Here is a 57,671-nt window from a genome sequence, read left to right as displayed (position 1 = left end):
AGGGGCGCTTCCCGTCGGAACCTCGGCCGGGACGGCTTTGGCGGGAGCCACCATGTGCGCGCCGACGGAGGAAGCTTACTGCGGCACGGCGCCGGGAACCGGGACCTGCCGCATAATCCCCGGAGGGCCCGCTGAGCGCCTCTCGGAGCCATCTGGGGCCGTGGCTGGGGGCGGGGACCGACGGACGATTGGACGATTGGAAGACTGTCAGCGGGCCTCGGCGACCTCCTGAAGAGGCCGGGTGTTTACCCCGCCGCCGGGGGTGTCCAGGGCGCACGGGGAGGCCACCGTCCAGAGGTTCCTTTCGGCTGGCGAGGTGGCGCTGGACGTGATTTTATTCGCCCCTCTTGAGGGCGCCGTGCCCGTTCCGCGCTCCGAAGCCGTCTGGCTGGCAGCGGCCACGAGGCCGCTCCATTCGTCCGCCGGCGGATTCCCCTGGATGGGGTTTTGGGGCTCATGGCGTCCGCCTTTGGCGGTGACCGTGCACTTACCCTGTCTTCGAGCCGGCGACATCCGATCGAGTCGAGAGGCCGTTTCGGCAGCCCTGAAGCGGCTTTTGGTGTGCGTAGGCGCCACCGCCGGCGGCTCTTCGGCGCCGCTGGGGCGCCCGAGGCACCCGGGTTTCGCTTGTGGTCCGTTTGTGGGTCCTGCACCCGCTGGAACCGTACTGCACTACGAATTGGGCCGGAGTTGAAGCAAAGCTCCCAGCACTGGCTCGTAAATGGCCCGTAAATAGCCCCTTCGCGGGATTTACGGGCAACACAAAACCCCGCCCTCATGGCCGGCGGCCAGTAAAGACGGGGTTTATCTGTGGTGCACCCCCCGGGACTCGAACCCGGAACCCATTGATTAAGAGTCAATTGCTCTGCCAGTTGAGCTAGAGGTGCATCTGTTGTTTCCGTTCATCGCGGGCTTTTTGTTCCCGCGTTGTTCTCCGCAACGACATGAAACTCTACACGAGATTGGGCGGTCTGTGAAATCGGGCCGGCGGCTGCCCGGCCGCCTAGCCCCGCAACTCCAAAACCAGCACAATGTCAGGGTTTTTGTTGTTAGTCAGCACCCACAGGCGGCCGTCCGGGGCCAACGAAACGTTCCTGATCCTGCCGTACATCCGTGTGAAATAGCCCACAGGATCACCGGCGAATTCCCCGTTCAGGGGAACCGCCCACATCCGCTGTCCGCGCAGCGCGCCCAAGTAGGCCGTGTCACCGACAATTTCCAGCCCGCTGGGGGATGAATCAGCCGTCGACGGCCACACCAGTTTCGCGTCCAGGAAGCCGGCGCGGTGCGGGGCGCCCGTGACCTCCGGCCAGCCATAGTTGCCTCCCGGCACGATCAGGTTGAGTTCGTCGTCGACGTCGGGGCCGAATTCGCTCGCCCACAGCCGGCCTGCGCTGTCCCAGGCGAGGCCCTGGACGTTGCGGTGGCCCAGGCTGTACATCGGGTTGCCGGCAATGGGATTCCCCGCTGCCGGACGTCCCTCCGGCGTGAGGCGCAGGATCTTGCCGCCCAGGGCGTTCGGGTCCTGGGGCTGCCCGCGGCGCTGTGAATCACCGGTGCCTACGTACAGCTGGCCGTCCGGTCCGAACCGGATCCGCCCGCCGTTGTGCGTGGCGGCCTTGGGAATTCCGGCAAAGATGACCTCCGGCGCCTCCAGCGTCAAGGTCCCGCCTTTGTCCGCGAGTCGCAGCCGTGCGATCCGGTTGTCCGCGGCGGCGGTGTAGTAGGCATACACGTAGCGGTCCGTGGCGAAGCCGGGGGACAGGGCCAGGCCCAGCAGCCCGCCTTCGCCGCCCGGGACGACGTCGGGCACCGTCCCCAGCGTGCCGGCCCGTCCGCTGCCTGATCCGGGTGCGATGGTCCGGAGCCGGGCGGTCTCACGTTCGGAGATGACGGCGGTGCCGTCGGGCAGGAACACCGTGGACCACGGCACCTGCAGTTCGGCGTCGATCGTTTCGGCCACCGTCGGCTGGCTCACACCGGGGCTGCCCGCAGAGGGGCTGCTGGCAGCCGGGTTGGACCCCGCCGGGCTTGCGGTGGCGGGGCCGCTGGCCGGGGGAGCGGTGCCGACGGGCGCGGGGGCACGGGCCCCATCCTCTGGTGTGCAGCCGCCCAGTAGGATCACGGCGGCCGCCGCAATTCCCAGCCGGCGCAGCCGGCCCGCGGCCGGGCCAGCCGGGAACCCGGGGCGGCGGGAAGCAACGGCGCTCTGCCCGGCCGTTGTTCTCATCGTCTGCACTCCGGATTCTGTCGAATAGGTCCCAGGCTCCCTACTGCCGGCTCCGGCGCGGGGGCCGGAAGCCTGCCGCCTCGGCGTGTGCCGCGGACAGGAACCAGACCTCGGCGATGGTTTCCTCGAAGGACGGGCTGGTCTCGTCGTGGTAAATCATCGAGGAAGCACTGCCCTTGACCGTGAAACCCTCGGGTCCACTGCCGTCGGCGGCCGGTGCAGCAGATCCCTCACCATACGGCTGGTCGACGGCGAGGTGTCCGGCGGGTTCGGCCGTATGGGCCACGGCCGTTTCGGACGCAGCCGAGGACGTTGTTGTCTGCCGCGTCTCCGCTGCGGCGAGGCTGGAATCGGCCAGTTCCGGCGACGGCAGCGTTTGCTGCTGCTGCGGCGATTCCTGTGACGCCGGCGGCGTGGTGGTCAGGCCGTCTCCGGCCCTCCCGTCGAAGCCGGTCCTGATCGTGGGCCCACCTTCAATTACCACCTCAGCCTCCGCCGCGGCAGACTCGGCGCCGGGAAGTGTCGGGGCGTGGGGCTCGGTGTATTCCGGGTGGTGAAGCGGGGCAGTCGCTGACCCTGCCGCGGGTATGAAGTCTTCCTTCGCGTGGTCGCCGTGGGCGCCGCCGTGACCCGGCTCCGAGTGGAGGGCGCCATGCGCTTCAGCCGGCGGCGTCTCGGACCACTGGGTTTCCCATTCCGGGTTTCCCCCAGCAAGGGCCGTATCGGCGCCGCGAGATGGTGCCGGGGCGGAAGGCGCGTCATCCGACGCGGCAGGGGACAGGGTGTTACCCGTTGCGCCGGATGCCGCGGAGTCCGGCAGCTGCGCCTGGGAGTCTGCTGCATCCGCGGTAGCGGCGGTCCGGTCCGGCTCCGGCTCCGGTGCGGCGTGGCTGAATCCTGCCGCCGCGGGCATTCCGGTCACGGCGGCAGCCGACGCGGAAGCGGCGGCCCCGCCGCCGGAAAGTGCGCCCCGGTGTCCGGCTTCCTGGCCGGCGTCGTGCACGTGCGGAGGGGCCGACTTGTCGGTCGCGCCGTTGCCGGTCGTCCGGGTCGTCCCGGTCGCGGCGGTGCCAGAGCTGCCGCGGGAGCTGTTGCGGTTTAGCAGCCACCAGACGATGGCGACAATCGCCACGATGACAACGAGCCAGATGATCCAATCCATAGCAGAGCCTTTCAGTCCGTAGGGCAAGGTTGCCGTTGCTTGACGGTACGTCTGCCTGAAGGGGGCTGTCCAGCTTCGCCCCGCCGCCCTGTAGCCTCTCTTCATGGATTTCAAGAGACTCCGGATTCTGCGGGAGCTGGCCGACCGCGGCACAGTCGGCGCCACGGCGGAGGCAATGAACGTGACACCCTCGGCCGTCTCGCAGCAGCTCAAGACACTCCAGGAGGAGCTGGGCGTCGTCCTGGTCAGGAAATCAGGCAGGGGAGTACGCCTCACCGAGGCCGGACTCGCCATGGCCGGCGCCGCCGCCGAGGTATCCACCGCGATGGCCCGGGCGGAAGCCACCATCGACACCTACCGGCGCGGCTGGCAGACGCATGTCAGGGCAGCGTTCTTCCCCAGCGCCGCCGAGATGTTCCTGCCCGGCCTGCTGCACCGCGTCAAGGCCATCGAGGGGCTCCGCTTCGAGGCGCACTTTGAAGATCCCAACGTGGCCGGATTCGCCGGCCTGACGGCCGACTACGACATCGTGCTGGCGCACAGCGTCGACGGGCCCGATGTCTTTGCCAGGCTGGGGCTGACGGTCGTGCCGCTCCTGGACGAGCCCCTCGACGTCGCGATCCCCGAAGGCCATGCGCTTGTCGGCAAGACATCACTGCGGGCTGAGGACGTGATCGGGTTCCCCTGGATGGGCGTGCCCGAGGGGTTCCCCTTCGACACTGTGCTCCGCCAGATCGAAGTACAGGCCGATTCCCCGGCTGTCCGGGCCCAGACCTTCCCCGACCTGCGGGTCCTCGAGGCCCTGGTCAGCGCCGGCCACGGGCTTAGCCTGCTGCCGCGCTACACGGCGCTGAAAAACCAGGGACGGGGATTCGTCCTGCGACCGCTGGCGGGAGTCAAAGCGAGCCGCAGCATCGTCGCTCTGGCCCGTCCGGACGTCGCAGCGCGAACCACCATCCAGCAGGTCCTCGCCCTGCTCAAGGCCGAGGCGCAGTCCGTTGCCGAAGCCCCGGAGCTGCGTGACGCCGCTCACCTGAACTGAGCCGGCGCGGCGGAAATGTCCATCACATGAGATGGATGTCCACTATTTGGTTGAAACATTCCCGGTTTTCCGCTTAATGCGCCCTTCCGGGTCGTTGGGCCCCGCGGGGGAGCCCTAGACTTTGACCCATGAGTGAGGACACCCAGACAGCGTCAGAGACCAAACCGGACATCAAGCCCCGCAGCCGGGTCGTCACCGATGGCATTCACGCCGCACCGTCGCGCGGGATGCTTCGGGCGGTCGGCATGGGCGACGACGACTTCGCCAAGCCGCAAATTGGCGTGGCCAGCTCGTGGAACGAAATCACTCCCTGCAACCTTTCCCTGAACCGGCTCGCCCAGGGTGCCAAGGAAGGCGTCTTCGCCGCCGGCGGCTTCCCGATGCAGTTCGGGACCATCTCCGTCTCCGACGGAATCTCCATGGGACACGAGGGCATGCACTTCTCCCTGGTGTCCCGGGAAGTCATCGCCGACTCGGTGGAAACCGTGATGCAGGCCGAGCGGATCGACGGCTCGGTGCTGCTGGCCGGCTGCGACAAATCACTGCCCGGCATGCTGATGGCAGCTGCCCGGCTGGACCTGGCGTCAGTCTTCCTCTACGCCGGCTCGATCATGCCGGGCTGGGTCAAGCTCGAGGACGGCTCCGAAAAGGAAGTCACCCTGATCGACGCCTTCGAGGCCGTGGGCGCCTGCGCCGCCGGCAAGATGAGCCGCGGGGACCTGGACCGCATTGAAAGGGCCATCTGCCCCGGTGAAGGCGCCTGCGGCGGGATGTACACCGCCAACACCATGGCCTGCATCGGCGAGGCACTGGGCATGTCCCTTCCCGGCTCCGCGGCACCGCCCTCCGCCGACCGCCGCCGCGACGTCTTCGCGCACAAGTCCGGCGAGGCCGTCGTCAACCTGCTCCGCCTCGGCATCACGGCCCGGGACATCCTGACCAAGAAGGCCTTCGAGAACGCCATCGCCGTGACCATGGCCTTCGGCGGCTCCACCAACGCCGTACTGCACCTGCTGGCCATCGCCCGCGAAGCCGAAGTCGACCTGAGCCTGGAAGATTTCAACCGCATCGGCGACAAGATCCCGCACCTGGGCGACCTCAAGCCGTTCGGCCGTTACGTGATGACCGACGTCGACAAGATCGGCGGAGTGCCCGTCATCATGCGCGCACTGCTCGACGCCGGACTGCTGCACGGCGACTGCCTCACCGTCACCGGCAAAACCGTCGCGGAGAACCTCGAGGCGATCAACCCGCCAGACCTGGACGGCAAGATCCTCCGGGCCCTGGACAACCCCATCCACAAGACCGGCGGCATCACGATCCTGCACGGCACCATGGCTCCCGAGGGTGCCGTCGTGAAGAGTGCAGGCTTCGACGCGGACGTCTTCGAAGGCACCGCCCGTGTGTTCGAACGCGAACAGGGTGCCCTGGATGCGCTCGACAAGGGCCGGATCAAGGCCGGCGACGTCGTCGTCATCCGCTACGAGGGCCCCAAGGGCGGACCGGGCATGCGCGAAATGCTCGCCATCACCGGTGCCATCAAGGGTGCAGGCCTGGGCAAGGACGTGCTGCTGCTGACGGACGGCCGCTTCTCCGGCGGAACCACCGGCCTCTGCATCGGCCACGTTGCCCCGGAAGCCGCCGACGGCGGACCGATCGCCTTCGTTCAGGACGGCGACCGGATCCGCGTGGACATCGCCGGCCGCAGCTTCGACCTGCTGGTCGACGAGGCGGAACTCGAAGCCCGCAAGGTCGGCTGGGAGCCGCTTCCGGCCAAGTTCACCAAGGGTGTGCTCGCCAAGTACGCCAAGCTCGTCCACAGCGCCTCCACCGGCGCCTACTGCGGGTGACTCCCTAGGCGTGGGTGGCCACGCTAAATAAGGGAGGCTTCGATGGGCCCCAGGCGGACGGCGTCCGCGCCGTCCGCCTGGGGTGGGAGACTCCCGCCTGCCGCCGAGGCTGAAAGGTCACCAGGGGGCCAAAAGAGGTTCAGTACGTGGACAATGAAGTCCACATCGTGAGACAGGGGTCGGGCTCGTTGACACCCGTCTCACTAAGAGGGAAAACTGAACGCATGATCGCATTCGTTACCAGCTGCGCTGCCGCAGATGCAGCAGTCGTCCTTACCAAGCGCGTGGCTCCATAGCCCGACTGGTAACGAACCGTCACGCGCAAACCCCTCGAAGAGCCTTCGGCTGAGGGGTTTTTTTATTTCCGCACGACCGGCACCACGCACTACGAGCAGTTCCACGATCACCGAAGATCCACCCGTAGATCCACAAAGGAAGAGTCCGATGAGCAAAGGATCGCCGATCAGCCCCTCGCTGATGGCCACTAAGTCCGCTGGAGCCTCCAAGGCTTCGGAACGCGTCGACCGCCCGGCCGACGCCGGCGTCGACACTGCTGCCGTCTCTCCTGTCCTTGGACCGAACAACGTCGTACCCCCGACGGTGATGACCGGTTCACAAGCAATTGTCCGTTCGCTCGAAGAACTCGGCGTGGACGATATTTTTGGTTTGCCCGGTGGCGCGATCCTGCCCACCTATGACCCCTTGATGGCTTCCCGAATGAACCACATTCTGGTCCGTCACGAACAGGGAGCCGGCCACGCCGCGCAAGGCTACGCCATGGTCACCGGACGGGTTGGCGTCTGCATCGCCACCTCGGGTCCGGGTGCCACCAACCTCGTTACCGCCATCATGGATGCCCACATGGACTCCGTGCCAATGGTGGCCATCACCGGCCAGGTCGCCAGCGGAGTCATCGGCACCGATGCCTTCCAGGAAGCGGACATCGTCGGCATCACCATGCCGATCACGAAGCACTCCTTCCTGGTCACCGATCCCAACGACATCCCGCACGTCATGGCAGAGGCGTTCCACCTTGCCTCGACCGGCCGCCCGGGTCCCGTCCTGGTGGACGTCGCCAAGGACGCCCAGCAGGGTCAGATGACCTTCTCCTGGCCGCCCAAGATCGACCTGCCGGGGTACCACCCCGTGCTCCGGGGCCACAACAAGCAGGTGCGCGAAGCCGCCCGGCTTATCGCGGCGTCCAGCAAACCCGTGCTCTACGTGGGCGGCGGCGTCGTCAAGGCGCACGCCTCGGCGGAACTGCTGGAGCTCGCGGAACTCTCCGGCGCCCCGGTGGTCACCACCCTGATGGCCCGTGGCGTGTTCCCGGATTCGCACCCGCAGCATGTCGGCATGCCCGGCATGCACGGCACGGTCTCGGCCGTCACCGCCCTGCAGCAGTCGGACCTGCTCATCACGCTCGGGGCCCGCTTCGATGACCGGGTGACCGGTGTGCTGAAGTCCTTCGCGCCGAACGCCAAGGTCATCCACGCGGACATCGACCCGGCCGAGATCTCCAAGAACCGCACCGCGGATGTGCCGATCGTGGGCTCGGTCAAGGAAATCATTCCCGAACTCAGCGAGGCCCTGCGCGCCCTGTTCGCGGTCTCGGGCACACCGGACTACACCAACTGGTGGACCTTCCTGAACAACCTCAAGGAGACCTACCCGCTGGGCTGGACTGAGCCGGACGACGGACTCAGCGCCCCGCAGCGCGTGATCGAGCGCATCGGCGCCCTGACAGGCCCCGAAGGCGTGTACGTCGCGGGCGTCGGCCAGCACCAGATGTGGGCCTCGCAGTTCATCAAGTACGAGCGCCCGCACGCCTGGCTGAACTCCGGCGGCGCCGGGACCATGGGCTACGCGGTGCCGGCCGCCATGGGCGCCAAGGTGGGCAACCCGGACCGCGTTGTGTGGGCGATCGACGGCGACGGCTGCTTCCAGATGACGAACCAGGAACTGGCCACCTGCGCGATCAACAAAATTCCGATCAAGGTCGCGATCATCAACAACTCCTCGCTGGGCATGGTGCGTCAGTGGCAGACCCTCTTCTACGAGGGCCGCTACTCCAACACCGACCTCAACACCGGCCACGACACGGTCCGGATCCCGGACTTCGTCAAGCTCGCGGATGCCTACGGCTGCGCCTCCTTCCGTTGCGAGCGAGACGAGGACATCGACGCCACCATCCAGAAGGCCCTGGAGATCAACGACCGCCCCGTGGTCATTGACTTCGTCGTGAGCCCGAACTCCATGGTGTGGCCGATGGTTCCCGCCGGGGTCAGCAACGACCAGATCCAGGTTGCCCGTAATATGACCCCGGAATGGGAAGAGGAGGACTGAACATGACCCGCCACACACTGTCCGTTCTGGTCGAAGACAAGCCCGGTGTGCTGACCCGCGTCGCCAGCCTCTTCGCACGCCGGGCCTTCAACATCAACTCCCTGGCCGTCGGCCCGACCGAAGTTCCGGGCATGTCCCGGATGACCGTCGTCGTCGACGCCGATGGTGAGCTGATCGAACAGATCACCAAGCAGCTGAACAAGCTGATCAACGTGATCAAGATCGTCGAGCTCACCGCCGAATCCTCCGTACAGCGGGACCACATCCTGGTCAAGGTACGGGCGGATGCCGCCAACCGGCTGCAGGTCACCCAGGCTGCAGACCTGTTCCGCGCATCTGTGGTCGACGTCTCCACAGAGTCCGTGGTCATCGAGGCAACAGGCCACCCCGAAAAACTCACGGCACTGCTCTCAGTGCTCGAGCCTTTTGGCATCCGCGAAATCGTGCAGTCCGGCACCCTGGCCGTGGGGCGGGGATCCCGCTCCATGAGCGACCGGGCCCTGCGCAGCGCGTAGCCCTGCCGCAGCACCACCAGCTTTAGACCAGTTTCACCGACAAGTACCACCCAAGAATCCACTTAAAAGGAGACACCCCAGTGACTGAAATGTTCTACGACGACGACGCCGACCTGTCGATCATCCAGGGCCGCACCGTCGCCGTCATCGGTTACGGCTCCCAGGGCCACGCCCACGCCCTCAGCCTGCGCGATTCCGGCGTTGACGTCCGCGTCGGCCTCAAGGAGGACTCCAAGTCCCGCGCCAAGGCCGAAGCCGAGGGCCTGCGCGTCCTGAACGTCGCGGACGCCGTCGCCGAAGCCGACCTGATCATGGTCCTCACCCCGGACCAGGTCCAGCGCCACGTTTACGCCGAGGAGATCGCCCCGAACCTGCAGCCGGGCGACGCCCTGTTCTTCGGCCACGGCTTCAACATCCGCTACGGCTACATCAAACCCCCGGCAGACGTCGACGTCGCCCTCGTTGCCCCCAAGGGCCCGGGCCACATCGTCCGCCGCGAGTTCGAGGCAGGCCGCGGCGTGCCCGACCTGATCGCCGTCGAGCAGAACCCGTCCGGCAAGGCCAAGGAACTGGCCCTGTCCTACGCCAAGGCCATCGGCGGCACCCGCGCCGGTGTCATCGAGACCACCTTCACCGAAGAGACCGAAACCGACCTCTTCGGCGAGCAGGCGGTCCTATGCGGCGGCGCCTCCCAGCTGATCCAGTACGGCTTCGAGGTCCTCACCGAAGCCGGCTACAAGCCCGAGGTTGCCTACTTCGAGGTGCTGCACGAGCTCAAGCTCATCGTGGACCTCATGGTCGAAGGCGGCATCGCCAAGCAGCGCTGGTCCGTCTCAGACACCGCGGAGTACGGCGACTACGTCTCCGGCCCGCGGGTGATCACCCCGGACGTGAAGGAAAACATGAAGGCTGTCCTGGCCGACATCCAGGACGGCACCTTCGCCAAGCGCTTCATCGACGACCAGGACGCCGGAGCCCCCGAGTTCAAGGCGCTGCGCAAGAAGGGTGAAGACCACCCGATCGAGGCCACCGGCCGCGAACTGCGCAAGCTGTTCTCCTGGATCAAGAACGAAGACGACTACACCGAAGGCTCAGTGGCCCGCTAAGCACTGACCGGCAGGGAAGCCGGACACCTACTGGGGTCCGGCTTCCCTGCTTTTCTGCAGCACACCGTTTTAAGCGGCACCACCGTTTCACCAAAATCCCCACCTGAATACAAGAGAGCTAAAGAGGTCACCGGTGACTAGCACCAAACCTGTAGTACTCCTCGCTGAGGAACTTTCGCCCGCCACGATCGAGGCCCTTGGCCCGGACTTTGAAATCCGGCAGACCGACGGCGCCGACCGTTCCCAGCTGCTCTCTGCGATCGCCGACGTCGACGCGATCCTGGTCCGTTCCGCCACCCAGCTGGACGCCGAAGCCATCGCCGCCGCGAAGAACCTCAAGGTGATCGCCCGTGCCGGCGTCGGCCTCGACAACGTCGACATCAAAGCCGCCACGCAGGCGGGTGTCATGGTGGTCAACGCCCCCACTTCGAACATCGTCTCCGCCGCCGAACTCACCGTTGGCCACATCCTCAGCCTGGCCCGCCACATCCCGCAGGCCAGTGCCGCGCTGAAGGACGGGGAGTGGAAACGCTCTAAGTACACCGGCATCGAACTCTACGAGAAGAAGATCGGCATCATCGGCCTGGGCCGGATCGGCGCCCTCGTCGCCGCCCGCCTGAAGGGTTTCGACACCAAGATCCTCGCCTACGATCCCTACATCACCTCCGCCCGCGCCGCCCAGCTCGGCGTCCAGCTGGTGACCCTCGACGAGCTGCTCGCGCAGTCTGACTTCATCAGCATCCACATGCCCAAGACGCCGGAGACCGTCGGCATGCTCGGCGCCGAGTCCTTCAAGAAGATGAAGCGCACCGCGTACGTCGTCAACGTCGCCCGCGGCGGCCTCGTCGATGAGGAAGCCCTGTACGCTGCCCTGGAGTCCGGCGAAATCGCCGGTGCCGGCGTCGACGTCTTCGTCAAGGAACCCAGCACCGACCTGCCGTTCTTCAAGCTGGACAACGTCGTCGTCACACCGCACCTGGGCGCGTCCACGGACGAGGCGCAGGAAAAGGCCGGTGTCTCGGTCGCGAAGTCCGTCCGTCTGGCCCTGGCCGGGGAACTGGTTCCCGACGCCGTGAACGTCGCCGGCGGCGTGATCGCCCCGGACGTCCGCCCGGGCATCCCGCTGATGGAAAAGCTGGGCCGCATCTTCACCGCGATGACCCACACCTCGCTGACCCAGTTCGACGTCGAGGTCGCCGGCGAAATCGCTTCCCTCGACGTCAAGGTGCTCGAACTCGCGGCACTCAAGGGCATCTTCGCCGACATCGTGACCGAACAGGTCTCATACGTCAACGCCCCCGTGATCGCCGAGCAGCGTGGCATCAACGTCCGGCTCATCACCACACCGGACACCGAGTCCTACCGCAACGTCCTGACCCTGCGCGGCGCCCTCAGCGACGGCACGCAAATCTCCGTCGCCGGAACGCTGACCGGACCCAAGCAGGTCCAGAAACTCGTCGGGATCAACGGCTTCGAGGTGGAGATCCCGATCAGCGAACACCTGGTCGTGGTTGCCTACTCGGACCGCCCCGGCGTGATCGGCACAATCGGACACATCCTCGGCATGAACAACATCAACATCGCCGGCATGCAGGTGGCACGGCAGGACGAGGGCGGCCAGGTGCTCGCCCTGCTGACCATCGACAGTTCTGTCCCGCAGCAGGTCCTGGACGCCATCAAGGCCGGCATCGGCGCTGACATGGTGCGCGAGGTCGACCTCGAGGACTGAGGTCCTCACGAGGGACACCGGCGGCGGCTCGGACCGCCGCCGGTGTCCGCGAACCCATGGCCGGTCTGCGTACAATGGCTACGTCCGAATTTCGGATCCGGCCGGCAGCCCGGCCTTACTTTTTGCACACCCGGCAGGGGACGCCTTCACTTCCGTACGGAATGAACTTTGGTGTGCGCTCGCAATCCAGCTTTCAGGAGTCCAATGAACGCCGTCCAGAGGTTCATCAGAAGCCGAGTGCTTCTGCTGACCGCGTCCATTTTGATCGCGGCCATGTGCCTTTCGGTCCTCGTTCAGGGCCAGTCGCAGGCCGCCTTGAACCGCACGGTCGACCAGAACTCCCGTGGCCTCTACGACATCCTTGTCCAGGCTAGGGCCGGGGACAACGGCGGGCTCATGCAGCCGGACATCGCCACCGGACAGGGCGGCATCAGTTTCGACCAGCTGGACGCGCTCCGGAAGCTCTCCGGCACCTCCGTGGCGGCGCCGATCAGCCTGGTCTCCCGCGTCACCCAGAACCTCGAGTCCCCGCGCCTGGAAGCCACCGACTACCTCGGGTTCAACGCAGGCCTCGCCGGCACCGCCGGTGACCCCACCGCGACTGATCCGAGCAAATGGCCGGCCGCTGAGTCGGTCCTGTCCGACACGCCCAAGAAGTACCGGCTCACCGCCAGCGCCGTCAGCTCCGACGGCCGGTCCGACCAGACCCTGTTCAAAACCATGGCCGAAGGCTCCCTCGGCAAGGCGAAGCTCATCGAGGAGCAGGTCGCGGGCGGCAAGAACGTCCGCATCGCCGGACCGGTGGGGGAGACCGGCATCAAATTCCCGGCCCCCGCCGGCGGCTCCGAGCACAACCTCTTCAACCTCTCCGTGTCCCTGCCGCTTGCGCCCCAGGTGACGGAGTCCGTCGTCGCTGTCGACCCCGTCTCCGAGCGAGCCCTGCTCGGGCCCGCCGGGGACTTCCTCGCCCCGCTGGAGAAGGCGCCGCCCGCCGACGCCCGCGACGCCGGCGCGATCGGCCGCCACTTCGAGAGCCTTTTCAGCACCGGCATCGGCATGGACGAACTGAAGGAAGGCCCCGATTTCCTCGGCGTCAAACTCAAGTACTGGGCCCCGCTGATGAGCCAGTACCAGCAGGCCAAGCGCAGCGGCCTGCTCACCGATGACTCGCAGGCGATCCCGCTGATTGTCCGCACCGGCACGTCCCTTGACCTCAAGTATTCGGTCAAGATTGAGGAAATCGACGGATCCGGCAACGTCACCAAAGACGTCGGGACCGTGACCCGCTCGCTGGACAAGGACTACCTCCCGTTCGTCTCCAAGTCGCCGTTCACGATGGCCTGGCCCGGGTCCACGGACCTTTCGCAGCTGCTCGGTGACACCGGAACCTTCAGCCAGGGCCTCTACAACCCCGCCACCTGGAGCACCGACTTCGCCTCCGCCCCGAAGTACCAGGACGGCGAAACGGCAGGCAACGGCGCCGTGGACAAGACCGCCACCCCCGGCGACTGGGTCACCGTGAACCGCCTTCCGGAGAAAGCGGCCAACGGCGCCGCAGTGGACCAGACCCAGCGCAAGCCGGTGGAGGAGCGCGCCTACCGCGAGGACCTCAAGACCGGCAAGAAGCCCGCCACGCCGCTGGCCATGGTGTACGGCACCTTCGACGCCGGGACCGTCCAGCAGGCCGCCGGCGACGTCAACCGCCTGCCGCTGGGCGGCTACGATCCCACGCCGTTCACACTTACCAAGGACGCAGCGGGCAAGGACGCCGCCAACACCAAGCTCAAGCCCTCGCTGAGTGCCACCGGCCTGGCCAGCCAGTCCGCCGGTGCCATCACCGACTATTACGGCCTGGCCGCTGCCCGCGGCTTCGACGACAACGCCGCCGTCATCGACGCCGTCCGCGTCCGGGCCAAGGTGCCCGGCAGCTGGAAGGAGGCCCAGCCGGAGGTGGAGAAGCTCGCCGACGAAATCCGCGACCTGGGCCTGCAGGCCACGGTTGTCGCCGGATCCGCCCGCGAAGACGCCAGCATCTTCGTCCCCGGCTACTCCAAGGACGACGCCGGCAAGGAGTCCCCGCTCGGCACCGTCCAGCAGTCCTGGGTCCGCCAGGACGCCGCGGAGGCCGTCTCCGGCTCCCTCACCGGCACCAACCTGACCCTGCTCTTCCTCACCCTCTGTGGTGCGGCCCTGCTGACCGGGGCATCGACCGTCAGCTACGTCCGGAAACGCCGCACCGAGGCCGGAACCCTGCGTGCCATGGGCTGGACCCAGCGCCGGATCAGGCACTGGGTGCTCGCCGAATTCGGCGTCGGTGCCGCCCTGCTGGCCGTCGCCGGCATCATCCTGAGCCTGGTCAGCTGGAACCCCGCCACGGCAATCGTCTCGGCCTCCGTCCTGGTGCTCTACGCCGGCGCTGCCGTCTTCGCCGCCCAGCAGCTGCGCCACCGGGAAGTCGTGGACCAGGAACCGCAGCACGATGAACGCCTCATCGCCGTTGACTCCCCGCTGACCTTCGCCAACCGGCAGTTGAGCACCAACAAGTTCAACACCGGTTCGCTGGCCGTCGCCGTCGGCGTCTTCGGCGCAGCAGTCGGCGGCATGGTCGCGCTGCTGATCGACATTCCCCGGGCTGCCGGAGCCAGCGCGCTCAGTGGCCTGGCGGCCACATCGATTGCCCTGCCGAGCCTCATCCTCGGCCTGTCCGGGGTCGCCGTCGGCCTGCTGCTGACCATGGTCACCGGCCGCTTCGAACTGCAGGCCAAGCGCCAGTACCTCGGCACGCTGCAGGCGATGGGCTGGAACCCGGACATGCTGGGCCAGGTTCGGTTCTTCGAAAATGCCATGGTGGGGATGGTCGCACTGCCGCTCGGCGTGATCGGTGCCCTCGGCATCGGCCTCGTCCTCGCCCCCTATGCCGCGCTCTGGGCCGCAGTCGCCGGGCTCGTGGCTGTACTTTGCTGGATTCCAATTGCAACGAAAGTGGTCCGATGAACAACGACCTGAACCTCGACCGTGAGGCTCACGACCGGATGACGGCGAGCACCCGCCGCGGCGGCCACAAGACGCGAGCCAACACCATCGTGAAGGCCACCGACCACGCCACGCCGCTGGAACTGAGCAACATCACGATCCACTACGGCGGCGGCAAGGGAGGCGCCGAGGCCGTCAACGTGGTCGACGACTTCAACATGACGCTGCACGCCGGCGAGATGCACTGCGTCGCCGGCCGCAGCGGCTCGGGCAAGACCAGCATCCTGACCGTCGGCGCGGGCCTGACCCTGCCGACGTCGGGCCGGGTGTTCTGGGAAGGCGATTCCCTCGAAACCATGGGCGACGACGAAATCGCCGACCGCCGCCGCGCCCTGATCGGCTACGTCGACCAGGGCGGCGCCCTGATCGACGGGATGAGTGCGCTCGAAAACGTGCTGCTGCCCGCCGTTCCCGACGGCGAGGTGGACCAGCGCCGCGACATGGCCAAGGACCTCCTGGACCTCGTCGGCCTCGGCCGTCGCATGCGCCACCGTCCGGCCCAGCTCTCCGGCGGTGAACGCCAGCGCGTCGCGATCGCCCGGGCCCTGATCCTCGGCACCCGCGTCCTGGTGGTCGATGAGCCGACCGCCAGCCTGGACCGCGCCTCGGCCAACCGCATCATCAGCATCCTCAAGGACACAACGTCGGACGGGATCGCCGTCCTGGTGGCGTCACATGACCACGAACTTGTCCGCCAGAGCGATACCCTCACCGAACTGATTTAGGTTTAAACAGTGACAGCTTCCGAGAAGACCCCGTTCTACATCACGACGGCCATCAGTTACCCTAACGGTGTGCCGCACATCGGCCACGCCTACGAGGTCATCGCCACCGATGCGATGGCGCGTTTCAAGCGCCTGGACGGCCACGACGTCTTTTTCATGACCGGCACGGACGAGCACGGCCTGAAGATGCAGCAGACGGCGGAAAAGGAAGGCATCCCGGTCAAGGAACTCGCCGACCGCAACTCCGCGGCCTTCCGGCAGATGAGCGATGACCTCGGCATCTCGCTGAGCCGCTTCATCCGCACCACCGACCCGGACCACTACGAGGCGGCCAAGGCGCTCTGGCAGCGGATGGAAGCCAACGGGGACATCTACCTCTCGAAATACACCGGCTGGTATTCGGTCCGCGACGAGCGCTATTTCGTCGAGGATGAGACCGAGGTCCAGGCCGATGGCCTGCGCTACGCGTCCGAAACCGGCACCGAGGTGACCTGGACCGAGGAGGAAAGCTACTTCTTCAAGCTCTCCGCCTACCAGGACAGGCTGCTGGCGCTCTACGCGGACCATCCCTCCTTCGGCGCCCCGCACAACCGCTTCAACGAGGTCGTCAGCTTCGTCAAGGGCGGCCTCGAGGACCTGTCGATCAGCCGCACCTCCTTCGACTGGGGCGTTCCCGTCCCCGGCAACCCGGGCCATGTGATGTACGTCTGGGTCGATGCGCTGACCAACTACTTGACCGGCGTCGGCTTCCCGGACACCGAATCCGATTTGTTCCGGAAGTACTGGCCGGCGGACGTCCATGTGATCGGCAAGGACATTTCCCGGTTCCACGCCGTCTACTGGCCGGCGTTCCTGATGTCCGCCGGGCTTGAACTGCCCAAGCGCGTCATGATTCACGGCTTCCTGCACAACCAGGGCGTCAAGATGTCCAAATCGCTCGGCAACGTGGTGGCGCCGGCGGACTGGGTCGCCCAGTATGGCCTCGACCAGGTGCGTTTCTTCCTGCTCCGCGAGGTGCCGTTCGGCGCCGACGGCTCGTACAGCCATGACGCGATTGTGGGCCGGATGAATGCGGACCTCGCCAACAACTTCGGCAACCTGGCCCAGCGTTCGCTGTCCATGGTCCTGAAGAACTGCGACGGCACCGTTCCTGTCCCCGCCGGTTTCAGCGCCGAGGACACCGCGCTGCTGGACCAGGCAAACGCGCTGCTGGACATCTCCCGGGCCGCGTTTGAAAAGCAGGAGTTCAGCCGGGCCCTCGAGGCAACCTGGAACGTCCTTGGCGACACCAACGCGTACTTCGCCGAGCAGGCGCCCTGGGTGCTGCGGAAGACCGACGTCGAACGCATGAACACCGTCCTGTACGTCACCCTGGAGGTGCTTCGGATTGTCGCCATCCTTGCCCAGCCGGTGATGCCGACGGCGGCCGGGGCCATCCTGGCGACCCTCGGCCAGCAGGAGGGGGAAGCCCGCGACTTCACGGCCCTGGGCACCCCGATCAAGGCCGGTACGGCACTGCCGGCCCCGGTTCCGGTCTTCCCAAAGTACGAGGAACCCGCCGAGGCCTGACCCGGTTCGCCGGCCCGCCGGTTCGCCAGCCTGACCCGGTTCGCCGGCCCGCCGAGGTGAGACTTCACGCCCATGTTCTTGGACGCGATGGGCGCGAACTATCACCCCGGGAGCGGCCGGTCCTGCCAGCACCGGCCGCTCCCGCCGGCGTCGGTCGAAGTCGGCCGCTGCCTCTAACGCTCCTCCACCCAGATGAAGGGTGGGGGAGCGTTTTGCGTTGTGCTCGCAAGTGGTCAGGGAGTCCATCCGAGTAGTCATTCCTGATCCGGGGGCCTGGTCAGCCGCGCGGCGGCATCGGTTGGTTACCTGCAGGTAGTCAATCGCCCGGGACTGAGTACTCCCTTGGCGAAATGGGGTATTAGTCCATCGATTAGACGAGTACCAACTACTCATGACGCCCTCAGGGTCGCCCGCCTAGCCTGAAATAGCAAGCGAACTGAGGACACTGCTGGGGAGTAACTGTCACCTTTCAATTCGCTTTGGAGGTCTCGAATTTCTCTTGGGTCTCGATGATGGTTACTCCGCGCGGTCAAGCCAGGTATTTAACTGACGAGACGGAGCGACGGACAATGAGAAAAATAATTGCCACACTGGGGATAGTGGGACTGGGCCTTATGACCGCCACGGTCTCCGCCAACGCGGCACCCAAGGACGACGACGAAAAGAAGATCACGATCTGCCACGCTACGAAGTCGGCTGAGAACCCGTGGGTCTTGGAGACCGTCAACCTCAGCGCGCTGAAGGCCCACGCGGACGACACCCTCGATATCGTGCCTGTAAACGACGGAACAGTCATGCCGCAGGGCCAGAACTTGACCACGGCGAATCTGGCGTTCCTGGCCAACAACTGCGAAGCCGTCATTGTCCCTCCGGTGGATGAAACCCCGGACCCGGTGGATGAAACCCCGGACCCGGTGGATGAAACCCCGGACCCGGTGGATGAAACCCCGGGTGCGGTTACGCCGGGCGCTGCCCTCCCGAAGCCGGCAGCAACCGTCGTGGTACCGAAGGCGACTGTTCCGGTTGCGAAAGCCGTAGTTCCTGCTCCGAAGGCAGCGGCTGCTGCCGCCAAGAAGACCAACGTCGGCTACAACGTCCAGACCGCTGTGGGCCAGACCTCGGACACCGGCATCCCCGTGTGGCTGATGGCGCTGACCGGCGTTCTCACCGCGGGCGCGGCCACGGTGGTCTGGCAGGGCGGACGACGCGCCCGGGGCACCGAAAACTAAGTAGGGGCAGTACAAGGGCGGGTGCTGCAGTGCAGCACCCGCCCTTCACTTTCTCCCTCCGCGGCACCGGCATATCGACAGGAGCATCCATGGGCAGTCACCGACAGATCCACCGGCGACAGGTACCCGGTTTCCGAGGCCTCGTGCTCAGGCCGAGGGATATGCTCATCCTGGCCGTCTGCGTGCTGGGAATCATTACCGCCTGGGTATTCTACGCAGCATCCGGTCCGGCCAGCGGGCAGCCCGGCCACGGCCTGGAGCCGGAGGCAGCCAAGTCCCTGGCCGGCATTTCCGCGGCACAGTCGACGGCGTCCCCCTCTGCTGACCCGGCCGGCAGCAGCGCCAGGCTGTTCCCGCTCGGAACCGCGGCCCCGAGCGGGGTCCCGGAGTCCACACCCCAGGGACCCGCTGCGTCCGTCCCGCAACGCATCACCTACCCGGCGGCAGGTATGGATGTTGTGGTTCACCCCCTGAAGCCGGAGAACTCCGACACAGAAAACCGGAGCATCGTGCCGCCGGAAACGATGGACGGCTACTGGCTCACCCCCTTTGGCACCCCCGGTGTCGGATCCGAGAACACGACCTATGTCATCGGCCACAGCTGGGAGGGCCTGGACGCGCCGTTCAACCACTTGAGCTCCGCGGCGGTCCCGGGCGATGCCCTCACCGTCGCCACGGAGACCGGAACACTGAAGTACGTGGTGGAGTCGGTCACGACCTACACGAAGTCGACCCTGAAGGACAGTCCCGTCTGGGATGCCGTCCCCAACCGGCTGGTCCTGATCAGCTGCTACACGGAGGATCCCTGGGGAAAGAACGTGGTGGTGGTCGCCACGCCGGCCCGCGGCCCCTGATCCGCCTCGCCACACGCCCGCACGTTCGCCGAGGTGATACTTCGCGCCCATGTCGGGCTGCGATATGGGCGCGAAGTATCACCTCGGCGTCGGGAAGCGCGGTGGGAAGCGGCGTCGGGAAGCGGCGTCGGGAAGCGCGGTGGGAAGCGCGGTGGGAAGCGCGTCGGGAAGCGCCGCCGGCAAGCGCCGCCGGGAAGCGCGGTGGGATGCAGCGTGTGAAGCGCGTCGCGGGCCACGGAGCGGCTGTTCGAATAATGAGACGAGTTGCCCAGCATGTGGATCACTTGGCTAACCTGAAAGCATGAGCGCATCCACGATTGATCTGGCTGTTATTCCCGGCGACGGCATCGGCCCCGAGGTCACGGCCGAAGCCCTGAAGGTCCTTGAGAAGGCCGCCGCTGCCGAAGGCATCGTCCTGCAGCAGACACACTACAAGCTGGGTGCCCAGCACTGGCTCGAAACGGGGGAGACCCTGCCGGAGGAAACGCTCGCAGACCTCCGCACCCGCGACGCCATCCTCTTCGGTGCGGTTGGCGCGGCCCCCGGCGACACCAGGATTCCGTCCGGCATCATCGAGCGCGAAATGCTGCTCAAGCTACGCTTCCGGCTGGACCACTTCGTCAACCTCCGCCCGTCTCGGCTCTACCCGGGGGTCGCCAGCCCGCTGGCCAACCCCGGCGAGATCGACTTCGTCGTGGTCCGGGAAGGCACCGAGGGCCCCTATGTGGGCAACGGCGGCACCCTGCGCGCCGGCACCCCTCACGAGGTCGCCACCGAGGTCTCGCTCAACACCGCCCACGGCGTGGAACGCGTGGTCCGGGATGCCTTCCGCCGCGCCAACGACAGGCCGCGCAAGAAGCTCACCCTCGTGCACAAGCACAACGTCCTGGTCTTCGCCGGCCACCTCTGGAAGCGCACCGTGGAGGCCGTGGCCCAGGAGTTCCCGGAGGTCACCCATGACTACCTGCACATCGATGCCGCCACGATCTTTATGGTCACCGACCCGGCGCGCTTTGACGTGATCGTCACGGACAACCTCTTCGGCGACATCATCACCGACCTCGCCGCCGCGGTCACCGGCGGAATCGGCCTTGCCGCGTCCGGCAACATCAACATGGAACGCACGGCCCCATCCATGTTTGAACCCGTGCACGGCTCAGCACCGGACATCGCGGGCCAGCAGAAGGCGGATCCCACCGCGGCCATCCTCTCCGCCGCGCTGCTGCTGGACCACCTCGGCTATTCCGCCGCCGCCCGCAAAATCGAAGCCGCCGTCGTGGCCGACGTCGCCGGCCGCGGGACCGCGGTCCGCAGCACGAGCGCCATCGGCGACGCCATCGCCGCCGCCCTGTAGGCGGCCCGTTTGCGTGGAGCCGGTGCCGCGCGGGAGGGTCTGCCAACGGGCGTAAGCTTGTTTCGAATCACCAATATGCTGCCGTGGTACGCCGCTGAACCACGTTCACCCGCCAGGCAGCCGACCGTGGAGGAACCATGACTCAGACTGCCCATGGCGTCGAATTCACCCAGCAGCCCTCGGCAACCCCGAAGTCCGCTGAAGAACGTGCTGCCATCCTGGCGAACCCGGGGTTCGGCAACTATTTCACCGACCACACCGCCATCGTCGACTACAGCGTCGACGCCGAGGGCAAGGGCGGCTGGCACGATGCCCGGATTGAGGCCTACGGACCCATCTCCCTGGACCCTTCCGCTGCAGTGCTCCACTACGGTCAGGAAATCTTCGAAGGGCTCAAGGCCTACCGGCACGCCGACGGATCCATCTGGACGTTCCGCCCCGAGGCCAACGCCGCCCGCCTGAACAGGTCCGCCCGCCGGCTGGCGCTCCCCGAGCTCCCGGACGAGTACTTCCTGGGCGCCATCCGCGAGCTCGTCTCGGCGGACAAGGAATGGGTGCCCGCCGGCGACGGCGAAGCCCTCTACCTGCGGCCCTTTATGATCGCCACGGAGGCCTTCCTCGGCGTCCGCGCCGCCCGCGAGGTCTCCTTCCGCGTCATCGCTTCCCCGGCCGGGAACTACTTCGGCGGCGAACTCAAGCCGGTCTCCATCTGGATCTCCCGCGAATACGCCCGCGCCGGCCGCGGCGGCACCGGCGCCGCGAAATGCGGCGGCAACTACGCCGCCTCACTGATCGCGCAGCAGGAAGCCGAGGCCAACGGCTGCAAGCAGGTGCTGTTCCTCGACCAGTTCAATGACAACGCCGTCGAAGAGCTGGGCGGCATGAACGTGTTCTTCGTGATGAAGGACGGCTCGCTGGCCACCCCCGCGCTGAGCGGAACCATCCTGGAGGGCATCACCCGGATGTCCGTCATCCAGGTGGCCAAGGACTTGGGCCGTGAGGTGACCGAACGCAAGATCACGCTGGATGAATGGCGGGACGGTGTGGCCTCCGGTGACATCGCCGAGGTCTTCGCCTGCGGGACCGCCGCCGTGATCACGCCGATCGGTGTGCTCAAGGATGACACCGAGTTCATCGGCTCCGAGGACGCCAAGGCGGGGGAGACCACCATGGCCATCCGCCAGAAGCTGCTCGGCATCCAGACCGGCACCGTCGAGGACACCCACGGCTGGCTGACCCGCCTCGCCTAAACAGTAGAGCCTTAGCAACAGGCAGCGTCCGACGGCGGCCCCCACCTTACGGTGCGGGGCCGCCGTCGTCGTTCGCTGAGTTCCGACCGGCCGCAGGGCCCTGGCCCAAAGCCACTGGTTGCGCGCCGGCCGCGAGGGGACAATATGGCCCATGACGGGACTGATTCAGGTGCTGGGCGTCATTTTCGGGGTTGTGCTGATCCTGGTCGGGATCCTCGAGTCCTTCTTCTTCCGGGACCAGCGCTTCCGCCGGCTGTTCCTGATCAAGCCTGAGGACACGGACGCAGTGCGGTTGTGGACCTTTAACCTCGGGTTCTACAACATGATCTGGGGAGTGGGCGCGATCATCGGCGCGGTCATGCTGGCAGATCCGGAGCCCGCCGCCGGGTGGACCCTGTTGCTCTTCACCTGCCTGGGCCACGTGCTCCTCGGCATCATCCTGGTGCTGTCCGAGCGGCGGCTGTGGGCGAGCGCCATCGCCGAGGCACTCCTGCCGGCGGTCATTGCCGCCCTGCTGCTCGTGTGACTGGGGCGCGTGTGACAGCCGGCTCGTGTGACTGACGCTTCGGTGGCAAGATGGAACTGTGATTCCGGATGACCCCCGCGCCATGGTGCGCAGCACAGAGCTGACCCGCTTCAGGCTTGCCCCCAACCCGGGGCCGATGAGCCTGCACGGGACCAACTCCTACGTCATTGCGGCCCCCGGGGCGGCCGGCACCGTGGTGGTCGATCCCGGCCCGCTGGATGAGCCGCACCTGCAGGAACTGGCCGGGGCCGGCGCCGTCGAACTCATCCTGATCACCCACCGGCACGCCGACCACACCGCCGCCGCCGCCCGGTTCGCCGAACTGACCGGCGCACCCGTGCGCGCCAAGGATCCCGCCCACTGCCATGGCGGACGACCCCTCGTCGACGGCGAAGTCATCCACGCCGCCGGGGCCGAGATCAGGGTGCTGGCGACGCCGGGGCACACCTCGGACTCGGTCTGCTTCCACCTGCCGCACGACGGCGACCGCGGCTCGGTCCTCACCGGCGACACGATCCTCGGTCTCGGGACCACGGTCCTGGACTACCCCGACGGCACCCTGGGCGACTACCTGGCGTCGCTGGACTTGCTGGAAAGCCTGGGCCCCGCGACCGTCCTCCCGGCCCACGGGCCGATGCTGCCGGCCCTGGACACGATCGTCCGCGCCTACCGGGACCACCGTGAGGACCGCCTCGGGCAAATCCGCTCAGCACTGAAGGACCTGGGATCCGGAGCCGCCGTGGCCGACGTGGCCGACGTGGCCGACGCGGTGTACGCCGCCGTCGATCCTGCCGTGCGGCCCGCGGCGGAACTGTCCGTGGCCGCGCAGCTGCACTACCTGCGCCTGGACAGCGGCACCGCCTGAATCCCCAGTAACTGGCGGCCAGGGCCGTTTCAGCCCTCCGTAAGGCCACTGCTGCGTGTCAGTTGGGTGCGGGAGTGCCCCGCACGGCCGCCCCCGCAGTCCGGCACGCCGCGCGCGAGACGGTACGCTAGGAGCCATGCGTATCGCCCGGTTTGTAGTCGATTCTGATCCCCTCTACGGCATTGTTGAAGGTGAGCCCGGCAGTGAGGAAGTCACTGTCATCAACGGCGACCCGTTCTTCCACGGCGTGGAACGAACCGCCGTGCGGCACAAGCTGGAGGACGTGCGCCTGCTGGCCCCGATCATCCCGCGCAGCAAGGTCATCGGCGTCGGCCGCAACTTCGTGGAACACGCCGAGGAACTCGGCAACGAGATCCCGAAGCACCCGCTGCTCTTCCTGAAGCCCAACACGTCCGTGATCGGACCCAACGACCCGATCGTCCTGCCGGAGTTCTCCGAGGAAGTGTCCTTCGAAGCCGAGCTCTGCGTGGTGATCGGGCGGATCTGCAAGGACGTTCCCGAGGAACGCGTCGACGAGGTCATCTTCGGCTACACCTGCGGCAACGACCTCACCGCCCGCGACGTCCAGAAAACCGACCTGCAGTGGGCCCGGGCCAAAGGCTTCGACACCTCCGCCCCGCTGGGGCCGTGGATCGAGACCGAGCTGAACACCGAGGACCTGCAGATCCAGGGCCGCCTGAACGGTGAACTGCGCCAGGACGGAAGCACCAGCCAGATGGTCCGCGGCGTCCGCGAACTCGTCTCCATCGTCTCGCAGGCCTTCACCCTGCTCCCCGGCGATGTCATCATGACCGGCACCCCGGCCGGCGTCGGACTTGTCCAGGCCGGCGACCGCTTCGAGGTCGAGATCGAGGGGATCGGCCGGCTCTCCAACCCGGTCGTCCGCCGCTAGGCAGTTCTCCTAGAACCGGCGCTGATTTCGAATCTACGCCGGTTTCGGACAGCCGCACCGTTGATCCACGGTGCGGCTGTCCGTTTTCGCAGCGGAAACCCCCGGCGCGCGGCAAAGAGCGGGGTTGGTAATGTTGGTACCACTATGACTATTCCCTCCGCGCCCGACGCAGTCTCCAGCTCCGCCCCCACCGTGACCAGCGAAGTCACCGCCGACACCCCGGTCCGGGTCCGCTTCTGCCCGTCACCCACCGGCACCCCGCACGTCGGCCTGATCCGCACGGCCCTGTTCAACTGGGCGCACGCCCGCCACACGAAGGGCACCTTCGTGTTCCGCATCGAGGACACGGACGCGGCGCGCGACTCGGAGGAGAGCTACCAGCAGCTGCTTGAGGCCCTGAAATGGCTCGGCATCACCTGGGAGGAAGGCGTTGAGGTCGGCGGACCGCACGAGCCGTACCGCCAGTCCCAGCGCCTGGACCTGTACAAGGACGTCGTCACCAAGCTCATCGAGGCCGGCTACGCCTACGAGTGCTACTCCTCCCCGGACGAGGTCGAGGCCCGCCACCGCGCCGCCGGCCGCGACCCCAAACTCGGCTATGACAACTTCGACCGCGAGCTCTCCGCGGAGCAGCTGGCCGCGTTCCAGGCCGAGGGACGCAAGCCTGTCCTCCGCGTGCGGATGCCGGACACGGACGTTACCTTCACCGACATGGTCCGCGGCGACATCACGTTCAAGGCCGGCAGCATTCCGGACTACGTGATCGTCCGCGCGGACGGATCCCCGCTCTACACCTTGGTCAACCCGGTGGACGATGCCCTGATGGGCATCACCCACGTGCTCCGCGGCGAGGACCTGCTCTCGTCCACGCCCCGGCAGGTGGTGCTGATCCGCGCGCTGATGGACATCGGCGTCGCCAGCTACCTGCCGGTCTTTGGGCACCTCCCGTACGTCATGGGCGAGGGGAACAAGAAGCTCTCAAAGCGTGACCCGGAGTCCAACCTCTTCCTGCTCCGGGACCGTGGCTTCATCCCGGAGGGCCTGCTCAATTACCTGTCGCTGCTCGGCTGGAGCCTCTCCGCCGATGAGGACATCTTCACGGTGGAGCAGCTGATCGAGAACTTTGACGTCAACGACGTGCTGGCCAACCCGGCCCGCTTCGACCTCAAGAAGGCCGAGGCCATCAACGGCACGCACATCCGGATGCTCGACGCCGGGGACTTCCGGGGCCGTCTCGTCCCGTACCTGCGCGCCGCCGGGTTTGTCGGCGACACCCTGACCGCGCGGCAGGAGGAGATCCTCACCGAGGCGGCCCCGCTGATCCAGGAGCGGATTTCGCTGCTGGGCGAGGCCCCCGAACTGCTCGCCTTCCTGTTCAAGAACGACGACGGGATCGACGTCGCCGACGACGCCCGCAAGGGGCTGCCGGAGAACCTCACCGAGGTCCTCGACGCCGCCCTGTCCGCCCTGGAACCGCTGGGCGACTGGACCGCGGAGAACATCCAGGCCGCGCTCAAGTCAGCACTCGTCGAGGGCCTGGGCGTCAAGCCGCGGCTGGCCTTCGGCCCGGTCCGCACGGCGATCTCCGGCCGCCGGATCTCCCCGCCGCTCTTCGAATCCATGGTGATCCTGGGCAAGGACTCGTCCCTGGCCCGGCTGCGCGCCTTCCGCGGCTGATGACGGCCGTGCAGTCCGGAATACCGTCCGGCGAGCGGGCAGCGGCCCGGGCCAGCGCCAGGACCGGCGCCCAAACCAGCGCCCTTGCGGCGGGTCTCGGCAGCATCCGCGGTGTGCTGTTCGACATCGACGACACCCTGGTGGATCTCGAATTCGCCATGACGACAGCCCTGCGCGACGTCAGCGAACACCTCCTGCCCGGCCTGGATGAGGCCGGGTGGGAGAAGTTCGGGCGGATCTTCACCCGCGAGACGACGCATTTCTACGACCGGTACCTGGCCGGGGAGCTGAGCTTCAATGAGCAGCGCCTGCTGCGGGGCCGGGCCGCTCTGTGGCACTTCGGCGTGGAGCTGGCGGAGGGCGAGCAGGCCCACCACTGGGTCAGTTCCTACGCCAGCCTGCAGCACGGCTACATCCGCGCCTTCGACGACGTCACCCCCATCCTGGACGCATTGGATGCCGCCGGCATCAGCTATGGCGCCGTGAGCAACAACGTCCACGACTATCAGCGGGTCAAGCTGGACGCTGCCGGGCTGTCACGCATCACTGTTCTAGTGGGCACGGACACCGTGGGGGCCGCTAAGCCGGATCCCGCCATCTACCTTGAAGGCGTCCGCCGCCTTGGCCTTGGGGCCGGCGAAACGCTCTACGTGGGGGACAACCGCCTCCTTGATGCGGACGGATCGACGGCGGCAGGCCTGCTGGGCGTCTGGCTGAACCGCGGCGGGGAACCGGCCCCGGGCTTTGTCGGCCGCGAGATCGGTTCCCTGCTGGAGCTGCTGGCCTAACCCGCCGTGGCCGCGCCGGCACGTGCCCGGCGTGAGCGCAGCACCAGGAAAGCCCCGGCCGCGCCGAGACACAGGACGCCCACCATCGCAACGGCGAGGGCCGCGTCGGACTGGCCCACCATGGTCGACGGCGAGACCGCCGCCGCGCTCGAGTACAGGGTGTCCGTGCCCTCGGCGATCCGGGCATTCCCGTCGGCGAGCTTGTCCGCGCCGGCGGAAAGCTCCGACGAGCCGGACGCAAGTTTGGTGTTGCCGACCGAGAGCTCGCCGGCGCCGGTGGCCAGTGCCAGGGAGCCGCCGAGCAGCCCCGGGTTTGCCGGATCTGCCGGGTCGCCCTTGATGCCCGCGTTGAGCGCCACTGTGCCGTCCGCGAGCCGGGAACTGCCTTCGGTCATTTTTGCTGCGGCCTTGATCAGGCCCGGGTGTGCCGGGTCGCCCGGGACGCCGTCCATACCCGTCCTGATCTTCGCCGTACCGTCGGCGAGCAGTTCGGTGCCGAGGACCACGCCGGGATTTTTAGGGTCCCGGCTGTTGAGCTTGCCCGCCAGGGTCGCGAAACCGCCCGTCAGCTTCTCCGTACCGGCGTGCAACTGGCCTGCTCCCGTCTGGAGTTTGGACGCTCCGGCGTGGAGCTGGGATGCCCCGGTGTGGAGCTGGGATGCCCCGGCCTGGAGCTGGGAGGCACCGGCATCCAGTTTGTGGGCACCAGCAAGAATTTTCGCAATCTTGTCCTTGACTACGGCCAGCGGGACGAGCCCCTGGGCGGGATCGTTGGCCGCGGCCTGGAGCTGCTCAAGGGCCTGCGCGAGCGCCGCGGTTCCGGTCCCGGCTTCAGGGTCATTGTTCGCCCCGCGGTAGCCCTTGAGCTGGGTGGTGCCGGCCTTCAGCTGGGTGGCTCCGGTCTCCAGTTGCCCGGTGCCGGCCTCCAGTGCCGTGGTGCCTGCCTCCAGCTGGGTAGCGCCCGCATTCAGCTGCGTGGCGCCGTCGGCCAGGTTGTTCTCTGCCTTGCCGGCGGCAGTGGGGGTCAGGGCGGCGGAGAGTTGCGCGGCTCCGGCGGCGAGTTTCCGTGCGCCGTCGTCGACCCTGTAGACGCCGGGGGCGAGTTTATTGTTGACGTCGGTTTCGATCTTGATGGCACCCGCGGCCAGCTGGTCGGCGCCGGCGTGGAGCTTCTCCGCTCCGGGGGCCAGTTGCTGGCTGATTCCGTCCCGGACCTTGTCGGCGCCGGCCGAGAGCTTGCCGGCGCCGGCGTCCGCCGCGCCGGCACCCGTGGCGAGCCTTCCGGCACCCCCCTTCAGCCGTTCGGCGCCCGTGGAGGCCAGCCCGACGCCCTCCTGGAGCCGGGCTGAACCATCTACAATCCGGCCGGTGACGAGGGTGTAGAACCCCAGCAGGGCAATCAGCAGCAGGGCAAGGAGCCCGATGGCGATCTGCTGGGCACGGCTGCGGGTCTTGTTGGTGGCGGCACGACTCTGTGTCACAGATGGTTCCTCTCGATGGCGGTGCCGGCAGCGGCAACTGCTGCCGGCCCCCGAACTGTGATGCAGCTAACATCCGGAAATTCCCGCGAAGCTGCCCTCAGCGAAGTGGGGGAGGTTGGTTACTCTTTAGTAACTTACCGAGCGTAAACTTGTGGATGCCGGATTGGCAAGGGTTTTTGCGGAGGCAAAGGGGGTGTCGCCGGTGGCCGCGGCGCCGTCCTGGCCGCGGCGGGACGGCCGATTTGTGCGGAGCAAAACTCTCGGGTAAAGTAATTACTCGTGCTGAGGCGCCGGGAGCGCGGGTTTAGACCCGGGAATCCGGCCCGAAAGTTCCATTGGGATATGGTGTAATTGGCAACACTACGGTTTCTGGTACCGTCATTCTAGGTTCGAGTCCTGGTATCCCAGCTCTGAAAAATCCGCGGATTCCCGCGGCTGATCAGGGGTTTTGAATCGGTCCGCCGATTTGAAACGCTTGCTGAGTGTATGAAATAATCGCTTAGCGCGAATGGCAGAAATGCCGTTCTGGAGAGTACGCGGCCCCATCGTATAGCGGCCTAGTACGCTGCCCTCTCACGGCGGTAACGCGGGTTCGAATCCCGCTGGGGTCACAGCTGAAACGGTCCCGGGCATTAGCCCGGGGCCGTTTTTCATTATCCCGATCCCGTGGCGCGGAACCGGCTTTGGTCCGAACTGACATGATGAAGCCGTGAGTGAAGAATCCCACGGCCAGGCCGTTGAACTGCTGGAAGCCGTCCACCGCGACCTGGCTGCCGCCGGACTGCCGCTGGCGCTGCCCGGGGCGGACGAGGCCCGCCGGGACATCCGCAACGCCCTCGCCCAGCTCGATGATTACATCCTGCCGCGCTACCGCAGCCTGGACGCGCCCCTGCTCGCCGTCGTGGGAGGTTCCACCGGTGCGGGTAAATCGACGCTCGTCAACGGGCTCGTCGGCCACGCTGTGACGCGTGCCGGTGCAATCCGGCCCACCACGCGCCAGCCCATCCTGCTGCACCACCCCGCCGACGGGCACTGGTTCGAGGACCAGCGGGTCCTGCCGAGCCTGAGCCGGATCCGCGGCACGGTGAACCGGAAGCCGCTGCCCGCCAGCCAGGCCGGTCCCACCCCGGACGCGGGGGCGATCACCTCGCTCGTGCTGGTCTCCGATACCGCGGTGCCGCAGGGAATCGCGTTGCTGGACGCACCCGACGTCGACTCCATCTCCGCTGATAACCGCAGGCTCGCCGGCCAGCTGCTCGCGGCCGCCGACCTTTGGGTTTTTGTCACCACGGCCAACCGCTACGCCGACGCCGTTCCCTGGCGCCTGTTGCTCGACGCGGCCTCCCGCGACATCATGGTCGCCGTCGTGCTCGACCGGGTCCCGGCTGCTGCCGAAGCCGAGGTCAGCGCCGACCTGCAGTCCATGCTCAGCAGGGAAGGCCTGGGCGGGGCGCGCCTCTTCGTCGTCCCCGAGGCGGCCCTGGACCCCCTGGGAATGCTGCCGCCCGCCGCCGTGGAGCCGTTGCGGCGCTGGCTGCAGGAGCTCGCCGCGGACGCCGCCGGACGGGCCGCCATAGCCCGCCGGACCCTGACAGGCACCGTCAAGGCCCTGGGGAGCCGTGTGGAGGCCGTGGCGGAGGCCACCCTCGCCCAGGAGCACGCCGCCGGCGTCCTCGCCGGGGATGCCCGGGACGCCTACCGGGACGCCGCAGCCAGAATCCTTGAGGCCACCCGTGATGGCGCACTCCTGCGCGGCGAGGTGCTGGCCCGGTGGCAGGACTTCGTCGGCACCGGCGAGTTTTTCCGGGCCATGGAGCAGAATGTCGGCCGCTTCCGCGACCGGGTAGGCGCCTTCTTCCGCGGCGAACCCGCACCGGCCGTGCGGGTGGAGACCGCGATCGAAAGCGGCCTGCAGGCAGTCATTCTCGATGAGGCCGCCAACGCGGCCGAGGCCACGGACGGGCGCTGGCGCTCCGATCCGGCTGGCCGCCAGCTGCTGGGCGGTGACGACCTCTCGGGAACCTCCGAAGGCTTCGCGGAGCAGGCCGCCGCCGAGATCCGGGCGTGGCAGGGGAGCCTGATGGAACTGATCAGGACCGAGGGCCAGGGCAAACGCAACCAGGCCCGCTGGTTGTCCTTCGGGATCAACGGCCTCGGCGCCGCCCTGATGATCGTGGTGTTCTCGATGACGGCGGGGCTCACCGGGTTGGAGATCGGCGTCGCAGGCGGCACCGCCGTCGTCGGGCAGCGGCTGCTGGAAGCAGTATTCGGCGAGGACGCCGTGCGCCGGCTGGCCCGAACGGCCCGCGAGGATCTCCACACCCGGTGCCAGCGCCTGCTCCAGGCCGAACAGCAGCGGTTCCTGGCCCGGCTGGAAATCGCCGGCGGGGTCCCTCCTGCAGTGCTCGCCGGCCATGCCGCGGCGCTCCGCCGGCTGGCGGCCTCCGCATGAGCCGCCACGGCATCGCCGCTGAGGCCTCCCGGCTGGACCGCCGGCTCGACGCCCTGAACGAGGCCCGCGAACTCGCCGCCGGAGCGCTCCCGGAGGACGTCCTGGACGGCGTCCTCGAAGTGCTGGACCGGGCGAGCTCCCGGCGTTCCCTTTCGGCGGACCACACCGTCGTCGGGTTCTTCGGGGCCACCGGCAGCGGAAAGTCCTCGCTCTTCAACGCCGTCAGCGGGGCGGAAATCGCGACGGCGGCCGCCCGGCGGCCCACGACCTCCGAGCCGCTGGCCGGCATCTGGGGAGCCGAGGGCAGCGACGAACTGCTCGACTGGATTGAGGTCCGGAACCGGCACCACGCCACCCCGGTGCCCGGTTTCGCCGATGAAGGCACCGGCCTGATCCTGCTGGACCTGCCCGACTTCGACTCCACCCGCGCCGCCAACCGCGAGATCGTGGAGCGCATGGTGGGACTCGTGGATGTCCTCGTCTGGGTCCTTGATCCGCAGAAGTACGCCGACGCCGCCGTACACAACGATTTCCTCACGCCGCTGGCCTTCCACGGCGCCGTCACCCTGGTGGTGCTCAACCAGATCGACCGGCTCCCGGCGCTCGAGGTCGGCCCGGTGCTGGAGTCGCTTAAAAGCATTCTGGCGCGCGACGGGCTGGGCAAGGTCCAGGTCATCGGCGCCTCCGCGGTGGTGGGAACCGGGCTGGACAAAGTCCGGGCCGCCATCCGTCAGGTGGCCTCGCAGCGGCAGGCGCAGTCACAGCGCCTCGGCGCCGACGTTACCCGGGCCGCGGCCCGGCTCGCCGAGGCCTCGGGCCCGGGCGGGGCGCCCGGGGTCCAAGCCTCGTCCAAGGCCCGGCTGGCCGAGGAACTGGCCGTCGCGGCCAACGTCCCGGTGGTGGTGGACGCCGTGGTCCGGTCCTACCAGCTGGAGTCGACCCGCCGCACCGGCTGGCCCGTCACCCGGTGGCTGGTCCGCTTCCGGCCCGACCCGCTGCGGCGGCTGAACCTTCGGCGGGAGGGCGCCCGGCCGGACCTCAACCGCACCTCGCTGCCGCCAGCCGGCGCCCCGGAACGTGCCCGCACGGATGCCGCCGTCCGCGAATTTGCCGACGCCGCCTCCGAGGGCGCCCCCGGCCCCTGGCGCGCCGTGATCCGGGGAGCCGCCCGGGAGGGCCGGGAGCGGCTGCCCGACGCCCTGGACCAGGCGATCGCCTCGACTGAGCTGAAGGCCGGGTCCATAGCCTGGTGGTGGTCCCCGTTCAACATCGTGCAATGGCTGGCACTGCTGGTGGCCCTCGGCGGATTTGGCTGGCTCGGCATCCTCGCCGGACTGGCCTACCTGCAGTTTCCCGTCCCGGAGGTACCGCTGGTGGAGGGCTGGCCGCTGCCGACCCTGATGATCGCCGGGGGAGCGCTGCTGGGAATTGTCCTGGCCATCCTCGCAAAGTTCATCGCCGGCGCCGCCGCCCGGGCACGCGGCGCGGCGGCCCGAAGACGGCTCAGGGCCTCCGTGGCGGCCGTGGCGGAGGACCTGGTGGTGGAGCCCGTGGCGCTGGAGGTCAGCCGGCTGGCGTCGTTCACCAAGGCCCTGCAGGCGGCGTCACGCTGACCGGGCTCCGGCGCTCCGGCGGCGCGCAGCCAGGCCTGGGTCAAAGGCCGTGAAGGAGTGCGCTAGGCCAGGGCCGCGGCGTCGCGGACCTTGATCATGGTGCGCAGGTTGCGGGTGGTAGTGGAGGCCTTGTACTTCGGCTTCGAGGACAGCTTGCTGAACGGGCTGTCCAGGGTGCTGCCGGCGGGCGCCAGCCACGCCAGGGCCTCGGGCCCCAGCCGTGTCAGCGCTGTACCGGCCAGGGCGGTGCCGGCTTCATACAGTTCGGCCAGGACCTCGGCGTCGGAGCCGAGTGTGAGGTAGGTGTGGGTGGACGAGTCGTCCGCGGGGTAGGGGCATGCCGCCACCAGTTCGGCGACCCGTTCCGCGGCCAGGACCACGACCCAGGCGTCATAGCCGAAGGCTTCCCGGAGGCACGCCTCGAATTCCTTCTTCACGCCGGCAGCGGACACCTCACTGGCGAGGACCACATTTCCGCTGGCCAGAAGCGTTTTGACCGCCGAGAACGGACGGGACTTCAGGGCTTCCTTCAGTTCGGCCATCCTGATGGTAATGCCGCCGACATTAACCCCGCGCAGGAACACCGCATAGCTGCTCATGCGGACAGCCTATGCCGTCAGTCGTTGGTTTTGCGCAGGGCCTCGGTCAGTACGCGGGCGGCGTTGCACACCACTTCGGCGTGCAGCCGGCCCGGCTGGCGGGTCAGGCGTTCGATCGGGCCGGAGATGGACACCGCGGCGATCACCCGGCCGGACGGGCCGCGCACGGGGGCCGACACCGAGGCGACCCCGGGCTCGCGTTCGCCGAGGCTCTGGCCCCAGCCCCGCCGTCGTACGCCGGCCAGGACGGTGGGCGTGAAGCGGGCGGCCTGCAGGCCTTCCAGGAGCCGGTCGTGGTCCTCCCAGGCGAGCAGCACCTGGGCGGCGGAGCCGGCCTTCATGGACAACTGGGTGCCCACCGGAATGGTGTCGCGCAGGCCGATGGGGCGCTCGGCGGAGGCGACGCAGACGCGCCACTCGCCCTGCCGGCGGAAGATCTGGGCGCTCTCGCCGGTGGCGTCGCGCAGTTGCATCAGGACCGGTCCTGCGGAGGCGATCAGGCGGTCCTCACCGGCGGCGGAGGCGAGCTCCACAAGCCGGCTGCCGAGCACAAAACGGCCCTGGATGTCACGGCTGACCAGCCGGTGGTGGACCAGCGCCAGAGCCAGCCGGTGCACGGTGGGCCGCGCCAGTCCGGTGGCAGCGACAAGCTGCGCCAGGGTGGTGGGCCCGGCCTCAAGTGCGTCAAGCACATGGGCCGCTTTATCGATGACACCGACACCACTAGAATTGTCCATGTAATGATATTGCCGTCTCATTATCTGAGATGCAAGTCCACCCGCTGGCGCATGCAGCGGGTGGGCTGGTTCAGTGGAGACAACAAGCCGGCAAGTACGAACACCGCAGTGAAGGGAGCAGGCCGTGGCAAAGACACTGGCCGAGAAAGTCTGGGACGCGCACGTGGTGCGCAAAGGCGACGGCGAGGGAGCCAACGCGCAGCCCGACCTTCTTTTCATCGACCTCCACCTGGTGCACGAGGTGACCTCGCCGCAGGCCTTTGAAGGCCTCCGGCTGGCCGGGCGCCCGCTGCGGCGGCCGGACCTCACCATCGCCACCGAGGACCACAACACTCCCACGCTGGACATCGACAAGCCAATCGCCGACCTCACCAGCCGCACGCAGATCCAGACGCTGCGCAACAACTGCCAGGAATTCGGTGTCCGGCTGCACTCGCTCGGTGACGCCGAGCAGGGCATCGTCCACGTCGTGGGCCCGCAGCTGGGCCTCACCCAGCCGGGCATGACCGTGGTCTGCGGCGACTCGCACACCTCCACCCACGGGGCGTTCGGCGCCCTCGCGATGGGCATCGGCACCTCCGAGGTCGAACACGTCATGGCCACCCAGACGCTGTCGCTGAAGCCTTTCAAGACCATGGCCATCAACGTCGAGGGCGCCCTGCGGCCCGGCGTTTCCGCCAAGGACATCATCCTGGCCGTGATCGCCAAGATCGGCACCGGCGGGGGACAGGGCTACGTGCTCGAGTACCGCGGCTCCGCGATCCGCGCGCTCTCGATGGAAGCCCGGATGACCATCTGCAACATGTCCATCGAGGCCGGCGCCCGCGCCGGACTCGTCGCGCCGGACCAGACCACCTACGACTACATGTTCGGCCGCCCGCACGTGCCGCAGGGCGCCGAGTGGGATGCCGCCGTCGAGTACTGGAACACCCTGCGCTCCGAGGACGACGCCACGTTCGACGTCGAGGTGGACCTCGACGCCGACACGCTGGAGCCGTTCGTGACCTGGGGAACCAACCCCGGCCAGGGCGTCTCGCTCTCCGCGAAGGTGCCCTCGCCGGAGGACTTCGGCGACGAGAACGCCAAGGCCGCCGCGGAACGCGCGCTGCAGTACATGGGGCTGGAAGCCGGCACCCCGATGAAGGAGATCCGGGTGGACACCGTCTTCCTGGGCTCCTGCACCAACTCCCGGATGGAAGACCTCCGCGCCGCCGCGGACGTCATCCGCGGCCGCACCAAGGACCCCAACATCCGGATGCTCGTGGTGCCCGGCTCCGCCCGGGTCCGGCTCGAGGCCGAGGCCGAGGGCCTGGACAAGGTCTTCAAGGACTTCGGCGCCGAATGGCGCTTCGCCGGCTGCTCCATGTGCCTGGGCATGAACCCGGACCAGCTGGAACCGGGGGAGCGCTGCGCCTCGACCTCGAACCGCAACTTCGAGGGCCGCCAGGGCAAGGGCGGACGCACGCACCTGGTCTCCCCGGTCGTGGCCGCCGCGACCGCGGTGCGCGGCACCCTGAGCTCGCCGTCGGACCTGGACCCCGCACCGGACTCCGCCGCGGTCCGTTCCGACGCCGCCTAACCGGGCCCTGCCCGAATCCACACTGCTCAGAGCCACACCGCTCAGATCCACACCGCCAAGAAGGATCCGCCATGGAAAAGTTCACCACCCACACCGGCATCGGCGTCCCGCTGCGCCAGAGCAACGTCGACACGGACCAGATCATCCCGGCCGTCTACCTCAAGCGCATCACCCGCACCGGCTTCGAGGACGCCCTGTTCGCGGCCTGGCGCAAGGACCCAGCGTTCATCCTGAACCAGGAACCCTTCAACGCCGGCTCCGTGCTCGTGGCCGGCCCGGACTTCGGCACCGGTTCCTCCCGGGAGCACGCCGTCTGGGCGCTCAAGGACTACGGCTTCAAGACCGTGCTGTCCGCACGCTTCGCGGATATCTTCCGCGGCAACTCCGGCAAGCAGGGCCTGCTCGCCGCAGAACTGGCCCAGGATGACATCGAACTCATCTGGAAGGAGCTGGAGAACGCCCCCGGCACCGCGGTCACCGTGGACCTGGTCTCCAAAACCGTCCAGTGCGGCAACATCGTGGCGCCGTTCGCGATCGACGACTACACCCGCTGGCGCCTCCTCGAGGGCCTGGACGACATCGGGCTGACGCTCAACCACGAGGAAGACATCACCGCCTTCGAGGCCACCCGGCCTGCGTTTATGCCCAAAACCCTGCCGGCCAAGCTGTCCTGACGCGCCGCCCGGCAGCACCGCGCCCGGGGTGCCCTGCCCGCCGCCCGCCCACACCAACGCGGAGTCATTTACGGCCCGTCCCGGCCCCCGGGACCGGCCGTAAATGACCCCGCGTTGCCTGGTTTACGACGGCGGCCGCTGGGATTGCGGGGACATCCCGGCGCGCGCCGTATTTCAGATCGGTAACGCTAGCTCCTATGCTTAGCTGGTGCCTTTGTAAGGATTTGGGGGCGAGTAGTCGTGAGGAAACCGGTATATGAGTAGTGTTCTGACAATCCGCGGAGGCGTCCCGCTTACTGGCCGCGTCACCGTGCGGGGGGCCAAGAATCTTGTCCCCAAAGCCATGGTGGCTGCCCTGCTGGGCAACGAGCCGTCCGTGTTGCGCAACGTCCCTGAAATCAAGGACGTCGAGGTTGTCACCAGCCTGCTCCAGCTCCATGGCGTGACCGTCGAGAAGGACCCGGTCACCGGGGACCTGACCCTCGACCCGACCAACGCCAAGACCGCCTCCCACACGGCGATCGACGCACACGCCGGTGATTCCCGGATCCCGATCCTGCTGTGCGGGCCCCTGATCCACGCGATCGGCGAGGCCTTTATCCCGGACCTGGGCGGCTGCAAGATCGGCGACCGCCCGATCGACTACCACCTGAACGTGCTGCGCCAGTTCGGCGCCGTGGTGGAGAAGCGTCCCGGCGGCATCCACATCTCCGCGCCCGGCGGCCTCAAGGGCGCCAAGATTTCGCTGCCGTACCCGTCCGTCGGGGCCACCGAGCAGGTGCTGCTGAGCGCCACGAGGGCCGAGGGCATCACCGAGCTCTCCGGTGCGGCCACCGAGCCGGAAATTGTCGACCTCATCGCCGTGCTGCAGAAGATGGGCGCGATCATCAGCGTCCAGACGGACCGCACCATCCGGATCGAGGGCGTGCCTGACCTGGGCGGCTACAACCACCGCGCCCTCTCGGACCGCAACGAGTCGGCGTCCTGGGCGTCCGCGGCGCTGGTTACCCGCGGCGACATCTTCGTCGAGGGCGCCACCCAGCGGGACATGATGACCTTCCTCAACACCTACCGCAAGGTCGGCGGCGGCATGGACATCGGCGACGACGGCATCCGCTTCTATCACAAGGGCGGCAAGCTCAACCCGCTGGTCCTCGAGACCGACGTGCACCCCGGTTTCATGACCGACTGGCAGCAGCCGCTCATTGTCGCCCTGACGCAGGCCGAGGGCGTGTCGATCGTCCACGAAACCGTGTACGAGAACCGCTTCGGCTTCACCGAGGCGCTGATCCGGATGGGTGCGAACATCCAGGTCCACCGCGAATGCCTCGGCAGCGTCCCGTGCCGCTTCGGCCAGCGCAACTTCCTGCATTCAGCCGTGATTTCCGGCCCCACCCAGCTGACGGGTACCGACATCGACGTCCCGGACCTGCGGGGCGGGTTCAGCCATCTCATCGCGGCGCTCGCCGCCAATGGCACCTCGCGGGTGACCGGCATCGACATCATCAACCGGGGCTACGAGCGTTTCACCGAAAAGCTTGCGGGCCTGGGCGCCGATTTCGACATCTCCTCGGCCGAGTAGCGGGCGCGACGTGAAGGAAACGGCCAAGAGCCGAATCACCTTTAAGGTTGTTGCCGGTATTGTCCGGCCGAGCATGAACTTCCTGATGCGGAAGGTGTGGATCGGGCTGGAGAAGCTCCCCGCCGGCGGCTTCATCGCAGCACCCAACCACTGCACCGAAATCGATCCGCTGGTGGTGGCGCACATGCTCTACAACCAGAAGCGGATGCCGCACTTCCTCGCCAAGGCCGGGCTCTTCAGGGTCCCCGTCCTGGGATTCGTGCTGCGCGCCACCAAGCAGATCCCGGTGGAACGCTCGACGGCGGGTGCCAACCGTTCGCTGCAGATAGCCAAGGAAGTCGTGGATGAGGGCGGGGCCATCATCATCTACCCCGAGGGCACGCTGACCCGGGACCCGGGGCTGTGGCCGATGAAGGGCCACACCGGAGCCGCGCGCATGGCGCTGGAAAGCGGTATCCCCGTGGTGCCGATGGCGCACTGGGGAGCGCACGAGGTGCTTCCGCGCTATGCCAAACGGATCCACCTGCTGCCGCGGAAGACCTCCCGCCTGATCGTGGGCGACCCCGTGGACCTCAGCGCCTTCGCCGGGCGGCCGCTGGACAAAGCCACCCTCACCGAGGCCACCAACGTGATCATGGATGCCATCACGGAACTCCTGGCCACGCTCCGCGGCGGACAGCCCCCGCTGGTCCGGTGGGACCCTTCGGCCCACAAGCAGACCACGCACGGCCGCTTCATCGACGCGGAGGGCACAACCGGCGGCACTGCCGGCGGTTCTTCAGGCAACGCGTCCGACGCCGGGAATGTCACCGACGCGGACGGCGCCACATGACAGGCGGCTTCGGCGGAGCATCCTCCGCCGCCACGGTGGCCGTACTCGGCGCCGGCTCCTGGGGAACAACCTTCGCCAAGATTCTCGCCGACGCGGCCGACGCCTCCGGCGTGGACCGCGAGATCCGGCTCTGGGGCCGGCGCGCGGAAGTTGTCGACCAGATCAACCTGAAACACCGGAACGAGCAGTACCTCAGGGACATCACCCTCCCGCCCAGCATCACCGCTTCCACAGACGTGGCCGAAGTCCTTGCCGGGGCGGAGCTGGTGGTCCTGGCCGTGCCGGCCCAGACCCTGCGGCCCCAACTTCGCCACTGGAAGGACCTGCTGGCGCCCGGCGCCGTGGTGGTGTCCCTCATGAAGGGGCTTGAGCTGCACTCCGACGCCCGGATGAGCGAGGTCATCGCGGAGGAACTCGGCATTCCCGCGAGCCGGATCGCGGTCGTCTCCGGACCCAACCTGGCCATGGAAATCGCCCGCGAAGAACCCACCGCCTCCGTCGTGGCCTGCTCCGACCCGGCCGCGGCCGGCTGGATCGCACGCAGCTGCACCGCGCCCTACTTCCGCCCCTACACCACGGGCGACGTTGTCGGCGTCGAGATCGGCGGGATCGTCAAAAACATCATCGCCCTCGCGGTCGGCATCTGCGAAGGCAAACAGATGGGCGACAACACGAAAGCCTCGGTGATCACCCGGGGCCTCGCGGAGACCTCACGGCTGTCTCTGGCCCTCGGCGGGGAGGCCCGGACAATGGCCGGGCTGGCCGGCCTCGGCGACCTCGTGGCAACGTGTTCCTCGCCGTTGTCGCGGAACCACACCGCCGGGCGGCTGCTGGGCAAGGGCCTGACCCTGGAAGAAGTAGCTGCCGAAATGACGCAGACGGCCGAGGGGATCAAATCCGCCCAGGCCGTGCATGAACTTGCCGGCAAGCTGGGTGTCGAGATGCCCATCACCGCGGCTGTCGTGGCGGTGCTGGCCGGAAAACTGTCCGTTGACGAACTGGGGCCGCTGCTGCTGTCCCGGGACCTGAAACCTGAAGGCGATAACTGAGCGTGTCTGAAGTAAACGGAAGCACAGCAGGCCGACCCGCCCCGGCACGGCCCCGCGTGGCCGTGCTGTTCGGCGGCCGTTCCAGCGAACATGCGGTCAGCTGCGTGACGGCTGCCGGGGTCCTGGGTGCCATCGACCAAACGAAGTACGAGGTTATCCCGATCGGGATTGCCAAGTCCGGCCAGTGGGTACTGGCGTCCGGCGATACCCACGACTGGTCTCTTTCGGCCTCGTCCCCGCCCGAGGTTGCCACCTCCGGCCGGACGGTCACGCTGGCCGAAATCGGCGGCGAACACCAGCTGATTGTGGCCGCCCCGAACGAAATCCCGCAGGAATTGGGCGCCGTGGATGTGGTGTTTCCGCTGCTGCATGGCCCGTTCGGGGAAGACGGCACCATCCAGGGCTTCCTGGAGCTGTCCGACACCCGCTACGTGGGCGCCGGCGTGCTGGCGTCCGCCGTCGGCATGGACAAACACTTCATGAAGGTGGTGTTCGAGTCCGCCGGGCTCCGGGTGGGTCCGTACATTGCCGTCACGGACCGTCAGTGGCGCAATGATCCCGAGACCGTGCGCAAGCGCGTGGACCGGCTTGGCTTCCCGGTCTTCGTCAAGCCCGCGCGGGCGGGCTCTTCCATGGGCATCTCCAAGGTGGACTCCATCGACGGCCTGGACGTGGCGATCGAGGCCGCCCGCCTGCATGACCCGAAACTCGTCATCGAGGCCGGCATTGTGGGCCGCGAGATCGAATGCGCGGTGCTGGAGGGCCGGGGGACCGAGGCTCCCCGGACGTCCATGCCCGGAGAGATTTCGGTGGCCGGCGGCGGGCATGAGTTCTATGACTTCAACGCCAAATACGTGGACGACGCCGCGGCCCTGAGCTGCCCGGCCGACCTCCCGGACGAAGCCATCGCCCGGGTCCGCGAGCTGGCCGCCGTCGCGTTCGACTCCGTCGGAGCCGAGGGACTGAGCAGGGTCGATTTCTTCTACACGCCCGAGGGTGAGCTGATCATCAACGAGATCAACACCATGCCCGGATTCACCCCGAAGAGCATGTACCCGCAGATGTGGAGGGCCTCCGGCCTCAGCTACGCGGAACTGATCGACGAACTGATCTTCCTGGCGCTGCACCGCAGGACCGGGCTGCGGTAGCGGGCAGCGGGCCCGCAGCCAGCCCGGCCGGCTGCGGCACGCTACCGGCTCGTCGGCAGGTTCTGCAGGTCCGCCTGGCCCACGCAGTTACGCGAAGCCGGCACTTTCGCGGCGGCGGCGGCGAGGTCAGCCGTCACGGTGGCAGCACTGATCTTGTCCGGGTCCAGCAGGATCTCGGTGGCCGGTTCGCGCCCGAAAGTGGTCAGTGTCCATACCGGGTCACCCTCCTTGATGACCCAGTCGACGCCGTTCACGCTCATGCAGCGGTCCGTCGTCGGCCCCGGCACGTTGACCCCGCAGCGCAGGATCACAAGGGACGGATCGCCCCAGGCGGAGGTGGCCTGGCTGTTGGTCTTGCGCAGCTTGGCGTCGCCGATCGCATCCGGCAGCGCCACCATCATCGGGGCGCAGGCCGCGTTCGCGGCGTCCTTGGCGGGAGCGACGTCGACTACCGGAGAGCATCCGCTCAGCAGGACCCCTGCGGCAGCCGCCGCGGCAAGAAAACGGAGCGGACGTGCGGAAGCCTGGAAACGTAAGCGCTGCATTGGTTAAGCCTATCCCGGTGCGCGCGGACGGCCGGACGGCCGGGCGGCGGCAGAAAATAAGCAAACATGAAGAGAGGACTGAGGGCCGCTGTCACCGGCTCGCGGTAGCGTTGGGCTGTGCCTGAACACGATACTGCCCCCCGCTCCGCGGCGAGCCAGCCCGAAGCGGCCCCGCCGCACCCGGCCGGGACCACGCCACCGCTGACCGTGGCGGAGCTCTCCGAATCCCAGCTTCTGGGACGCATCTTCCCGCGCCTGCACTACGGCCAGGAACACAACCCGTCGCTGATCCTGGGCCCGGGCGACGACGCCGCGATTGTGGCCGCACCGGACGGCCGGGCAGTCCTCAGCATCGACACGCAGGTGGCGGACCAGGACTTCCGGCTGGAATGGAACAACGGCTACCGGACCACCGGTTACGACGTCGGCTGGAAGGCCGCCGCGCAAAACCTCAGCGACATCAACGCGATGGGGGCCCGGGCCACATCCCTCGTGGTCAGCCTCACCATGCCGCCGGAAACCCGGGTCGCCTGGGTTGAGGACTTCGCCGACGGTCTCAGTGCCGGCATCCGGGAACTCGGCGCCCCGGACTGCGCCGTGGCCGGCGGTGACCTTGGCCGGGGCCGGGAGCTCGCGGTCAGCGTGGCGATTCTCGGCACCCTCGAGGGCCAGGCTGCCGTGCTTCGCTCCGGCGCCCGTCCGGGAGACACGCTCGCCCTGGCCGGCACCGTGGGCCGCGCTGCCGCCGGTCTCGCGCTGCTGGAGTCGGCGAACCCGGTCGAGGGCCTGAACCGGGAACAGCGCGCCCTGATGAACACCCAGTGCCGGCCGTTTCCCCCGCTCGCGGCGGGCCCGCTGGCCCGGGAGTCCGGAGCCACCGCCATGATGGACATTTCCGACGGACTGGTCCGCGACGGCGACCGGATGGCTTCCGCCAGCCACGCTGTCCTGAACCTGGACGCGTCGGTACTGGAGCAACTGGCGCTTCCACTGCTGCCTGCCGCCGAACTCCTCGGCCTGGACCCGATGGGCTGGGTGCTCGGCGGCGGCGAGGACCACGGGCTGCTGGCCACCTTCCCGCCGGGCGTTCAGCTGCCTCCCGGTTTCACTGCGATAGGCTCGGTGGAAGCCCCTGCACCAACCGACGGCGCGGGCGTAACGATAGCGGGCAGGCCCGCTGACACTGTGGGATGGGATCACTTTGCAGACTAAGATTGCCGCGAACGCGCAAGCGATGAAGCGGTGGTTGAGCAAGGCAGAAACAACCCTTGGTAACCACAGCGACCGCCTGAACGCCATCAACATCTTCCCCGTCGCGGACGGCGATACCGGCACCAACCTGTACCTGACGGTGCGCGCCGCCGCCCAGGCCCTGCACTGCCTGGACACTGCCGCGATTCCCCTGGTCGGCGCTGACCCGCCACCCCGCACAGTCGGTCCGCCGGACCCGGCCCGGAACGACGTCGGCGCCATCCTTGCCCGGGCCGGCCTGGCAGCGCTGGAAAAAGCCCGCGGCAACTCCGGCACCCTCTTCGCCGTCTTCCTCTGCGCCGCCGCCGAGCCCCTCGCCGGCCACCACCGGCTGAGCGCGCCGCTGCTGGCCGCCGCATTGAACCGGGCCCAACTCCGGGCCTGGTCCGCGTTGAGCGACCCGGTTCCCGGCACCATGCTGTCCGTGATGGAAGCAGCCGCCCGCGCCGCGGCGGCCGTGGACTCCGCGCACGACGGCGACGACAGCAACCAGACGCTCGGACTGGCCCTCGACGCCGCCGTGGACGCCGCCGTCGCGGCAGTTGTCCGCACCGAGGACCAGCTGGAGGCCCTGCATGCCGCCCACGTGGTGGATGCCGGCGGCGTCGGGATGCTGCTGATCCTGGACTGCCTCCGTTCCGCCGTTCTCGGCGAGGAACTCCAGGACCAGCTGCTGGACGGGCTGCACGGCTACGACGTCCAGGCCCCCCACATCCACGCCGGCATGCCACGGGACGAGGGCGTGGAAGTCATGTGCACCATCACGCTGTCCCCGCTCGACGCCGCGATGCTGCGCCAGCGTCTGGACGCAATGGGCGACTCCGTCATCATGAGCCAGGTCGGCGGCGCCGCGGACGGGACCGGCGCCTACCGGTGGCGGGTTCACGCCCACGTGCCGTCCGCCGATCCCGCCGTGGCCCTGATCCGCTCCCTGGGCGAACCCTCGGACATCAGCATCACCGAGCTGGCGGTACCGGACGCCGAACCCGTCGACGCCGGCACGCCCGGACCCGCAGGACAGGCCCGCAACGGACATGAACGCTAAAGCCGGCAACGCTAAACCGGGCAGCGCTGAAGCCGGCAACGCTAAACCGGGCAGCGCAGAAGCCGGCGGCGAACTGGGGCTAAGCCTGGAACGTCGGATCGGCAAGCGTTCCGCCACACCGATCGAAAAACACCTCGGCATCACCACCGTCGGCGGCCTGCTGAACCATTTCCCCAGGCGCTATTTCAACCCCGGTGAACTCACGCCCATCGGCGAGGTTCCGCTTGACGAGGAAATCACCCTCATCGCCCGCGTGGTCTCCAGCAGCACCCGGTCCATGCGGGCCCGCCGTGGATCGCTGACCGACGTCGTGATCACCGACGATGCCGCTGCCCCGGGCACCTTGAAAGTGAGCTTCTTCAACGGCTTCCGGGCCAGGACCGAATTGCAGCCTGGCCAGCGGGCCATTTTCTCCGGAAAGGTCACCCGCTACCAGGGCGCCCTTTCGATGACCAACCCCGAGTACCGGCTGCTCGACGACGATCCGGACAGCCCCGGGATGGATCCGGAGACACGCGCAGCGATGCCCATCCCGGTGTACCCGGCCACCGCGAAGCTCACCAGCCAGGCGATCGAAAGGGTCATGGCGGCGCTGCTGAAGACCGCGGACCTGGACGCTGTGCCCGATCCGTTGCCGGCGGACGTCACCGCCCGGGAGAAGTTCCTGCCGGTCGCTGACGCCTACCGGATGATCCATGCCCCGCTGAGCGCCGCCGACTGGCAGCTGGCCCGGGACCGCTTCCGTTACCAGGAAGCCCTGGTGCTGCAGTCCGCCCTCGCCCGGCGCCGGGCCCAGCTCGCGGCGGAGGAGGCCACTGCCCGCCGGCCCGCCGCCGAGGGGCTGCTGACCGCCTTCGACCGGCAGCTGCCGTTCACCCTGACCGCCGGCCAGGCCGCCGTCGGGAAGACCCTGGCCGGGGAACTCGCCCAGGACTCGCCGATGAACCGCCTGCTCCAAGGCGAAGTTGGCTCCGGAAAAACCATCGTGGCCCTGCGCGCCATGCTGCAGGTGGTTGACGCCGGGGGACAGGCGGCCCTGCTGGCCCCCACCGAGGTCCTCGCCGCGCAGCACTTCGAGTCGATCCGCCGCACGCTCGGGCCGCTGTCCCGGGACGGGCTGCTGGGCGGTGTCGGCCCGGACTCCGTCCAGGTCACGCTGCTGACCGGCTCCATGCCCACCGCGGCCCGGAAGCAGGCCATGCTGGACGCCGCCTCCGGAACCGCCGGAATCGTCATCGGCACGCATGCCCTGCTCAGCGACAACGTCTCCTTCTACGACCTGGGCCTGATCGTGGTGGACGAGCAGCACCGCTTCGGCGTCGAACAGCGGGACCTGCTCCGGTCCAAGGCCAACAAACCTCCGCATCTGCTGGTCATGACGGCCACTCCCATCCCCAGGACCGTGGCCATGACCGTCTTCGGCGACCTCGAAACCTCTATCCTCGACGAACTTCCGGCCGGCCGCGCGCCGATCACCACCCACGTCGTCGGACTCGCGGAGCATCCGGCGTGGGCCTCGCGGATCTGGACCCGTTCCCGGGAGGAGATCGACGCCGGGCACCAGGTCTACATCGTCTGTCCCAAGATCGGCTCGGACGACGACGGCGACTTCAGCCCCGGCGAGGCTGAACCAACCGCCGCGGACCTCGAGGGCGACAGCGCGGCACGCGAGCTGGCGTCCGTCACCGCCGTCGTGGACCAGCTCCGGGACGAACCGGCCCTGGCCGGGGTGAGGGTGGCAGCGCTGCACGGCCGGCTGGACCCGGTGCTGAAGTCCGACACCATGGCCTCCTTTACCGCCAATCAGACCAAGCTCCTGGTCTCCACCACCGTGATCGAGGTGGGCGTGGACGTCCACAACGCCACCCTGATGGTGATCCTGGACGCGGACCGCTTCGGCATCTCGCAGCTCCACCAGCTCCGCGGCCGGGTGGGACGCGGCGGGTTGCCGGGCACCTGCCTGCTCGTCACCACGCTGGAACCCGGCCACCCGAGCCGGCGCCGGCTCGACGCGGTCGCGGCCACCACCGACGGCTTCGCGCTCTCCCAGGAGGATCTCAAGCTGCGCCGTGAAGGTGACATCCTGGGCGCCTCCCAGTCCGGCGGCCGGTCCACGCTGAAGCTGTTGCGGGTCCTGGAACACGAGGACGTGATCGCCCGCGCCCGGCAGGACGCCTGGCGGATTGTCGGCGGCGACCCGTCGCTGGGCGCGCACCCCGTCCTCGCCGCGGCGATCGACGCATATCTCAATCCGGAAAAGGAGGCGTTCCTTGAACGCGGCTAACACGATCCATCCATCCCGGTCGGCCCGGCCATGAGCCGCATCATTTCCGGAGCCGCGGGCGGAACCACGCTGGCCAGCGTCCCCGGGTCGCTGACCCGGCCCACCACCGACCGGGTCAAGGAAGCGCTTTTCTCCCGGCTGGACGCGTTCGAGGTGATCGCGGACGCCCGCGTGCTGGACCTCTACGCCGGCTCCGGTTCGCTTGGCGTGGAAAGTGCCAGCCGCGGCGCGCAGAGCGTGGACCTGGTGGAGTTCGACGGCAAGGCCAGCGAGGTCTGCCAGCGAAACGCGGACCTGGTCAACACCGTCGCCGGGCGCAAGGTCGTCACCGTGCACCGCTCCAAGGTCGAATCGTTCCTTGAGCGGACCCAGGAATCGGTCCGCTGGGACCTTGTCTTCCTGGACCCGCCCTACCCGCTGGACGAGCCGGCCCTGGCCGGGGTGCTGGCCAAGCTTCTCCCGCACCTGGCCGAAGGCGCCGTCGTCGTCGCGGAGCGGTCCTCCCGGACCCCCGAGCCGGCCTGGCCCGTCGGGATGGAGCGGTTCGCGGAACGCAAGTACGGAGAGACGAAGCTCTGGTTCGCCGAACCTGCTGTGAAGGCCGCCGACTAGGCCTTTCCGCCTTACCCTCCGGCGGGTGGTTCCCGTCAGGCTGCGTCCGATGAGGACGACGGCGGGGCCCCCGCCGTCGTCCTCGTCCGCTCACCCGGCGGCCGCTATTTCAGAACCGTCCCCGAAACGTCCGGCATTGAGGGCACAATTCCGTACTTGGCCATCAGCTCGCCAAGTTTGCCCAGGGTGGGTTCATCCAGCTGGCCGTTGAAGGCCTCCAGCCGCAGGTCCTTGGCCACGGCCTCCGGCATCTTCATGAACACGGGCAGCAATGCCCGGACCTTGTCGGGGTTGCTCTGCGCCAGGGCCAGGGTCTCCGTCATGGCTGCCTTGAAGTCAGCAACCACGTGAGGATTCTGCTGGGCATAGTTGCCGCTTGTGAACGTGACCATGGTGGGCAGGCCCGGCAGCGCCGCCTGGTTGTTGTACGTCACCAGCTTGTTGCCTTCCGCCAACAGCTTCGAGAGGAACGGTTCGGGAACCCAGACAGCATCCACGTTTCCCTGGGCCAACTGGGCCCCCATGTCCTGGAACGGCAGTTCGAGGAACTGGACCGCACCGGGATCGCCGCCCTCTTGTGACACAACTTCCTTTATCGTCAGGTCACCCTGCGCATTGATGGTGTTGACCGCGACCTTCCTGCCAACAAGGTCCTTGGCCGAGGCAATGCCGGAGCCGGCCTTGGCGACGACGCCATTGATGTCCTGGCCGGTGGGTAGGGAGTTTGAGTATCCGGAGACAATCTTCATGTCCAGGCCCTTGTTCTTGGCCAGAAGCACGGACAGCGGGTTTCCCACGGAGAAGTTCATGGTTCCAGTCGAGACGGCGGGAAGCATCGCCGCGCCGCCCTGTCCGCTCTGCAACTCGACCTTCAGCTTGTGCTTCGCAAAGATCCCCTCGTCGATGCCCAGCTGCACGGCAGCGGACGGCGCAATCGGGATCACACCTACGCTGATGTTGCGGACACCATCACCGCTTGCGGCCGACGCGTTCGGGGTGGACCCGGACGGCGACCCGCTGCCGCAGCCGGTCAGCAGCAACGCCGCGGCAACGCCGACGACGGCAAATTTCAGTCTGTTCATAACAGTCCACTTCCTTGGGGTGAGTTACTAGACGATCGGGGCACTTTGGCGGACAACGCCTTGTCGGACAGCACCGAAGTTATCTAAATGACAACCTATATAATTGACGATGTCAATGATTATTTTCTCAACGATTTTTCAGGAAGGCAGGTGCCGGCGGTATCGTTGGGGCGGTCAAGCGTTTTCAGGCGCCAACCGGAAGCTGCGAGGGCCCGTGGCCGCATCAACCCAGCATGACGATGACGCTCGGGAAAGCGCATCGGCTCCTGCCGTCCCCGACCGCCTTCTCACCGGCGATCTGGTGAACGAAATAGAGTTCCTGGCAGCGCGGGCGCGATCTCTGGGCAGCGGCCAGGCCAACGCCATGCTGGCCCCGCTGGATCTGCGGGTGCGTTCCTACTCGGTCCTGGCGACGGCGTGCAGCGGCTCGGAGCCATCGCAGCGCGAGCTCGCAGATTTTCTGCGCTTGGATCCCAGCCAGATTGTCTCCCTGGTTGACATGCTGGAACAGCGCGGGCTCGTGTTTCGCGCGGCCGATTCCCGCGACCGGCGGTCCAAGGTCATCCGTCCGACGGCAGCCGGCCTGGAGCTGTATCAGCGTGCCGCGGCAGCAGTCCGGACGGCCGAAAATACGTCCCTGGCACCGCTCGACGGTCCCGAACGGGATCAGCTCCGCGTCCTGTTGCGGAAGATCGCGTTCGGCTGAGTTCCCTCTTCCGCCAACGCGACTGGAACGCGCTTGATCCGGCAGCCGAAGGCCCTGGGCCGCGGTACTAGGCCGAGAGCACGTCCAGCGCGACGCCGGACAGCACCTTTGCGGGGTGCGGCCCGCGGGCGGTCAACGCCGCCGTCCACGCCTCCGGCCAGGGGCCCTGCGTCCCGGTCAGGATGATGTTGCCCGGATAGCGGCCGCTGAACATGCCGGTCTCGGCAAAGGCGGCGACGTCGGCCATTGCCCGGCGCAGCGCGGCAACCTGGCTGCGGACCAGGGTGAGTCCCGGCTCGTCGCCCACGTTGACAACCAGGACCCCGCGCGGGCTCAGTTTCGCCGCCGCCTCGAGGTAGAACTCCGTGCAGGCGATGTGTTCCGGCGCCTCCGGTCCGGAGAAGATGTCCAGGATCACGACGTCGAAGCGCAGCTCCGGCGGCAGCCCCGCGAGGGCCTCCCGGGCGTCGCCGATCAGCGTGTGCAGCTCCGTGCCGGCCGGCAGCGGGAGCTGCTCCAGCACGAAATCCAGCAGTTCCCGCTCCAGCTCGACCGCGTACTGCACGGAACCTGGCCGGGTGGCCTGGATATAGCGTGCGAGGGTCAACGCCCCGGCGCCGAGGTGGAGGGCCGTGACAGGTTCGCCCCACGGTGCCGCGAGATCCGCGACGTGGCCGATCCTGCGCAGGTACTCGTAAAAAATGTCCGAGGGGTCCGCCAGGTTGACGTGCGACTGTTCCGCCCCGCCGATGCTGAGCACAAAGCCGCCCTCGGTGAAGGCATCGGGTTCGATGGTGGCGTGCTGGCCGGTGGTGCGCAGGAAGCGCGCGGCCGCGGGGGTGCCCGCCATCAGAGGACCTCGCGGAGCGTCGCGAGCCGTTCGGCGGCTTCCTGCAGCACATCGATCCGTTTGCAGAAGGCGAAGCGCAGCAGGCTGCGGGTGCGTTCGGCACCTTCCGGGTGGCAGAAGACCGGCACCGGAATTGCCGCGACGCCCACGAGCGCGGGCAGCCGGCGGGCGAGGTCGACGGCGTCGGTGATGCCGAGCGGCGCGGTGTCCACGTTCACGAAGTACGTCCCCTGCGGGGTGTAGACGTCCAGCCCCGCAGCGCGGAGGCCTTCGCTGAGGATGTCCCGTTTGAGCCGGAGGGTATCGGCGATGCCGGTGTAGAACTCGTCCGGGAGGCCCAGCCCGGCCGCGATGGCGCTCTGGAACGGGGTGCCGGAGCTGTAGCTCAGGAACTGCTTGACGGTGCGGGCGGCGGCGACCAGGTGTTCCGGCCCGCTGAGCCAGCCGATTTTCCAGCCCGTGAAGGAGAAGGTCTTCCCGGCGGAGGAGATGGTCAGGGTGCGTTCCGCGGCGCCCGGGAGGGTAGCCACCGGAATGTGCCGGGCACCGAAGGTGAGGTGTTCGTAGACCTCGTCGGTGATGATGACGGCGTCGTGCCGGATGGCGAGCTCGACGACGCGTTCGAGCACCTCGCGGGGGAACACCGCACCGGTGGGGTTGTGCGGGTTGTTGACCAGCACCACCTTGGTGCGGCTGCTGAACGCCGCGTCGAGGGCGGTTAGATCGGGCATAAAGTCGGGCGCCAGCAGCGGGGCGGTGACGTGGCGGGCGCCGGACAGGCCAATGATCGCGCCGTAGGAGTCATAGAACGGCTCGAAGGTGAGGACCTCATCCCCCGGTCCCACGAGCGCGAGGAGCGAGGCGGCGATGGCCTCGGTGGCGCCCGTCGTGACGATGACCTCGGTCTGCGGGTCCGGCGCGAGGCCGTAGAAACGCTCCTGGTGGAGCGAGATCGCCTCCCGCAGCTCCAGGATGCCCTTCCCGGGGGCGTACTGGTTGGCGCCGGCGGCGATGGCAGCCTGCGCGGCAGCCTTGATCTCCACCGGGCCGTCCTCGTCCGGGAAGCCCTGTCCGAGGTTGATGGCGCCCGTCTGCAGCGCCAGCGTGGTCATTTCCTCGAAGATCGTCACGCCCAGGGTGCCACCGGGGGAGAGCAGGTTGGCTCCGGTCGCGGCCCGCTGCCACGGGAACGGCGTCGGGGCGGTCATCGGCTGCCCGCTTTTTCGCCGTGCCCGGTGAATTTGTCCATCGTCGAATAGATCCCGAAGACTTTCCCGCCCACGAAGTCCCAGGCCCGGACCGGCAGCAGCCCGCGCAGTACCTTGCCCAGCTGTGCGGTCGCAGGGGCGATCAGTTGCGGCCGCCCGGCGGTGGTGGCCCGCCACGCCCGGTCCACGGCGTCCTCCGGCGTCATCAGCGGCGTCAGCAGCGGGCCGCGGGCGCCGTCGAACATTCCGGTGGAGATGTAGCTGGGGCAGAAGGTCGTCACCGCGAGGTGGCGGTAGCCCTGCTGTTCAAGTTCCAGCCGAAGCGAGTCGCTCCAGCCGATCACTGCCCATTTGGACGCCGCATACACGCTCATCCTCGGGTTGGACACGGTGCCGGCGGCGGAGGCGATGTTGAGGATCCGGCGGGACCGGCCGGCGTCGCCCATCATGTCCGGCAGGAACGCGTGCGTGACGTACATGGGAGCCATTGCGTTGATGTCCATGGTCAGGGCGATGTCCCGCTCCGGGCTGTGGTCCCAGAACAGTGCGCCGCGGACGATCCCGGCGTTGTTGACCAGCAGCGTCAGCGGCCCTTCCGCCCGGCACTCCGAAGCGGCGTCGGCGATCGCCGCGCGGTCGGCAAGGTCCACCTGGCGGACGACGGCGCGCGCGCCGAGGGCGGTCACCTCGGCGGCGGTCTTCGCCAGGCCTTCGGCGTCGACGTCCCAGAGAATCACGACGCCGGCGCCCTCGCGGGCCGCTCGCAGGGCGTAAAGACGGCCCATGCCCATGGCGGCTCCCGTCACGAGAACCACGCCTCGGGACACGGTGAAGGGAATGCTCGATGCTGACATTCAGTCATGTTATCCCGGCCCGCCGCAGCCATACGGTAGGTTCGGTGCATGAGACGCGCCGTATGCCCTGGCTCCTTTGACCCGATCCACAATGGCCACCTGGAAGTCATTGCCCGGGCCGCAGGCCTCTTCGACGAGGTCATTGTCGGCGTCTCGACGAATTACGCCAAGAAATACCGTTTCACGCTCGAGGAACGCATCGACATGGCCAAGGAAACCCTGGCCTCGCTGCGCGGCATCGTGGTGGAACCGGTCGGGGAGGGCCTCCTCGCCGAGTACTGCCGGCAGCGCGGGGTCTCGGCCATCGTCAAGGGCCTGCGCTCCTCCTCGGACTTCGACTACGAACTGCCGATGGCAACGATGAACCGCCAACTGACCGGCGTCGAGACGGTCTTCCTGCCCGCCGAAAGCCACTACCTCCACCTGTCCTCCACCCTGATCAAGGAAGTGTTCACGCTGGGCGGCAATGTGTCCGACTTCGTTCCCCGATCGGTGCTGAAACGGCTGCAGCCGCCCGGACCGGTCCAGGAACCGCCACACAGAGGGTAAGCTTGATCGGTACTCGGCGGCCTGCCCCCCGGTTGCGCGGCCCGAACCCGAGGCGGCTTGCGGTGTGAACCGCGGCGTTGCCCCCGGTTTGAGTCCGCCCGGCCGATCAGGCTAAGATAGTACGTCGGTCATATGTTCTACAGGAGTTCTCATTAAACGAGATGCTAGTTCGCCCTTGGCGTTCGACGTCAAGGACCTCGGACGCAGTCCGGGAAGCATGCGGACGCTGTCAGAACATGTACCCGCACCGGGTGATCTCGGTGTGGCACTCATTGGCGTGCAGGAAGGCTCGGATGTCGAGCTGGACCTGCGGCTGGAGGCCGTACACGAAGGAATTCTGGTATCAGGAACCGTTATTGCCAAAGTTACTGGCGAATGCGGCCGATGCCTGGATCCCCTTGCGTATGACCTCGAGGTCGATGTGCAGGAACTTTTCTTCTACGAGGACGCCGTGTTCTCCGATGAGGAAGACGAAGAAGAGCAACGTCGAATCGAGCACGATCTGATCGATCTTGAACCGGTGTTGCGGGACGCAGTTGTAACCATGCTGCCGTTCCAGCCGGTGTGCCGGGAAGACTGCCAGGGCCTTTGCTCCGAATGTGGAGTTCGCCTGGAAGACGAGCCGGGGCATCACCACGAGGTGGTAGATCCTCGCTGGGCTGCCCTAGCCGACTTGGCTAAGCCTGACCGGCAAAACTGATTTGTAAGTGTTGGACTAGAGAGAAATGAGTTAGCCGTGGCTGTCCCGAAGCGGAAAATGTCTCGCTCGAATACCCGCGCCCGCCGCTCCCAGTGGAAGGCAACCCCTGCCAACCTGGTGAAGACTGTCGAGAACGGCCAGGTCACGTACAGCCTGCCGCACCAGGCAAAAGTCGTTACCGACTCGGCTGGCACCGCGCTGTTCCTTGAATACAAGGGCCGCAAGGTCGCAGACGTCTAATCCGCCAACTGGCTGAATAAGATGTCTTCAACTGAAGAGCTTTTGAAGCGTCTCGGTGTCACTATTGACGCCGGGACGCTTCGTCTTGCGCTCACACACCGTTCCTACGCCTACGAAAACGGCGGCATCCCCACCAACGAGCGGCTCGAATTCCTGGGCGACTCCATTCTGGGGTTCTCGGTCACCGACGCGCTGTACCGTGACAACCCCACCCTGCCCGAAGGGGACCTGGCCAAGCGCCGTTCCGCCGTCGTCAGCACCCGGGCACTCGCGGGCATCGGCCGCAGCATCGGTCTGGGTGAGTACATCTACCTCGGACAGGGCGAAAAGCTCACCGAGGGCAAGAACAAGGCATCCATCCTCGCGGACACCATGGAAGCACTGATCGGCGCCACGTATATCTCCAATGACATCGAGACGGCGCGCCAGCTTGTCATGCGCCTGATCGGGCCGCTGCTCAAGGACGCCGCCGCGCTCGGTGCCGGCACCGACTGGAAGACCAGCATCCAGGAGCTCGCAGCCAGCCGGCAGCTCGGGACGATCAACTACCTGGTGGACGGTTCCGGCCCGGACCACGCGCGGACGTTCGAAGCCATCCTGCGGATCGGCGGCACCGACTACGGCACCGGTTCGGGCAACTCCAAGAAGGAAGCCGAGCAGGAAGCTGCCGCGGACGCCTGGCGCCGGCTCTCTGCTCCGTCGGCGGGTGCGCCGGATCCGGCGCCCGGCGACGGCGTAGCCCCCGGCGACGCCGTAGCCCCCGGCGACGCCGCGGGGCCCGGCACGTTGCAGTCCCCGAACGGCACCTAGGCCCGTCCTGTGCCGGAACTGCCCGAGGTTGAAGTTGTCCGCCGCGGCCTGGTGAGCTGGGTGCGGGGCCGGAGCATCACCGCCGTCGACGTGGTGGATCCGCGCTCGGTCCGGCGGCATGCGCTCGGCCCGGAGGACTTCGCCGGCAACCTTGAAGGCGCCCGCGTCCTGGACGTGGTCCGGCGCGGGAAATTCCTTTGGCTGCCCCTGGCCGACACCCCCGGGGACAGCAGCTCCGGGGAAACCCCGGCGCCGTCCGTGGCCCTGATGGCGCATCTGGGCATGTCCGGGCAGTTGCTGATGCAGGACTCCTCCGTGCCGGACGAGAAGCACCTGAAAGTGCGCCTGCGCCTCAGCCCCGCCGACGGCATGCCGGACCAGCTCCGGTTCGTGGACCAGCGGATCTTCGGCGGACTCTTCCTCACCTCGCTGATCCCCACGGCCGACGGCGGTCCCGGCGGGCTCGCCGAAACACCCTTGCCGCTGATCGCCGAAGAAGCGGCCCACATCGCCCGGGACCCGCTGGACCCCTACTTCTCCTTCGATGAGTTCTACCGCCGTCTCAGCGCGCGCAAAACCGGCCTCAAGCGCGCCCTGCTGGACCAGGGGCTCGTCTCGGGGATCGGCAACATCTACGCGGACGAGGCTCTCTGGCGGGCGCGGCTGCACTTCGCCCGGCCCACCGACACGCTCCGGCGGGCCGAAGCCGAACGGGTGCTCGACGCCGCCCGCGAAGTCATGACCGATGCCCTGGCCGCCGGCGGCACCAGCTTCGACTCGCTCTATGTCAACGTCAACGGGGCTTCCGGCTACTTCGACCGCTCCCTCAACGCCTATGGCCGCGAAGGCCAGGAGTGCAAACGCTGCGCCGCCGCCGGTTTGGCCAGCAGGATGAAGCGGGAGCAGTTCATGAACCGCTCCTCGTATTCCTGCCCGGTCTGCCAGCCCCGGCCACGCAACGGCCGCTGGTAGCGGCCGCGGCCGGCGGCAAAAACAAGTAGCACTACTCTTACGAACCGCACATCCCGCTGAAAGACTGTGGCGATGGGTGCAAGGGAAATAGCAGCAGGGGACTTTAGGGATGTTATGAGCCGGCCGGAGATCCGCCGGTGAGAGCGAGGCGGCTCGTCATCGCGGGGGTCGGCATCGCGGTGCTCCTTGGCGGCACCGCCGTCGTGCTGGACCAGATGACGGCAGGAGTGCAATCGGTGACGCGTGCCGCGCCGGTCACCGGCAGCAGTCCGCCGTCGGCAGGTCCCACCGCGGGGCCAGAGCCGGTGGACGCGGCGGCACGCCCGGAAGCGGGCGAGGGCGCGGCCGCCGCAACGGAATCGGGCGAGGCCGCGGCCACGCCCGGCGCCGGGTCCGATGCAGGCTCAGGTCCGGCACCTGTGGGCGGTGAGGTCCTTCCCCCGGTCAGCGCGACCCCTTCGGGGTTGCCGATGCCGTCGCCGCCGGCGCCGCTGATCAGCCCGCCGTTGCCGGCGACGGCATCGGCCCAGGGCAAAATCGTGGACGGCTTCCCGGTTGACGTCGTCTCATTTCCGGAGGGAACGGTGGTGGTCTCGACGTCGGTCTCCGCGGCGGAAGACACCCTGCAGGTGGCCGCCGACGCCATCGTCGGCCTGAGCCAGGACTCGGTTGCGGGACACTTCCAGCAGGTCCTTGGCGGCCTGGGTTTCTGGTCCGAACCCGTCCCGGCGGCTCAGGGCCAGCGCTCCATCCGATTCAGCCGGGGCTCTGATTCGGTGACCGTTACGGCTTCCACCACGGGCACGGGAGGCACGCGCTTTATGCTCCTGGGGAACCTGCACGCGGCGGCCGGGCCGTAGCGCCATGTATCTCTCCATTTCAGACCGCAACGGCGGCCAAAAGGACCTGCAACCGGTCGATGCGGGCCCGGCCAGGCCGGTAAAAGGACCCTTCCGGCTCTCCCCGGTCATTCTCTCGCTGGGTGTCGTCAGTATGCTCACCGACGTCTCGTCCGAGTCCGTCTCCGCCATCCTGCCCCTGTACATCACCGGGTTTCTTGGCCTGTCCATCGTTGCGTTTGGAATACTCGACGGAATCAACCAGGGCGCCAGTTCCATCGTGCGGATCGCCGCAGGTTATGCCTCCGACCGCATCGGACGCCCCAAAGGGGTGGCCCTCGCGGGCTACGGACTTTCCATGGTCGCCCGGATCGGTCTCCTGTTCGCCGGCGGATTCTGGGCACTGACCGCCGTCGTGACGGCCGACCGGATCGGCAAGGGCATCCGGACGGCCCCGCGCGATGCGTTGGTCGCTGTCGCGGCCCAGCCTGAATACCTGGCCCGGCATTTCGGCGTGCACCGGATGCTGGACAACATCGGGGCCGCGAGCGGCCCGCTGCTGGCCTTTCTCATCCTTATGCTGATGCCCAACGGCTACGGCACCGTCTTTGTGGTCTCGCTGGCCTTCGCCGCCATTGGTGTCGCGACACTGGCCCTGCTGGTGCCGAACCTGAGGACCGCCCGCTCCGGCGGCCAGGAGCCGGACAGCAAAACCAGGCCTGCGGCCAGATTCAGCTGGCGCCTGCTGCGGGAGCCCGGCCTGGGCCGGCTACTGGTCGCCGCCGGGATCCTGGGCCTGCTGACGGTGGGGGACGGATTCATCTACCTGGTCCTGCAGGACCGGGACTCCTTTGCCGTGCAGTGGTTTCCGCTGCTCTATGTGGGCACCAACGTGGTCTTCCTGATTCTCGCCATTCCGCTGGGCCGCCTCGCGGACCGCTGGGGCAAGGCCCGGGTGTTTGTTCTTGGACACATCGCCCTGCTGGCCTGCTACCTGCTGGCTGCGGCGCCGGTCGGGGGCTTCGGACCGACAGCGGTGTGCCTGGTCTTGCTGGGTGCCTTCTACGCCGCGACAGACGGGGTGCTGGCGGCGCTGGCGAGCCAGCTGACTCCGCCGGACAAACTGGCTACCGGACTCGGCGCCGCCCAGACCGTGGTGGCGCTCAGCCGGATGGCCGCCTCGGTGGGTTTCGGAGTCCTGTGGTTCGCGCTGGGCCCCGCCGTTGCGATGGTGGTGGTGGGCGGCTGCCTGGCCGCAGGCCTCGTGGCGTCCTGGTTCATCCTGCGTGGCGGCCTGCGTGGCGGCCGGCAGCAGGGGCCGGCTTGACCCCCGCCGGGAGCAGGGCGCGCTGGGGGATTCTGCTGGCGGTCACGGTGCTGGTCATCGCCGCCGCCGGAGCCTACGCAGCGACTGCGTTCGAGCGCTTTCAGGAGAGCACCACGGCGGCATCGCCGGCGCGGGTCGCATCCGGCGCCGCCGTGCTGACACAGGGATCTGTCCTGTTCCGCAACACCGCACCGGGCCAGGGGTACGGGACCATCGGCACCGTTCCGCTGTCAGATCCTGCCGGCGAGCGGTCGCTGGCTCCGGTAGCCTGCGACAGGGTCTACGGCACCCTGCACGGCATCGTCTGCCTGAAAACCAACCGCGGGCTCGTGACCAGCTTCGAAGCCGTCCTGCTGAACGGGGAATGGCAGCCGACCAGGACCTGGGCGCTACCGGGCATCCCCAGCCGCACGCGGGTGAGTGCGGACGGATCCCTGGTGGCAACAACTGTGTTTGTCTCCGGGCACTCGTACGGCGGCGGGAGCTTCTCGACCGAGACTTCCATCACGGCGGCGCAGGGTAGCGGCGGAACCGGGAGCCTCGAAGACTTCGCGCTGCTGGTCAACGGCACCCGCATCACCGCGGCGGACCGGAACATCTGGGGCGTGACTTTCGTCCCGGGCAAAAGCGACACGTTCTACGCGACGGCGGCTTCATCGGGGCGCATCTGGCTGGTGCAGGGCAGTCTTTCGGCGCGCACCCTCACGGCAATCCACGACGGCGTGGAGTGCCCGTCAATCTCCCCCGATGGCACCCGGATCGCGTACAAAAAGAACACCGGCGGCCCGCTGTCCCCGCACTGGCGTGCGGCCCTCCTGGACCTGGCCACCGGGACGGAAACTGTACTGTCCGAGACGCGCAGCGTGGACGACCAGATCGAGTGGCTGGACGACCAGACGCTGCTCTACGGCCTCGCCCGCGACGGTGCCGCCGGCGACAGTGACATCTGGCAGATCGGCATGGATCCGGCGTCGCGTCCGGCCCTCTACATCGAGCACGCCTGGTCCCCGTCGGTGGTGCGCTGACCGGAGTTTCCCCGGTCCTGAGCCCGGTAGAGACCCATCCTGACCGGAGTTTCCCCGGTCCTGAGCCCGGTAGAGACCCATCGATTGCTCCTTAACTGCCGTTACCAATCCTGTTATGGAGCAGCGGATGAAAGAAACCAAGGGAAACGGCTGTGCTAGTGCTCCGTGTTAATGGTTTGTTTGCGTTTCATCTTGCCCAGGAGGTACTCCGCTGACTTGGTCCAGGTGAATGGTTTGGCGTCCTGGTTGTAGTTCTCGATGTAGCG

The 57,671-nt window shown here is 67.8% G+C and carries 49 protein-coding genes, 3 tRNA genes and 1 pseudogene (1 of these 53 running past the window's edge); 42 read left to right on the top strand and 11 right to left on the bottom strand.

All coding sequences use genetic code 11. From position 1 onward, the window contains the following. Positions 1-116 (top strand): annotated as a pseudogene (locus tag AC50YM_RS16515) (transposase); its annotated part reaches 211 nt to the left of the window's first position; the annotation flags it as partial. 695 nt (positions 117-811) lie between these two features. Here AC50YM_RS16515 and AC50YM_RS16510 read toward each other — a convergent pair. The 3 genes from AC50YM_RS16510 to AC50YM_RS16500 form a co-directional block, all read right to left on the bottom strand. After that, positions 812-887, bottom strand: a tRNA-Lys gene (locus tag AC50YM_RS16510). A gap of 116 nt (positions 888-1,003) precedes the next feature. Further along, a complete protein-coding gene (locus AC50YM_RS16505) occupies positions 1,004-2,230 on the bottom strand; it encodes a PQQ-dependent sugar dehydrogenase (RefSeq protein ID WP_494958035.1) in 1,227 nt (408 codons plus the stop codon). Between the two features lie 40 nt (positions 2,231-2,270). After that, complete coding sequence (locus tag AC50YM_RS16500) at positions 2,271-3,392, bottom strand: sunset domain-containing protein (protein ID WP_494958034.1); 1,122 nt, start codon at positions 3,390-3,392, stop codon at positions 2,271-2,273. A gap of 103 nt (positions 3,393-3,495) precedes the next feature. Between AC50YM_RS16500 and AC50YM_RS16495 the strand changes: the two genes are divergently transcribed. From AC50YM_RS16495 to AC50YM_RS16410, 18 genes are all read left to right on the top strand, one after another. Continuing rightward, the gene (locus AC50YM_RS16495) at positions 3,496-4,434 is read left to right on the top strand and encodes a LysR family transcriptional regulator (protein ID WP_494958033.1); all 939 of its coding nucleotides are present in this window, start codon (positions 3,496-3,498) and stop codon (positions 4,432-4,434) included. A 128-nt stretch (positions 4,435-4,562) separates the two neighbouring features. After that, a complete protein-coding gene (gene ilvD, locus AC50YM_RS16490) occupies positions 4,563-6,284 on the top strand; it encodes a dihydroxy-acid dehydratase (RefSeq protein WP_494958032.1) in 1,722 nt (573 codons plus the stop codon). 444 nt (positions 6,285-6,728) lie between these two features. Then, positions 6,729-8,627, top strand: a complete 1,899-nt coding sequence (locus AC50YM_RS16485) for an acetolactate synthase large subunit (RefSeq protein ID WP_494958031.1) — start codon at positions 6,729-6,731, stop codon at positions 8,625-8,627. A 2-nt stretch (positions 8,628-8,629) separates the two neighbouring features. Next, positions 8,630-9,142, top strand: a complete 513-nt coding sequence (gene ilvN / locus AC50YM_RS16480) for an acetolactate synthase small subunit (RefSeq protein ID WP_494958030.1) — start codon at positions 8,630-8,632, stop codon at positions 9,140-9,142. Between the two features lie 80 nt (positions 9,143-9,222). Continuing rightward, positions 9,223-10,248, top strand: coding sequence for a ketol-acid reductoisomerase (ilvC, locus tag AC50YM_RS16475; RefSeq protein WP_494958029.1), 1,026 nt, complete (start codon positions 9,223-9,225; stop codon positions 10,246-10,248). A gap of 133 nt (positions 10,249-10,381) precedes the next feature. After that, positions 10,382-11,977, top strand: coding sequence for a phosphoglycerate dehydrogenase (gene serA / locus AC50YM_RS16470; RefSeq protein WP_494958028.1), 1,596 nt, complete (start codon positions 10,382-10,384; stop codon positions 11,975-11,977). A 204-nt stretch (positions 11,978-12,181) separates the two neighbouring features. Next, positions 12,182-14,971 (top strand): ABC transporter permease, encoded by a 2,790-nt coding sequence (locus tag AC50YM_RS16465; RefSeq protein WP_494958027.1) that lies wholly within the window; start codon positions 12,182-12,184, stop codon positions 14,969-14,971. After that, positions 14,968-15,735 carry an ABC transporter ATP-binding protein gene (locus AC50YM_RS16460; RefSeq protein WP_494958026.1) on the top strand — a complete coding sequence of 256 codons (768 nt, stop codon included), beginning with the start codon at positions 14,968-14,970 and terminating at the stop codon, positions 15,733-15,735. Before AC50YM_RS16465 ends, AC50YM_RS16460 begins: the two co-directional genes overlap by 4 nt. A 9-nt stretch (positions 15,736-15,744) precedes the next feature. Then, positions 15,745-17,304: a methionine--tRNA ligase gene (gene metG / locus AC50YM_RS16455; protein WP_494958025.1), complete on the top strand. Its 1,560-nt coding sequence runs from the start codon at positions 15,745-15,747 to the stop codon at positions 17,302-17,304. A gap of 569 nt (positions 17,305-17,873) precedes the next feature. After that, positions 17,874-18,533 carry a hypothetical protein gene (locus tag AC50YM_RS16450; protein WP_494958024.1) on the top strand — a complete coding sequence of 220 codons (660 nt, stop codon included), beginning with the start codon at positions 17,874-17,876 and terminating at the stop codon, positions 18,531-18,533. Positions 18,534-18,694: 161 nt separating this feature from the next. Then, complete coding sequence (locus AC50YM_RS16445) at positions 18,695-19,387, top strand: class F sortase (protein ID WP_494958023.1); 693 nt, start codon at positions 18,695-18,697, stop codon at positions 19,385-19,387. 301 nt (positions 19,388-19,688) lie between these two features. Continuing rightward, positions 19,689-20,741, top strand: coding sequence for a 3-isopropylmalate dehydrogenase (locus tag AC50YM_RS16440; protein WP_494958022.1), 1,053 nt, complete (start codon positions 19,689-19,691; stop codon positions 20,739-20,741). 137 nt (positions 20,742-20,878) lie between these two features. After that, on the top strand, positions 20,879-21,991 hold the full coding sequence (locus AC50YM_RS16435; protein ID WP_494958021.1) for a branched-chain amino acid aminotransferase: 1,113 nt from the start codon (positions 20,879-20,881) through the stop codon (positions 21,989-21,991). A 151-nt stretch (positions 21,992-22,142) separates the two neighbouring features. Further along, positions 22,143-22,517: a DUF1304 family protein gene (locus tag AC50YM_RS16430; RefSeq protein ID WP_494958020.1), complete on the top strand. Its 375-nt coding sequence runs from the start codon at positions 22,143-22,145 to the stop codon at positions 22,515-22,517. Positions 22,518-22,599: 82 nt separating this feature from the next. Continuing rightward, positions 22,600-23,382, top strand: a complete 783-nt coding sequence (locus AC50YM_RS16425) for an MBL fold metallo-hydrolase (protein WP_494958039.1) — start codon at positions 22,600-22,602, stop codon at positions 23,380-23,382. Between the two features lie 136 nt (positions 23,383-23,518). Beyond that, entirely contained in the window at positions 23,519-24,295 is a 777-nt protein-coding gene (locus tag AC50YM_RS16420) for a fumarylacetoacetate hydrolase family protein (RefSeq protein WP_494958019.1), read from the top strand. 144 nt (positions 24,296-24,439) lie between these two features. After that, on the top strand, positions 24,440-25,972 hold the full coding sequence (gene gltX, locus AC50YM_RS16415) for a glutamate--tRNA ligase (protein WP_494958018.1): 1,533 nt from the start codon (positions 24,440-24,442) through the stop codon (positions 25,970-25,972). Continuing rightward, positions 25,972-26,760, top strand: a complete 789-nt coding sequence (locus AC50YM_RS16410) for an HAD family hydrolase (RefSeq protein WP_494958017.1) — start codon at positions 25,972-25,974, stop codon at positions 26,758-26,760. The genes gltX and AC50YM_RS16410 overlap by 1 nt, the downstream gene beginning before the upstream one ends. Here AC50YM_RS16410 and AC50YM_RS16405 read toward each other — a convergent pair. After that, positions 26,757-28,241: a hypothetical protein gene (locus AC50YM_RS16405; RefSeq protein ID WP_494958016.1), complete on the bottom strand. Its 1,485-nt coding sequence runs from the start codon at positions 28,239-28,241 to the stop codon at positions 26,757-26,759. The genes AC50YM_RS16410 and AC50YM_RS16405 overlap by 4 nt on opposite strands. 336 nt (positions 28,242-28,577) lie before the next feature. Here AC50YM_RS16405 and AC50YM_RS16400 point away from each other — a divergent pair. The 4 genes from AC50YM_RS16400 to AC50YM_RS16385 all read left to right on the top strand — a co-directional run bounded on the left by AC50YM_RS16400 (position 28,578) and on the right by AC50YM_RS16385 (position 32,306). Further along, positions 28,578-28,649: transfer RNA gene (locus AC50YM_RS16400), tRNA-Gln, on the top strand. Between the two features lie 130 nt (positions 28,650-28,779). Beyond that, a tRNA-Glu gene (locus AC50YM_RS16395) sits at positions 28,780-28,852 on the top strand. Between the two features lie 98 nt (positions 28,853-28,950). Beyond that, the gene (locus tag AC50YM_RS16390) at positions 28,951-30,693 is read left to right on the top strand and encodes a dynamin family protein (protein ID WP_494958015.1); all 1,743 of its coding nucleotides are present in this window, start codon (positions 28,951-28,953) and stop codon (positions 30,691-30,693) included. Continuing rightward, the gene (locus AC50YM_RS16385; protein WP_494958014.1) at positions 30,690-32,306 is read left to right on the top strand and encodes a GTPase; all 1,617 of its coding nucleotides are present in this window, start codon (positions 30,690-30,692) and stop codon (positions 32,304-32,306) included. The genes AC50YM_RS16390 and AC50YM_RS16385 overlap by 4 nt, the downstream gene beginning before the upstream one ends. Before the next feature lie 62 nt (positions 32,307-32,368). On the opposite strand, the gene AC50YM_RS16380 is transcribed toward AC50YM_RS16385, so the two are convergent. Continuing rightward, positions 32,369-32,905, bottom strand: a complete 537-nt coding sequence (locus AC50YM_RS16380; protein WP_494958013.1) for a DUF1697 domain-containing protein — start codon at positions 32,903-32,905, stop codon at positions 32,369-32,371. Between the two features lie 17 nt (positions 32,906-32,922). Then, positions 32,923-33,642, bottom strand: a complete 720-nt coding sequence (locus AC50YM_RS16375) for an IclR family transcriptional regulator (protein WP_069952151.1) — start codon at positions 33,640-33,642, stop codon at positions 32,923-32,925. Between the two features lie 124 nt (positions 33,643-33,766). Between AC50YM_RS16375 and leuC the strand changes: the two genes are divergently transcribed. The 6 genes from leuC to AC50YM_RS16345 all read left to right on the top strand — a co-directional run bounded on the left by leuC (position 33,767) and on the right by AC50YM_RS16345 (position 40,506). Continuing rightward, positions 33,767-35,221, top strand: coding sequence for a 3-isopropylmalate dehydratase large subunit (gene leuC / locus AC50YM_RS16370; RefSeq protein WP_494958012.1), 1,455 nt, complete (start codon positions 33,767-33,769; stop codon positions 35,219-35,221). 71 nt (positions 35,222-35,292) lie between these two features. Then, a complete protein-coding gene (leuD, locus tag AC50YM_RS16365; RefSeq protein ID WP_494958011.1) occupies positions 35,293-35,895 on the top strand; it encodes a 3-isopropylmalate dehydratase small subunit in 603 nt (200 codons plus the stop codon). Positions 35,896-36,151: 256 nt separating this feature from the next. Continuing rightward, positions 36,152-37,477, top strand: coding sequence for a UDP-N-acetylglucosamine 1-carboxyvinyltransferase (gene murA, locus AC50YM_RS16360; RefSeq protein ID WP_494958010.1), 1,326 nt, complete (start codon positions 36,152-36,154; stop codon positions 37,475-37,477). A 10-nt stretch (positions 37,478-37,487) separates the two neighbouring features. After that, on the top strand, positions 37,488-38,309 hold the full coding sequence (locus tag AC50YM_RS16355) for a lysophospholipid acyltransferase family protein (protein ID WP_494958009.1): 822 nt from the start codon (positions 37,488-37,490) through the stop codon (positions 38,307-38,309). Beyond that, positions 38,306-39,358: an NAD(P)H-dependent glycerol-3-phosphate dehydrogenase gene (locus tag AC50YM_RS16350; RefSeq protein WP_494958008.1), complete on the top strand. Its 1,053-nt coding sequence runs from the start codon at positions 38,306-38,308 to the stop codon at positions 39,356-39,358. The genes AC50YM_RS16355 and AC50YM_RS16350 overlap by 4 nt, the downstream gene beginning before the upstream one ends. A gap of 2 nt (positions 39,359-39,360) precedes the next feature. Then, the gene (locus AC50YM_RS16345; protein WP_494958007.1) at positions 39,361-40,506 is read left to right on the top strand and encodes a D-alanine--D-alanine ligase family protein; all 1,146 of its coding nucleotides are present in this window, start codon (positions 39,361-39,363) and stop codon (positions 40,504-40,506) included. Positions 40,507-40,547: 41 nt separating this feature from the next. On the opposite strand, the gene AC50YM_RS16340 is transcribed toward AC50YM_RS16345, so the two are convergent. Further along, positions 40,548-41,051, bottom strand: coding sequence for a DUF3515 family protein (locus AC50YM_RS16340; protein WP_494958006.1), 504 nt, complete (start codon positions 41,049-41,051; stop codon positions 40,548-40,550). Positions 41,052-41,252: 201 nt separating this feature from the next. On the opposite strand from AC50YM_RS16340, the gene thiL reads away from it, so the two are divergent. Genes thiL through rsmD form a run of 4 tightly spaced genes read left to right on the top strand, consistent with a single transcriptional unit; the run spans position 41,253 to position 46,243 of the window. Next, on the top strand, positions 41,253-42,263 hold the full coding sequence (thiL, locus tag AC50YM_RS16335; protein ID WP_494958038.1) for a thiamine-phosphate kinase: 1,011 nt from the start codon (positions 41,253-41,255) through the stop codon (positions 42,261-42,263). A 22-nt stretch (positions 42,264-42,285) separates the two neighbouring features. Next, entirely contained in the window at positions 42,286-43,347 is a 1,062-nt protein-coding gene (locus tag AC50YM_RS16330; protein WP_494958037.1) for a DAK2 domain-containing protein, read from the top strand. Further along, positions 43,337-45,631 carry an ATP-dependent DNA helicase RecG gene (locus AC50YM_RS16325; RefSeq protein WP_494958005.1) on the top strand — a complete coding sequence of 765 codons (2,295 nt, stop codon included), beginning with the start codon at positions 43,337-43,339 and terminating at the stop codon, positions 45,629-45,631. Before AC50YM_RS16330 ends, AC50YM_RS16325 begins: the two co-directional genes overlap by 11 nt. A gap of 30 nt (positions 45,632-45,661) precedes the next feature. Then, positions 45,662-46,243 (top strand): 16S rRNA (guanine(966)-N(2))-methyltransferase RsmD, encoded by a 582-nt coding sequence (gene rsmD, locus AC50YM_RS16320; protein WP_494958004.1) that lies wholly within the window; start codon positions 45,662-45,664, stop codon positions 46,241-46,243. A 104-nt stretch (positions 46,244-46,347) separates the two neighbouring features. Here rsmD and AC50YM_RS16315 read toward each other — a convergent pair whose 3' ends face one another. After that, the gene (locus AC50YM_RS16315; RefSeq protein WP_494958003.1) at positions 46,348-47,325 is read right to left on the bottom strand and encodes an ABC transporter substrate-binding protein; all 978 of its coding nucleotides are present in this window, start codon (positions 47,323-47,325) and stop codon (positions 46,348-46,350) included. A 214-nt stretch (positions 47,326-47,539) separates the two neighbouring features. Here AC50YM_RS16315 and AC50YM_RS16310 point away from each other — a divergent pair, with 214 nt between their 5' ends. Next, complete coding sequence (locus tag AC50YM_RS16310; RefSeq protein ID WP_494958002.1) at positions 47,540-48,031, top strand: MarR family winged helix-turn-helix transcriptional regulator; 492 nt, start codon at positions 47,540-47,542, stop codon at positions 48,029-48,031. A gap of 67 nt (positions 48,032-48,098) precedes the next feature. Here the strand turns inward: AC50YM_RS16310 and AC50YM_RS16305 are convergent, their stop codons facing one another. From AC50YM_RS16305 to AC50YM_RS16295, 3 genes are read right to left on the bottom strand one after another with little or no spacing between them, the layout of a single operon-like run. Further along, positions 48,099-48,881 carry a spermidine synthase gene (locus AC50YM_RS16305; protein WP_494958001.1) on the bottom strand — a complete coding sequence of 261 codons (783 nt, stop codon included), beginning with the start codon at positions 48,879-48,881 and terminating at the stop codon, positions 48,099-48,101. Beyond that, the gene (locus AC50YM_RS16300) at positions 48,881-50,089 is read right to left on the bottom strand and encodes an aminotransferase class I/II-fold pyridoxal phosphate-dependent enzyme (RefSeq protein WP_494958000.1); all 1,209 of its coding nucleotides are present in this window, start codon (positions 50,087-50,089) and stop codon (positions 48,881-48,883) included. The genes AC50YM_RS16305 and AC50YM_RS16300 overlap by 1 nt, the downstream gene beginning before the upstream one ends. Then, positions 50,086-50,943 (bottom strand): SDR family NAD(P)-dependent oxidoreductase, encoded by an 858-nt coding sequence (locus AC50YM_RS16295; protein WP_494957999.1) that lies wholly within the window; start codon positions 50,941-50,943, stop codon positions 50,086-50,088. The genes AC50YM_RS16300 and AC50YM_RS16295 overlap by 4 nt, the downstream gene beginning before the upstream one ends. A 48-nt stretch (positions 50,944-50,991) precedes the next feature. Here AC50YM_RS16295 and coaD point away from each other — a divergent pair, with 48 nt between their 5' ends. The 8 genes from coaD to AC50YM_RS16255 all read left to right on the top strand — a co-directional run bounded on the left by coaD (position 50,992) and on the right by AC50YM_RS16255 (position 57,405). After that, positions 50,992-51,492: a pantetheine-phosphate adenylyltransferase gene (gene coaD / locus AC50YM_RS16290; RefSeq protein WP_494957998.1), complete on the top strand. Its 501-nt coding sequence runs from the start codon at positions 50,992-50,994 to the stop codon at positions 51,490-51,492. Between the two features lie 175 nt (positions 51,493-51,667). Further along, complete coding sequence (locus AC50YM_RS16285; RefSeq protein ID WP_494957997.1) at positions 51,668-52,192, top strand: YceD family protein; 525 nt, start codon at positions 51,668-51,670, stop codon at positions 52,190-52,192. A gap of 36 nt (positions 52,193-52,228) precedes the next feature. Beyond that, positions 52,229-52,432: a 50S ribosomal protein L32 gene (gene rpmF / locus AC50YM_RS16280; RefSeq protein ID WP_494895862.1), complete on the top strand. Its 204-nt coding sequence runs from the start codon at positions 52,229-52,231 to the stop codon at positions 52,430-52,432. Between the two features lie 21 nt (positions 52,433-52,453). Next, on the top strand, positions 52,454-53,242 hold the full coding sequence (rnc, locus tag AC50YM_RS16275) for a ribonuclease III (RefSeq protein ID WP_494957996.1): 789 nt from the start codon (positions 52,454-52,456) through the stop codon (positions 53,240-53,242). A gap of 9 nt (positions 53,243-53,251) precedes the next feature. Further along, positions 53,252-54,214 carry a bifunctional DNA-formamidopyrimidine glycosylase/DNA-(apurinic or apyrimidinic site) lyase gene (gene mutM, locus AC50YM_RS16270; RefSeq protein WP_494957995.1) on the top strand — a complete coding sequence of 321 codons (963 nt, stop codon included), beginning with the start codon at positions 53,252-53,254 and terminating at the stop codon, positions 54,212-54,214. Between the two features lie 137 nt (positions 54,215-54,351). Further along, positions 54,352-55,074 (top strand): hypothetical protein, encoded by a 723-nt coding sequence (locus tag AC50YM_RS16265; RefSeq protein WP_494957994.1) that lies wholly within the window; start codon positions 54,352-54,354, stop codon positions 55,072-55,074. A gap of 4 nt (positions 55,075-55,078) precedes the next feature. Beyond that, positions 55,079-56,380 (top strand): MFS transporter, encoded by a 1,302-nt coding sequence (locus AC50YM_RS16260; RefSeq protein ID WP_494957993.1) that lies wholly within the window; start codon positions 55,079-55,081, stop codon positions 56,378-56,380. Next, positions 56,377-57,405 (top strand): TolB family protein, encoded by a 1,029-nt coding sequence (locus tag AC50YM_RS16255; protein WP_494957992.1) that lies wholly within the window; start codon positions 56,377-56,379, stop codon positions 57,403-57,405. Before AC50YM_RS16260 ends, AC50YM_RS16255 begins: the two co-directional genes overlap by 4 nt. Positions 57,406-57,671: the final 266 nt, after the last annotated feature.

This window comes from Pseudarthrobacter sp. RHLT1-30-1 (assembly GCF_059383415.1).
This window is presented reverse-complemented; position numbering and strand designations above follow the sequence as displayed.

Bases quoted from the DNA above. Each gene is read 5' to 3' on its own strand.
- AC50YM_RS16505 (WP_494958035.1), bottom strand. From the start codon at position 2,230: ATGAGAACAACGGCCGGGCAGAGCGCCGTTGCTTCCCGCCGCCCCGGG.
- AC50YM_RS16500 (WP_494958034.1), bottom strand. From the start codon at position 3,392: ATGGATTGGATCATCTGGCTCGTTGTCATCGTGGCGATTGTCGCCATC.
- AC50YM_RS16495 (WP_494958033.1), top strand. From the start codon at position 3,496: ATGGATTTCAAGAGACTCCGGATTCTGCGGGAGCTGGCCGACCGCGGC.
- ilvD (WP_494958032.1), top strand. From the start codon at position 4,563: ATGAGTGAGGACACCCAGACAGCGTCAGAGACCAAACCGGACATCAAG.
- AC50YM_RS16485 (WP_494958031.1), top strand. From the start codon at position 6,729: ATGAGCAAAGGATCGCCGATCAGCCCCTCGCTGATGGCCACTAAGTCC.
- ilvN (WP_494958030.1), top strand. From the start codon at position 8,630: ATGACCCGCCACACACTGTCCGTTCTGGTCGAAGACAAGCCCGGTGTG.
- AC50YM_RS16465 (WP_494958027.1), top strand. From the start codon at position 12,182: ATGAACGCCGTCCAGAGGTTCATCAGAAGCCGAGTGCTTCTGCTGACC.
- AC50YM_RS16460 (WP_494958026.1), top strand. From the start codon at position 14,968: ATGAACAACGACCTGAACCTCGACCGTGAGGCTCACGACCGGATGACG.
- AC50YM_RS16450 (WP_494958024.1), top strand. From the start codon at position 17,874: ATGAGAAAAATAATTGCCACACTGGGGATAGTGGGACTGGGCCTTATG.
- AC50YM_RS16445 (WP_494958023.1), top strand. From the start codon at position 18,695: ATGCTCATCCTGGCCGTCTGCGTGCTGGGAATCATTACCGCCTGGGTA.
- AC50YM_RS16440 (WP_494958022.1), top strand. From the start codon at position 19,689: ATGAGCGCATCCACGATTGATCTGGCTGTTATTCCCGGCGACGGCATC.
- AC50YM_RS16435 (WP_494958021.1), top strand. From the start codon at position 20,879: ATGACTCAGACTGCCCATGGCGTCGAATTCACCCAGCAGCCCTCGGCA.
- AC50YM_RS16430 (WP_494958020.1), top strand. From the start codon at position 22,143: ATGACGGGACTGATTCAGGTGCTGGGCGTCATTTTCGGGGTTGTGCTG.
- AC50YM_RS16425 (WP_494958039.1), top strand. From the start codon at position 22,600: ATGGTGCGCAGCACAGAGCTGACCCGCTTCAGGCTTGCCCCCAACCCG.
- AC50YM_RS16420 (WP_494958019.1), top strand. From the start codon at position 23,519: ATGCGTATCGCCCGGTTTGTAGTCGATTCTGATCCCCTCTACGGCATT.
- gltX (WP_494958018.1), top strand. From the start codon at position 24,440: ATGACTATTCCCTCCGCGCCCGACGCAGTCTCCAGCTCCGCCCCCACC.
- AC50YM_RS16410 (WP_494958017.1), top strand. From the start codon at position 25,972: ATGACGGCCGTGCAGTCCGGAATACCGTCCGGCGAGCGGGCAGCGGCC.
- AC50YM_RS16385 (WP_494958014.1), top strand. From the start codon at position 30,690: ATGAGCCGCCACGGCATCGCCGCTGAGGCCTCCCGGCTGGACCGCCGG.
- AC50YM_RS16380 (WP_494958013.1), bottom strand. From the start codon at position 32,905: ATGAGCAGCTATGCGGTGTTCCTGCGCGGGGTTAATGTCGGCGGCATT.
- AC50YM_RS16375 (WP_069952151.1), bottom strand. From the start codon at position 33,642: ATGGACAATTCTAGTGGTGTCGGTGTCATCGATAAAGCGGCCCATGTG.
- leuD (WP_494958011.1), top strand. From the start codon at position 35,293: ATGGAAAAGTTCACCACCCACACCGGCATCGGCGTCCCGCTGCGCCAG.
- murA (WP_494958010.1), top strand. From the start codon at position 36,152: ATGAGTAGTGTTCTGACAATCCGCGGAGGCGTCCCGCTTACTGGCCGC.
- AC50YM_RS16350 (WP_494958008.1), top strand. From the start codon at position 38,306: ATGACAGGCGGCTTCGGCGGAGCATCCTCCGCCGCCACGGTGGCCGTA.
- AC50YM_RS16340 (WP_494958006.1), bottom strand. From the start codon at position 41,051: ATGCAGCGCTTACGTTTCCAGGCTTCCGCACGTCCGCTCCGTTTTCTT.
- AC50YM_RS16330 (WP_494958037.1), top strand. From the start codon at position 42,286: ATGAAGCGGTGGTTGAGCAAGGCAGAAACAACCCTTGGTAACCACAGC.
- AC50YM_RS16325 (WP_494958005.1), top strand. From the start codon at position 43,337: ATGAACGCTAAAGCCGGCAACGCTAAACCGGGCAGCGCTGAAGCCGGC.
- rsmD (WP_494958004.1), top strand. From the start codon at position 45,662: ATGAGCCGCATCATTTCCGGAGCCGCGGGCGGAACCACGCTGGCCAGC.
- AC50YM_RS16315 (WP_494958003.1), bottom strand. From the start codon at position 47,325: ATGAACAGACTGAAATTTGCCGTCGTCGGCGTTGCCGCGGCGTTGCTG.
- AC50YM_RS16305 (WP_494958001.1), bottom strand. From the start codon at position 48,881: ATGGCGGGCACCCCCGCGGCCGCGCGCTTCCTGCGCACCACCGGCCAG.
- AC50YM_RS16300 (WP_494958000.1), bottom strand. From the start codon at position 50,089: ATGACCGCCCCGACGCCGTTCCCGTGGCAGCGGGCCGCGACCGGAGCC.
- AC50YM_RS16295 (WP_494957999.1), bottom strand. From the start codon at position 50,943: ATGTCAGCATCGAGCATTCCCTTCACCGTGTCCCGAGGCGTGGTTCTC.
- coaD (WP_494957998.1), top strand. From the start codon at position 50,992: ATGAGACGCGCCGTATGCCCTGGCTCCTTTGACCCGATCCACAATGGC.
- rnc (WP_494957996.1), top strand. From the start codon at position 52,454: ATGTCTTCAACTGAAGAGCTTTTGAAGCGTCTCGGTGTCACTATTGAC.
- AC50YM_RS16260 (WP_494957993.1), top strand. From the start codon at position 55,079: ATGTATCTCTCCATTTCAGACCGCAACGGCGGCCAAAAGGACCTGCAA.